A 56,575-nucleotide genomic window follows, 5' to 3' on the forward strand; every position below is an offset into this window, starting at 1 on the left:
CTCTGGATACCGTTCGGACACCCAAGGGCCAGCATGTGGAGAGGGGAGCCGATCTACGATGCAAGCTCTAAGCTTCAGGAGCGACTGGACTTCCCCCACCTCCTCCGATGATCAGTCGGAAGACATGACGCCTGTTTAAGGGCGCCAGGTCCAGATACAAGGAGCGGCTTCAGCCGCGACAGGCGTCCCAGGGAAGGCCCGTCGCGGCTGATCCCGCAAAAGGGGACAAGAGCCGCTCCTACGAGGTCAATGCTTCGGCTGGTTTAACCTGCCAGCTTGCCGAAGATGCGGAAGCCGGCCAGCCACACGCCGAGCATGCTGCCAAGGTTGGTCAGCAGGAAGGTCAGCACTACCCGCGAGACGCGGTTGCGATACCAGCCGCGCAGGTTCTGCGCGTCGTCGCGCAGCGCCAGGAAGTCGCCGTAGGCCGGCTTGCGCATGTGCACTTCGACCAGGGCGCTGAACGCGCCGGCCGGCACGCCGGGGCGGAACGGCTTCAGCGGCGCGGCGATGGCGCCGGCGATCACGCTCAGCGGATGGCCGCCGGCCAGGATGCAACCCAGCCCGGCCAGACCGCCGGTGAACAACACCCACTGCAGCAACAGGTCGGTGCCCAGGGCGAAGCCGCCATGCCAGTAGCCCCAGGCCACGCCGCCCAGCACCAGCGCGGTCAGGGTCAGGGTGATCCACGGCACCTTCTTCTTGGTTTGCACCTCTTCCAGCGCCTTGCGCAGCGTCGCGGGATCGTCCTGGTCGCCCTGCAGGTGCCGCGCCAGGCCGGCCAGGTGGCCCGCACCGACCACCGCCAGTACCTCGCGCACGCCGGCACCGGTGGAGCCGTCCAGTGGCTCGGCGTTGCCGGCCAGCGGCAGCGCGCGCTGTTGCGCCTGTTCCTCGCGCAGACGCGTGGCCATGTAGCGGTCGCGCTCGGCGATGATGGTGTCGTACAGCGCCGGGCTTTCGCTGGCGAAGTCGCCGAAGCTGGCCTCGAGCATGTCGCCCTGCTTGAGCTTCTCGATCTCCGCCTCGCCGACCTCGTCGGAGGCGAACAGGCCGCCGAGCAGGCCGCTGGCCAGCTTCAGCTTGCCGAAGAAGCCGAGCCGGCTGGAGGCGCGCTTGAAGGTCAGGCCGACTTCGCGATCGACCAGGTACACCGGCAACTGCCGTTCGCGCGCCAGTAGCACCGCGCGCTTGAGCTCGGCGCCGGGCTCGATGCCCAGTTGCTCGGCCAGGCGCCGCTGGTAGGCGGCCAGCGCCAGGTTGGCGGCGAACAGGGCCACGCGGCCTTTGCGGATCACCTGCACCAGGTCCAGCTTGGTCAGTGCGTCCGGATCGGTCAGTGCCTGCAGGCGCTGCGGGTCCAGTTCCACCGCCACCGCGTCGAAACGGCCGCTGCCGATCGCCCGTTCCACGGCGGCGACGCTGGCCAGGGACACGTGCGCGGTGCCGAGCAGGGTGTAGCGGATGCCGTCGCGTTCGACGATGCGGTACGGCTGGCCGTCGAACAGCGCGTCGTCGCCGTCGGCCTGGGAAAGTTCGTTCATTCCATCACTCATCGGAGGGCGCCTCGGCAGCGCCGGGGCTCAGCAGGCAGGGGGGTGAGGGCATTGGCCGCGACCGGCATGGGCGCCTGCGGCCGGGTCGCGCTGCGCCGCAGGGAGCGGCGCCGCACAGGCGAAGACCCGGCACGGCGCTGCGGGTCAGTCGATGTAGCGCTTCAGCAGGTCGCCGTAGGCATCGATGCGGCGGTCGCGCAGGAACGGCCAGATTCGCCGAACGTGCTCGCTGCGCTGCAGGTCCACGTCGCAGACCAGCACGGTCGGCTCGCCACCGGCCTCGGCGATGAACTCGCCCTGCGGGCCGAGCACGTGGCTGTTGCCCCAGAACTGGATGCCCGACGCGCCCAGCGGCGAGGGCTCGTGGCCGACCCGGTTGCAGCTCAGTACCGGCACGCCATTGGCCACCGCATGGCCGCGATGGCTGAGGATCCAGGCATCGCGCTGGCGTTCCTGCTCGGCCTGTTCGTCGTTGGGATCCCAGCCGATCGCAGTCGGATACAGCAGCAGTTCGGCACCGGCCAGCGCCATCAGTCGCGCCGCTTCCGGGTACCACTGGTCCCAGCACACCAGCACGCCGAGGCGGCCGACCGAGGTCTGGATCGGGGTGAAGCCCAGATCGCCCGGGGTGAAGTAGAACTTCTCGTAGAAGCCCGGATCGTCCGGGATGTGCATCTTGCGGTACTTGCCCAGCAGGCTGCCGTCCTTTTCGAACACCACCGCGGTGTTGTGGTACAGCCCGGCGGCGCGGCGCTCGAACAGCGAGCCGACCAGAACCACACCGTGGCGCTTGGCCAGGGCGCCCAGGCGCTCGGTGCTGGGGCCGGGAATCGGCTCGGCCAGGTCGAATTCGTCCACCGACTCGTGTTGGCAGAAGTACGCGCCGTTGTGCAGTTCCTGCAGCAGTACCAACTGCGCGCCCTGCGCGGCGGCCTCGGCCACACGCGATTCGATCGCTGCCAGGTTCGCCGCGGCGTCGCCGTGGTTGCGCTCCTGGATCAGCGCGACGGAAAGAGTGGTTCGGGTCATTGCGGAATCAAGGTTCGCGGTAAACCGGCATGGTAGCGCGGATGGCCGCGCGGCAGGTTCCGGGGAGATGAATCCCGCGCCGCGCGTGGCGGCGGCGCGGGTGGTGCGGTCGGCGCTGCGCCGGCGTGCGGGGCAGGCGCGGCGGCTCAGTCCGCCAGCAATCCGGCCGGCAGCTGCATGGTAATGCAGTGCAGGCTGCCGTTCTGCCAGATCAGCGCGCGGCAGGGGATCGGCACGATCTCGTGCCGCGGGAAGGCCTGCGCCATCACCGCCTGCGCCTGCGCATCGGCCGCGTCGCCGTAGGCCGGCATCAGCACCGCACCGTTGACGATCAGGAAATTGGCATAGGACGCGGCCAGGCGCCGGCCATCGTCGATCACCGGTTGCGCCCACGGCAGCGGAAACAACCGATAGGGCGCGCCGTCGGTGGTACGCAATGCGGCCAGTTCAGCGCCCATCGCCTGCAGCTCGGCATAGTGCGAATCGCCGGCGTCGTCGCAGGCCTGGTAGACGATCGCGTCGGTACTGGCGAAGCGGGCGAGGGTGTCGATGTGCGCGTCGGTGTCGTCGCCTTCCAGATAGCCGTGATCCAGCCACAGCACGCGTTGCTGCGCGAGCCAGTCGGCGAGGTCGTGGCTGAGCGATTCGCGGCTGCGCTGCGGGTGCCGCTCGTGCAGGCACTGCCAGGTGGTCAGCAGGGTGCCGGCACCGTCGCAGTCGATGGCGCCGCCTTCCAGGGCGAAATCGATGCGGCGCACGTCGCTGTCGGCGAACAGGCCTTGCTCTGCCAGCACGCCCACCAACTGGTCGTCGCGGCTGGCCTGGAACTTGCCGCCCCAGCCGGTGAAGCGGAAATCCAGCAACTGGAAGCCGCCGCCGGCGCGCGCCAGGGTGATCGGGCCGGAATCGCGCAACCAGGTGTCGTCGTACTCGGCCTCGACGAAGCGCACCCGCTGCATGTCCACCCGCGCCGAGCGCAGCCGCGCCTCGGCATAGATCTGCAGGTCGGCGTCGGCCACGCAGATCAGCGCCCGCTGGAAGCGCACGATCGCCGCGACCAGGGCGATGTAGGTTTCCTCGACCTCGGCCAGGCGCTCGGCCCAGTCGGTGCCGGCATGCGGCCAGGCGATCAGGATGGCGGACTGGGGTTCCCATTCTGCGGGAAGGCGAAGGCGATCAGTCATTGCGACCAGTACTCAGGTTGTGCCCGGCATCGCGCCAGGGCGTGTGTCATTCGTATCCCTGCACCGGAGGGCGCAGGGGCGTTGCGCAGGACCGCGGGACGGGACGGTCGCCAGCGGCAGCGCCGGGGTGTTCGACCAGGCGCACGCGCAACCGGGCGCAGGACCGACGTCAGCGGATCGCCGGCTTCGGTCCGATCTCGTTGGCGTCGGCCTTGTTGGCGACCACGTCCACCACCTTCTGCTTCTCGAAGTAGACGGTGAAGGCCGGATAGACCCAGCGGTTGATGGTCGGCCATTGCCGCTTCTGGCCGCCGCGCGGCTCCAGCTTCTGCTGCGGGGCGCCGTAGCGCGCCTGCACCTGGGCCATGCTCAGGCCGCGCGTCGGCAGCGCCGCGGCGGGTTCTTCCTTGACCCGCTCGACCAGCAGGGTCTCGGCGTGGGCGCCGCCGGCCAGGCCCAACACGGCCAGCAGCGGCAGGACGGACAGACGATGCTTCATCACGTGTACTCCCCAGAGGACGAGCGTCGATTACAGCAAACTTCGGCAACAAAAAACCGCCCGAAGGCGGCTTTCGTCGACGACCGGCCACCGCTGCGCGCAGCGCGGCAGGGTAGGCCGGGTCGGATCAGCGCTGGCGCGCCTTGAAACGGGGGTTGGACTTGCAGATCACGAAGACCTTACCGCGGCGGCGGACCACCTTGCAGTCGCGGTGACGGGCCTTCGCCGACTTCAGGGAGGACAGGACTTTCATGGCACACCTCGGCGTAAACTTGTGGATTCGAAGGAGGGCGGCACGGCCGAAACCATGGCGCGGGATCAGTAAGCCGGCGATTGTAGCCTGGTTTTCTTCATGGTTTCAACTGCTTGCGCCAGTCGGGCTGGCGTCGGCGCTACAATGCGCCGCCCCCCGTCCGAGGAACCGCATGAACGAGCCCGCTCCCGTCCTAACCATCGATGGCCCGTCCGGGGCCGGCAAAGGCACCGTCAGCCGCATCGTCGCCGCCCGCCTGGGCTGGCATTACCTGGATTCGGGGGCGCTGTACCGGGCGGTCGGGGTCGCGGCCAGCTGGGCCAATCTGGACATTTCCGACGCCGCCGCCCTGGTGCGCTGCACCTTCGACACCCGGGTGGATTTCGACGAGGTCGCCGGCGGCGGCCTGCGGGTCCGGATCAATGGCGCCGACGCCACCGACGAGCTGCGCCTGGAGACCACCGGCGCGGTGGCCTCGGCGATTGCCGCCATTCCCGAGGTGCGCGCGGCGCTGAAGCAGCGCCAGCGCGCCTTCCGCACCGCGCCGGGTCTGGTCGCCGATGGCCGCGACATGGGCACGGTGATTTTCCCGGACGCCCCGTACAAGGTGTTCCTGACCGCCAGTGCCGAGGAGCGCGCCCAGCGCCGGCATAAGCAGTTGAAGGAAAAAGGGGTTTCCGTTATATTCGACGACCTGCTGCGCGAGATCATGGCCCGCGACGCACGCGATGCCCAACGCGCGGTGGCCCCGCTGAGGCCGGCAGACGATGCCGTCCTCCTCGATACCACCGGCATGGACATCGACCAGGTGGTGGGCCGCGTCCTGCAGTTGTTGCCAGTCTGAGCGGTGCGCAGGGCAGGGCAGCAGAGTGGTGGTGGCATGCATGCCGCCGGTTCCTCGCAACACGCTACATCCAGGTTCTACCGATAGTGTCAAAGGCTCCGCTGCGCAATCCCGCGCTGCGGTTTTTCCATTCCACACCCGGCCGCTGTTCGGGCCGACTAACAGGTGGGCAGTCGCTGTTTTTCCAGAAGAAAAACGCCCTGTCCGTGTGTCCACTAGAGTAATTTCAAATGACCGAATCTTTTGCCGAACTGTTCGAAGCCAGCCAAGCCAATCTGGCCAAGCTGAAGCCCGGCGCCATCGTCACCGGTACCGTCGTGGAAGTCCGCGGCGACGTGGTGGTGATCAACGCCGGCCTGAAGTCCGAAGGCATCGTGCCGATCGAGCAGTTCCGTAACGACGCTGGCGAGATCGACGTCGCCGAAGGCGACCTGGTCAAGGTCGCGCTCGACTCGCTCGAGAACGGCTTCGGCGAGACCGTGCTGTCGCGCGAGAAGGCCAAGCGCGCCATGGTGTGGGACGAGCTGGAAGAAGCGTTGGAAAAGAACGAGACCATCACCGGCCGCATCAGCGGCAAGGTCAAGGGTGGTTTCACCGTGGACATCAAGGATGTCCGCGCGTTCCTGCCCGGTTCGCTGGTGGATGTGCGCCCGGTGCGCGACCCGGCCTACCTGGAAGGCAAGGAACTGGAGTTCAAGCTGATCAAGCTGGACCGCAAGCGCAACAACGTGGTGGTCTCGCGTCGTGCGGTGGTCGAGAGCGAGCACTCGGAAGAGCGCGAGCAGCTGATGGACAAGCTGCAGGAAGGCGCGATCCTGAAGGGTGTGGTCAAGAACCTGACCGACTACGGCGCGTTCGTGGACCTGGGCGGCATCGACGGCCTGCTGCACATCACCGACATGGCCTGGAAGCGCGTGCGCCATCCGTCCGAAGTGGTCAACGTCGGCGACGAGCTGGACGTGCGCGTGCTGAAGTTCGATCGCGAGCGTAACCGCGTCAGCCTCGGCCTGAAGCAGCTGGGCGAGGATCCGTGGGACAACATCGCCCGTCGTTACCCGGCCAACAGCCGCGTGTTCGGCAAGGTGTCCAACGTCACCGATTACGGCGCGTTCGTCGAGATCGAGCCGGGCGTGGAAGGCCTGGTGCACGTGTCCGAGATGGACTGGACCAACAAGAACGTCAACCCGTCCAAGGTCGTGCAGGTCGGCGACGAAGTCGAAGTGATGGTGCTGGACGTGGACGAAGAGCGTCGCCGCATCTCGCTGGGCATGAAGCAGGTCGCCGCCAATCCGTGGGAGACCTTCGCCGCCACCCACAAGAAGAACGACAAGGTGTCCGGCCAGATCAAGTCGATCACCGACTTCGGCATCTTCATCGGCCTGGACGGCGGCATCGACGGCCTGGTGCACCTGTCCGACATCAGCTGGAACACCACCGGCGAAGACATCGTGCGCAACTTCAAGAAGGGCGACACGCTGGAAGCCGTGGTGCTGGCGGTGGACCCGGAGCGCGAGCGCATCAGCCTGGGCGTCAAGCAGCTGGAGCAGGATCCGTTCGGCCAGTACATGGCCGCCAACCCGAAGGGCTCGAAGGTCGAGGGCGTGGTGCGTGAAGTGGACGCCAAGGGCGCCACCATCGACCTGGCCGACGGCATCGAAGGCTACGTTGCCGCGCGCGACATCGCCAACGAGCGCGTCGACGACGCCAGCCAGCACCTGAAGGTCGGCGACAAGATCGAAGCCAAGTTCGTGGGCATGGACCGCAAGGGCCGCACCCTGCAGCTGTCGATCAAGGCCAAGGACGATGCCGAAATGCGCGAAGTGCTGGAGGAATACCAGTCCGCGTCGGGCGGCACCACCCAGCTGGGCGCGCTGCTGCGTGCACAGCTGAACGGCAACAAGTCCGAGTAATCCGCCACACGCAGCGTTACTGGCACGGCCCGGTGTTCCCGGGCCGTGCCAGGTTGCGACCCCACTGCACGAATCCGCAATGACAAAATCCGAGCTGATCGAAATCCTGGCGCGCAAGCAGGCGCATCTGAAGTCGGACGACGTCGATCTGGCGGTGAAGTCGTTGTTGGAAATGATGGGCGGCGCCCTGTCCGGCGGTGATCGCATCGAGATCCGCGGCTTCGGCAGCTTTTCCCTGCATTACCGGCCGCCGCGCCTGGGGCGCAATCCCAAGACCGGCGAGTCCGTCGCGCTTCCCGGCAAGCACGTGCCGCATTTCAAGCCCGGCAAGGAGCTGCGCGAGCGCGTGAGCGGCGTCGTTCCGGTCGAATCCGACACGCCCTGAGTCCGGAGTCCGGCGTTTGCCGGAATCCACGCCTGTTCGGCTAATCTAGTGTCTCCCGACGCTGGAGTTGCTCATGAAGATTGCACGACTGCTGATCCTGCTGGTGTTGCTGTTGGCCGGCCTGGTCATCGGGTCGCTCAATTCGCAGCCGATCCAGATCAACTTCGTGTTCTCCAGCATCGCCACCACCTCCGGCATCGCCATCATCGTCTCGCTGTTCGCCGGCGTGCTGATCGGCGCTTCGCTGGTCCTGGCGACCCTGGTGATCCCCCTGTATGCCAAGCTGCGTCGCGCCAACAAGGCCGCGAACGCCGCGACCCCGGCCGTCACGCCGGTTTCTTCCCATGCCCAGCCCTTGGACGGACGCTGATCTTCGATGGACTTTCTGACCGAGTGGTTCTGGTTCTTCCTGTTCCTGCCGCTGGCGGCGCTGAGTGGCTGGGTGATCGGCCGCCGTGGCGGCCAGCGCCATGGCGATACCCAGGTCAGCCGGCTCTCCAGTACCTATTTCCGCGGCCTCAACTACCTGCTCAACGAGCAGCCGGACAAGGCGATCGAGCTGTTTCTGCACATCGCCGAACTGGACAAGGAAACCTTCGAGACCCAGGTCGCGCTGGGCCACCTGTTCCGCCGCCGCGGTGAGGTCGATCGCGCCATCCGCCTGCACCAGGGCCTGGTCCAGCGCGGCGACCTGAGCGACGCGCAGCGCGTGCAGGCCTTGCTGGCGCTGGGCGAGGACTACATGAAGTCGGGGCTGCTGGATCGCGCCGAAACCGTGTTCACCGAACTGGCGCAGATCGACCAGCGCGCGCCGCAGGCGCTCAAGCACCTGATCGGCATCTACCAGGCCGAACGCGACTGGGAAAAGGCCATCGACAACGCCACCCGCTACGAAGAGGTGACCGGCGAGCCGATGGGCAAGCTGATCGCCCAGTTCGAATGCGAGTTGGCCGACCGCTATCGCGCGTCGGGCAAGAACGACCTGGCGCGGGCGGCGATCGCGCGTGCCTACCAGGCCGATGCCAAGTCGGTGCGCGCCGGCATCCTGGAAGGACGCATCGACGTCGACGACGGCAACGACGAAGCCGCCATCCGCGCCTTCGAGCGCGCCGCCCGCCACGACCCGGACTACCTGCCGGAGATCATGCCTGCGCTGATGGACTGCTACCGGCGCGGCAACGATCTCAGCGGCGCGCGTGCGTTCCTGTCGGAGATGACCGAGCACTATCGGGGCATCGCCCCGGTGTTGGCGCTGACCCGTCTGATGGAGTCGCAGGAAGGTATTTCCGCCGCGCGCTCCTATCTCGGCCGGCAGCTCAAGGACCGCCCGTCGGTGCGCGGCGAGTCCGCGCTGATCGACCTGACCCTGGCCGAGGGCGCCGACTCCACCGCGACCCTGCAGGACCTCAAGCACATCACCGACCAGTTGCTGGTGCGCAATCCCAGCTACCGCTGCACCCGTTGCGGCTTCGGTGCGCGTACCCACCACTGGCAATGCCCCAGTTGCAAGGAGTGGGGCACGGTCAAGCCGCTGCTCAACTACGCGGTGGTGTAATGCCCATCGCAGGAGCCGCGCTGCTCGTGGCGCTCGGGGCATTCAGCGCGGCCGGCACCTGGCTGTCGCGCCGCTACGCACTCAAACGCAAGTTGATGGACGCACCCGGCGAGCGGCGCAGCCACACCGTGGCGACGCCGCGCGGTGGCGGCGTGGCGATCGTGGCGGCAGTGCTGCTCGCCTGCGGCTGGGCGGCGCTGCAGTGGCCGCAGCACGGTGCCGGCATCGCCACCTTCGCGGCCGGCCTGCTGCTGGTCGCCGGCATCGGCTGGTGGGACGACCACCGGCCGCTGTCGGCGGCGCTGCGATTGCTGGTGCATGCGGTGGCGGCGACCCTGCTCGCTGCACTTGTCTACAGTGCGAGCCAACCGTTGTGGGTGGTCGCGCTGGTGTGGTTGGCAACGGTTTCGCTGATCAATATCTGGAATTTCATGGATGGCATCAATGGCCTGGCCAGCAGCCAGGCGATGATCGCGGCCATGGGATTCGCCTGGTTGCTGCCGGCGCCGCTGCGGTGGCCATGCTGGGTGCTGCTGGTCGCCTGTGCGGGGTTTCTGCCGTTCAACTATCCCCGGGCGCGCATTTTCCTCGGAGATGTCGGCAGTGGCGCACTCGGTTACCTGATCGCCGCACTGTTCGCCTGGTGTCTGGTGGCCGGTGAGCAGGCGCCATGGCTGCCGGCATTGCCGCTGTCGGCCTTCGCCATCGACGCGGGCTTCACGCTCGCCTCGCGCATGCTCGCGGGCGAACGTTGGTGGCAGCCGCACGCGCAACATTTTTATCAGCGTTGGGTACACACCGGCAGTAGCCATACTGTCGTCACGCTCGCCTACGGTCTGTTCAGCATCGTCGCGATTACAATCGCGCGGCTGGGCAGGCCCCTGGATGCGGGCGTCCAGGCCGGTCTGACGATCGCCTGGTTCTGTTCGGCAGGTGTGCTTTGGCTGGCTTTGCGCAACCGGATGCGCCGAACTCTCACGGATCACTGATGCTTTCCACGCGCGACCGATTCACCGAGCTGTTTCCCAAGGCCTCCGTGGTCGTCCACGATCTGGCCATTGTCTGGGTCTGCTGGCAACTGCTGCATGCTGCCCGCTACACCATGCTGCCTGGCGAGCATCCGTTGCCGCTGTGGAACCTCAACACCGCCATCGTGCTGGTGGCGCAGGGGCTGGTGTTCTGGAAGGTCGGCCTGTATCGCGGCCTGTGGCGCTTCGCCAGCGTTCCCGACCTGCTCAATATCTTCAAGGCCAGCTTCTATGGCCTGGTGGCGATCGTGCTGGGGCTGGCCTACAGCCGCTTCGATGCGATCCCGCTGTCGGTGCTGATGGTGTATCCGTTTGCGTTGTCGGCGCTGCTCGGCGCGCCGCGCCTGCTGTACCGCGCCTGGAAGGATTATCAGATCGCCCATTCGGACGACACTGCACGGCGCGTGCTGATCGTCGGCGCTGGCCGTGCCGCCGAGGCACTGGTGCGCGACCTGCGCCGCTCCGGTGCCTACCAGCCCGTGGGTTTCGTCGACGACGCCGGCCACCTGCACGGCGCCAAGTTGCAAGGCCTGCCGATCCTGGGTCGCATCGACGAAGCCGGCGCGATCGCCAAGGAAACCGCGGCCAAGCTGCTGGTCATCGCGATCCCCTCACTGGACGCGGCCGGCATGCAGCGGGTGGTGGCGATCTGCGAGAGCACCGGCCTGCCGTTCCGCACTGTGCCGAGGCTGGTCGACGTCCTCGAGGGCCACTACCTGCCGGGCGAACTGAAGGAGGTCGCGATCGAGGACCTGCTCGGGCGCAAGCCGGTGACACCGGACTGGAAGCTGATCAAGGGCTGGCTGTCCGGGCGCACGGTGCTGGTCACCGGCGCCGGCGGTTCGATCGGTTCGGAACTGTGCCGGCAGTGCGCGCGTCACGGCGCGCGCAAGATCGTGCTGCTGGAGATCAACGAACTGGCGCTGATCACCATCCATGCCGACCTGCACCGCACCTTCCCGGATCTGGAGATCGACTGCGTGCTGGGCGATTGCGGCGATCCGGCGGTGATCCGCCACGCCATGAAGGTGGCCGAGCCGGACGCGGTGTTCCATGCCGCCGCCTACAAGCAGGTGCCGCTGCTGGAGCGGCAGTGTCGCGAGGCGGTGCGCAACAACGTGCTGGCCACCGAGAACGTGGCGCGTGCCTGTGTCGCGGCGAAGGTCTCGACCTTCGTGTTCATTTCCACCGACAAGGCGGTCAACCCAGTCAACCTGCTCGGCGCGTCCAAGCGCTACGCGGAAATGGTGTGCCAGTCGCTGGACGACCAGGCGGTCAGCACGCGCTTCGTGACGGTGCGCTTCGGCAACGTACTGGATTCGGCCGGCAGCGTGGTGCCGCTGTTCCGTGAGCAGATCCGCCAGGGCGGTCCGGTGACGGTCACCGATCCGCAGGTGACGCGCTACTTCATGACCATCCCCGAAGCCAGCCAGTTGATCGTGCAGGCGGCCGCGTCAGCGTCGCATGGCGCCATCTACACGCTGGACATGGGCGAGCCGGTACCGATCCGCCTGCTTGCCGAGCAGATGATCCGCCTGGCGGGCAAGCAGCCCGGGCGCGACATCGCCATCGTCTACACCGGCCTGCGTCCGGGCGAGAAGCTGCACGAGACCTTGTTTTACGCCGACGAAAACTATCGGCCGACGTCGCATCCGAAGATCCTGGAGGCCGGCGTGCGCAGCTTCTCACGCGAGGACGTGCTGCGTGGCGTGCAGCAGTTGCGCGCGGCGGTGGCCGACTACGACAGCGAGACCATCGAGAAGGTGCTGCGCATGACCATGCCGGAGTTCGCTCCTCTGCGTCAGCAAGGCGATCACGACGGCTCCGCTACCATCGTTCCATTCCCCGCACGCGAGGCCAGAAGGCTCTGATGAGCAAGAGAATCCGCAAGGCAGTATTCCCGGTGGCAGGTTTGGGTACCCGCTTCCTTCCCGCCACCAAGACCGTTCCCAAGGAAATGCTGCCGATCATCGATCGGCCGTTGATCCAGTACGCCGTGGACGAGGCGATCGAAGCCGGTTGCGACACCCTGATCTTCGTCACCAACCGCTACAAACACGCGGTCGCGGATTATTTCGACAAGGCCTACGAGTTGGAGCAGAAGCTGGAGCGTGCCGGCAAGCACGAGCAGCTGGAAATGATCCGCCACGTGCTGCCCGAGGGCGTGCGCGCGATCTTCGTGACCCAGGCCGAAGCGCTGGGCCTGGGCCATGCGGTGCTGTGCGCCAAGTCGGTGATCGGCGACGAGCCGTTCGCGGTGCTGCTGCCGGACGACCTGATCTGGAACCGTGGCGACGGCGCGCTGAAGCAGATGGCCGATCTCAACGAGCGCAGCGGCGCCAGCGTCATCGCGGTGGAAGACGTGCCGCACGAGAACACCGCCAGCTACGGCATCGTCGCCACCGAGGCGTTCGACGGCCGCAAGGGCCGTATCGCGCAGATCGTCGAGAAGCCCAAGCCGGAAGACGCGCCTAGCGATCTCGCAGTGGTGGGGCGGTATGTGCTCAGCTCGAAGATCTTCGAGCTGCTGGAAAGCACCGGCACCGGTGCCGGCGGCGAGATCCAGCTGACCGACGCCATCGCCGCGCTGCTGAAGAGCGAAGAAGTCGACGCCTATCGTTTCGAGGGCACCCGCTTCGACTGCGGTACCCACCTGGGCCTGGTCGAGGCGACGATCCGTTTCGCGCTGGAGAACAAGAAGCTGGCCAAGCCGGCGCGCGAGAAGCTCACCCAGATGCTCGCCGAGGAGTGAGCCTGGCGCCGCGCGCCGCTGCAGGGCGGCGCCCCGGCTGAGTGCTGATCCAAGAGCGTCAAGCCGCTGATTCGATCCAGATGGGTCGAATCGGATGACAAACAGAAAAGGCAGCCTCGCGGCTGCCTTTTCTGTTTGTACGTTGTTCGTACAGCAACGCTTGATGCCGGACCCTCACCCCAACCCCTCTCCCGGTGGCAGAGGGGCTAGGTCCTGCTCCTTCTCCCTCCGGGAGAAGGTGGCCCGCAGGGCCGGATGAGGGTAGGGCGCGCACCCGCATGGTCCATTTCACACGTGCTTGCTACCGGACCCTCGCCCCAACCCCTCTGCCGGGGGGAGAGGGGCTAAGAGCCCAGGTGGCGCGCTTACAGCGCCTCGATGATCCCCGCGGCACCCATGCCGGTGCCGATGCACATGGTGACCATGCCGTACTTCTGCTTGTGTCGGCGCAGGCCGTGCACCAGGGTGGCGGTGCGGATCGCACCGGTGGCGCCGAGCGGATGGCCCAGGGCGATGGCGCCGCCCAGCGGGTTGACCTTGGACGGATCCAGGCCGCTGTCGCGGATCACCGCCAGCGACTGCGCGGCGAAGGCTTCGTTGAGCTCGATCCAGTCCAGCTGGTCCTTGCTCAGGCCGGCCTGCTTGAGCGCCTTCGGAATCGCCTCGATCGGGCCGATGCCCATCACTTCCGGGCGCACGCCGGCGACTGAGAAGCTGACGAAGCGGGCCAGCGGGGTCAGCCCGTAGTCCTTGATCGCCTGCTCGGAGGCCAGTAGCACCGCACCGGCGCCATCGCTCATCTGCGAGGAATTGCCGGCGGTGACGCTGCCGCCGAACTGGCCGTTGCGGAACACCGGGCGCAGCTTGGCCAGTCCTTCGATCGAGCTGTCGGGGCGCGGGCCTTCGTCGGTGTCGACCAGCTTCTTGCGCAGCGCGATGACGTTGCCGGCCAGGTCGGGCTGGTGCGAGAGGATCTCGTAGGGACTGATCTCGTCGCGGAACTCGCCGGCGGCGATCGCGGCGATGGCCTTCTGGTGCGAGGCGAGGGCGAACGCATCCTGGTCCTCGCGCGACACCTTCCATTCCTCGGCCACCTTCTCGGCGGTGATGCCCATGCCGTAGGCGATGGCCACGTGGTCGTCGGCGAACACGCTCGGCGACAGCGCGACCTTGTTGCCCATCATCGGCACCATCGACATCGATTCGGTGCCGCCGGCCAGCATCAGGTCGGCGTTGCCCAGGCGGATCTGGTCGGCGGCCAGCGCCACCGCCTGGATGCCCGAGGAGCAGAAGCGGTTGATGGTCTGCCCGGCCACCGAGTTCGGCAGCCCGGCCAGCAGCACGCCGATGCGCGCCACGTTCATGCCTTGCTCGCCCTCGGGCATCGCGCAGCCGATGATCGCGTCGTCGATGCGCGAGGTGTCGATGCCCGGCGCCTGCGCCACCACCGCGCGCAGCACGTGCGCCAGCATGTCGTCGGGACGGGTGTTGCGGAACATGCCCTTGGGCGCCTTGCCGACCGGGGTGCGGGTTGCGGCGACGATGTAGGCTTCCTGGATCTGTTTGCTCATTTGGCTTTCTCCGAAAGCCGGGATTTGGGATTCGGGATTGGGGATTCGTCAGAGCGGATCCCGGCGTCGAATGCGTTTTTCCCGGCTGATAAATGGTGGGAGGCGAGGGTGGCATCAGGGATTGGGAATCCGCCGTAACGAATCCCCAATCCCGACTCCCGAATCTCAGTTCCTCAACGGCTTACCCGTCTTGAGCATGTGCCCGATGCGCGCCTGGGTCTTCTCCTGCTGGGCCAGTTCGACGAAGTGCTTGCGCTCGAGCTTGAGCAGCCATTCCTCGTCCACCAGCGCGCCGCGGTCGACTTCGCCGCCGCACAGCACGGTGGCGATGCGGGTGGCGATCTCGTAGTCGTACTCGCTGATGAAGCGGCCTTCCAGCATGTTGACCAGCAGCATCTTGAAGGTGGCGATGCCGACGTCGCCGGCGACCTGGATGCGTCGCGCCGGCAGCGGCGGGCGGTAGCCGCCCTCGGCCAGGGCGCGCGCCTCGGCCTTGGCGATGTACAGCGATTCGTAGCTGTTGAACACCACCTTGTCGGTGCCGCGCAGCAGGCCCAGTTCCTTGGCGTTGACCGCCGAGGTGGAGACCTTGGCCATGGCCACGGTTTCGAAGGTCTTCTTCAGTTCGGCGAACACGTCGCCGCCCGGACCCGCGGCCTGCGCCGCGCGCACCGCGATCTCCTTGAGGCCGCCACCGGCCGGCAGCAGGCCCACGCCGGCCTCGACCAGGCCGATGTAGCTCTCCAGCGCGGCCACGGTCTTGGCACTGTGCATCTGGAACTCGCAGCCGCCGCCCAGCGCCAGCCCACGCACCGCCGCGACCACGGGGACCAGCGAGTACTTGATGCGCTGGCTGGTGGCCTGGAAGTTGGCGACCATCGCCTCGAACGCGTCGACCTTGCCGGCCTGCAGCAGGCCCAGCGCGCCGGCCAGGTCGGCGCCGGCGGAGAAGGGCTCCTTGTGCTGCCACAGCACCAGGCCCTTGAAGTCCTTCTCGGCGCGGCCCACCGCTTCCTGCAGGCCGTCCAGCACCTGGTCGGAGACGGTGTTCATCTTGGTCTTGAAGCTGACCACGGCGATGTCGTCGCCGTCGTGCCACATGCGCAGGCCGTCGTTCTCGAACACGGTCTCGCCCTGTGCGAACTTCTCGCCCAGCAGCGGATCGGGGAAGCGCTGGCGCTTGTACACCGGCAGCGCCGAGCGCGGCAGTTTGGCGTCGCGCGCCGGGCTGTACGAGCCTTCGGCGGCATGCACGCCGTCGCGGCCGTCGAACACCCAGTTCGGCAGCGGCGCGCTGCTCATGCTCTTGCCGGCGGCGATGTCGTCGGCGATCCACTGCGCGACCTGCTTCCAGCCGGCGGCCTGCCAGGTCTCGAACGGACCCAGCGCCCAGCCGTAGCCCCAGCGGATCGCCAGGTCCACGTCGCGTGCGGTCTCGGCGATGTCGGCCAGGTGGTAGGCGCTGTAGTGGAACAGATCGCGGAAGGTCGCCCACAGGAACTGCGCCTGCGGATGCTGGCTCTCGCGCAGCTTGGCGAACTTCTCGGCCGGGTTCTTGATCTTCAGGATCTCGACCACGTCCGGCGCGGCGGCGCGGTCGGCCGGGCGGTAGTCCTGCTTCTGCAGGTCCAGCACCACGATGTCCTTGCCGACCTTGCGGAAGATGCCGGCGCCGGTCTTCTGGCCCAGCGCGCCCTTGCCGATCAGCGCTTCCAGCCACTTCGGCGCCTTGAAAAAGGCATGCCATGGGTCGTTGGGCAGGGTGTCGCCCATGGTCTTGATGACGTGCGCCATGGTGTCCAGGCCGACCACGTCGGAGGTGCGGTAGGTCGCCGACTTCGGACGGCCGACCAGCGGGCCGGTGAGGCCGTCGACCTCGTCGAAGCCCAGGCCGAACTGCTCGGTGTGGTGGATGGTGGACAGGATCGAAAACACGCCGATGCGGTTGCCGATGAAGTTCGGGGTGTCCTTGGCGTAGACCACGCCCTTGCCCAGGGTGGTGACCAGGAAGCTTTCCAGGCCTTCCAGCACCGCCGGTTCGGTGTGCTTGGCCGGGATCAGCTCGGCCAGGTGCATGTAGCGCGGCGGGTTGAAGAAGTGCACGCCGCAGAAGCGGTGGCGCAGCTGCTCCGGCAGCACGTCGGACAGGGCGTTGATGCCCAGGCCGGAGGTGTTGGAGGCCAGCACCGCATGGTCGGCCACGAACGGCGCGATCTTCTTGTACAGGTCCTGTTTCCAGTCCATGCGCTCGGCGATGGCTTCGATGATCAGGTCGCAGCCGCGCAGCTGTTCCAGGCCGGAGTCGTAGTTGGCCGGGGTGATGGCTTCGGCCAGGGCAGGGCTGGCCAGCGGTGCCGGGCTGAGCTTGGTCAGGTTGGCGATCGCCTTGAGCACCACGCCATCGGCGGGGCCTTCCTTGGCGGGGAGGTCGAACAGCACGGTGTCGACGCCGGCGTTGGTCAGGTGCGCAGCGATCTGCGCACCCATCACGCCCGCGCCCAGGACGGCGGCACGGCGGACGAGCAGGGGATTGGACATAGCGATCAGCCTCTGTGGGTCAACGTTTGCGGGATCAGGGAGCCGAGTGGGCGAGAAAGCCGGCTTCGGCGAAACGGATGAGTTCGCGGGCGGCGTGGGCGCGGTGGGCACCCTCGCTGACGCCGGCGGGACGCTTGATCAGGCCGAAGTCGGCCATGGCGTAGGTCAGGGCGCCGGCCAGGAAATCCAGGCGCCAGTACAGTTCCTGCTTGCTCAGCCCGGGCACGCAGGCGGCGATGGCCTTGCCGAACTCGCGCAGCACGTGGCCGTAGTGGTCGGACAGGAACTGGCGCAGGCTGTCGTTGTTCTCGGCGTAGGCGCGGGCGATCACCCGCACGAAGGCGCCGCCGCTCTGCCGATCCTGGGCCATCGCCAGGGCCGGCTCGACGAAGGCCGCCAGCACCGGGCCGAGCTGGCCGGGATGCTGCCGCTGCGCGGCCTCCAGCTGCGCCATGCGCGCGGCGGTCATTTCGTCCATGCGCCGCCGGAACACCTCGTTGACCAGGTTTTCCTTGGACCCGAAGTGGTAGTTCACCGCGGCGATATTGACGTCGGCCTGGCTGGTGACCTGGCGCAGCGAGGTGCCGGAAAAGCCGTGCTGCGCGAACAGTTCCTCGGCCGCGCTGAGGATGCGGTCCTTGGTCGAGAAGTGCGCTTGCTTTGCCATGCGGCCGCCAGAATCAATCAAACGATTGTTTGAGTCTAGGCCTGGGCGGCAGGCGCGTCATGTTGCTTTGCAGCACGATTCAGCCTGGCCGTGCAAAGCCGGCGCCGATTGGATAGAATTGTCCATCGCAATTCTGGCTAAGCCCGCGTTTTGACGCGGGTTTTTTTCATGTTAACCTCGGGCCTTCAGTGGCCCGCCCAACGGAGAACTTCCCATGGCGCTGGAGCGCACCCTGTCCATCATCAAGCCCGACGCCGTCGCCAAGAACGTCATCGGCGAAATCTACTCGCGCTTCGAGAAGGCGGGCCTGAAGGTCGTGGCCGCCAAGTACAAGCAGCTGTCGCGCCGCGAGGCCGAGGGCTTCTACGCCGTGCACCGCGAGCGTCCGTTCTTCAACGCGCTGGTCGAGTTCATGATCTCCGGCCCGGTGATGATCCAGGCGCTGGAAGGCGAGAACGCCGTGGCCGCGCACCGCGACCTGCTGGGCGCCACCAATCCGAAGGACGCCGCGCCGGGCACCATCCGCGCCGACTTCGCCGATTCGATCGACGCCAACGCCGCGCACGGCTCGGATTCGGTCGAGAACGCCGCCAACGAAGTGGCGTATTTCTTCGCCGCCACCGAAGTGGTTTCGCGCTAAGCGAGGTCGTCGTGAACGAGGTCGTCCATCCTCCCTTGGCCATCGCCGATCCCGTGCGGACCGGCGCGGCGGCCAAGCAGAATCTGCTCGACCTCGATCGCGAGGGTCTGGAGCGTTTCTTCGCCGAGACCCTCGGCGAAGCGCGCTACCGTGCCCACCAGGTGATGAAGTGGATCCATCACCGCTACGTCACCGACTTCGACCAGATGACCGACCTCGGCAAGGCGCTGCGCGCCAAGCTGCAGCAGCATGCCGAGGTCGTCGTCCCCAACATCGTGTTCGACAAGCCCTCCGCCGATGGCACCCACAAGTGGTTGCTGGCGATGGGCGTGGACGGCAAGAACGCGATCGAGACCGTGTACATCCCCGACAAGACCCGCGGCACGCTGTGCGTGTCCTCGCAGGTCGGCTGCGGCCTCAACTGCACGTTCTGCTCCACCGCCACCCAGGGCTTCAACCGCAACCTGTCCACCGCCGAGATCATCGGCCAGGTATGGGTGGCGGCGCGGCATCTGGGCAACGTGCCGCACCAGATGCGCCGTCTCACCAACGTGGTGATGATGGGCATGGGCGAGCCGCTGATGAATTTCGACAACGTCGTGCGCGCGATGAGCGTGATGCGCGACGACCTGGGCTATGGCCTGGCCAACAAGCGCGTGACCCTGTCCACCTCGGGCCTGGTGCCGCAGATCGACCGGCTGTCCAGCGAAAGCGACGTGTCGCTGGCGGTGTCGCTGCACGCGCCCAACGACGCGCTGCGCGAGACCCTGGTCCCGCTCAACAAGAAGTACCCGATCGCCGAGCTGATGGCGGCCTGCGCGCGCTATCTGCGCGCCAACAAGCGCCGCGAGTCGGTGACCTTCGAGTACACCCTGATGAAGGGGATCAACGACCAGCCGGAGCATGCGCGGCAATTGGCGCGGCTGATGCGCCAGTTCGACAACGCGGTGCAGGCGTCGAACGCCGGCAAGGTCAACCTGATTCCGTTCAATCCGTTCCCGGGCACGCGCTACGAGCGCTCCGGCGAGACCGAGATCCGCGCGTTCCAGAAGATCCTGCTGGACGCGCAGGTGCTGACCATGGTGCGGCGCACGCGCGGCGACGACATCGATGCGGCCTGCGGGCAGCTCAAGGGGCAGGTCATGGACCGCACCCGCCGCCAGGCCGAGTTCAAGCGCGAATTGCAGACGCGGGCGGATCGGGATGCGGCGGCTTAGCCAAGGGCATTCCATCGCGGTGGTGGCGATTGCAGTGCTGGCCTTGCCGGGCTGCAACTGGATCGCCGCCAAGACCGGCACGGTGCGCACCGCCGAGCAGGTGCAGCCGAATTACTCGTTCCGCGACAACCGTGCGGTGAAGTCGCGCGTGGCCTTGCAGGAGCAACTCGGCCTGGCCGCCAACGGGCTGGCCTCCAACGACCTGGACGCGGCGCAGACGCACGCGCGCAAGGCGCTGGCGCTGGATCCCAGCTCGGTGGACGCGCTGACCGTACTGGCGGTGGTTGCCGATCGCCGTGGCGATGCCACGACCGCCGGCGGGTACTACCGCAAGGCCGCCGAACTGGCGCCGACCGACGGTGCGACCTTGAACAACTACGGCGCCTGGCTGTGCGCGAACGGATCGCCGGCCGAATCGCTGGCCTGGTTCGACCGCGCGCTTGCGCTCCAGGACTACGCCACCCCGGCCTCGGCACTGGCCAACGCCGGCGGCTGCGCGCTGCAGGTCGGCCAGCGCGAGCGCGGCGAACGCGATCTGCGCAAGGCGCTGGACCTGGATCCGGACAACGCGTTCGCACTGGAGGCGATGGCGCGCAACCAGGTCGCGCAAGGGCGCTTTTTCGAGGCGCGCGCCTTCTCCGAGCGGCGTCTGGCGGCTGCGCCTGCCACCGCTTCCGTGTTACAACTTGCTATTCAGATTGAGCAAAGGCTGGGCGACAAGGCTGCCGCCGGCCGTTACCAACAGCGGTTGCGCAAGGAGTTTCCCGACGCCGCGACCACGACACCCGGGGCTAGTGCATTGTGATCAGTGATTCCAATCCGAACGCTTTCGATCGCGCCAAAGGCTGCGGGCAACAGCTCCGCGAAGCGCGCGAAGCGGCGGGCCTGAGCATCGACGACGTCGGCAGCCGACTGCGCATGCCGCTGCATGTGGTGCAGGCGCTCGAGTCGGAGCAGTGGCAGCGCCTCGGCGCGCCGGTGTTCGTCCGCGGGCAGCTGCGCAGCTATGCGCGCCTGCTCGGTGTCGATCTTGAGCCGCTGCTGCAGACCGCGCAGATCGCGCCGGTGCAGCCGGTCGAATTGATCAGCCACACGCATACGCCGCCGCTGCGGCGCATGCTCGAGAGCGCCACGCGGCGCATGGTGTACGTGGTGATCACCGCCGGACTGGCGGTGCCGGTCTGGTACGCCACCCGCAGCCACTTCGCCGACGACAATGGCCCCAGCACCGCGTCGCTGGACGTGGTGCCGGGCGCGCCGGGCAATACCGCGGCCGCGCCGGCGGCGCCGGCCAATGGCGCCGCGTCGACGGTGCCGGCCGCGCCGGTGGCCGCACGGCCGGCGCCGAGCGCTGCGCCGTACATCGCCTCGCTGACGCCGATGCCGCGCCCGGCGGCGGAGCCGGAAAAGAACAGCCTGAGCCTGTCGTTCCAGGGCGACAGCTGGGTGCAGATCCTCGCGCCCGACGGCACGCCGGTGGAGAAGGCGCTGCTGAGGGCGGGCGAGACCCGCACCTATGCGCCGGGCCAGGTCGGGCGCGTGGTGCTGGGCAATGCCTCCGCGGTCCAGGTTCAGCATGCCGGGAGTACGGTGGATCTGACCCCGTTCAGGCGCGCGAACGTGGCGCGCTTTGCGGTATCCTCTGACGGTTCCGTGGTGCCCGCCTCCGAGTGACGGCGGCGCGGTTCCTCATCTTCAACATTTCATGTCCCGTCGCAGCGGCGGGGCGAGAGTACGCATGGCGATTGACGACCTGCTCGACGAGCACGAACAAAGCGAACGCGTCCGCACTTGGCTCAGGAAGAACGGCGCCGGCCTGATCGGCGGCATCGTCCTGGGCCTCGGCGCGATCATCGGCTGGCAGTGGTGGACCAAGCAGCGCTCCAGCGATCTGGCCCAGGCCAATGCCCGCTACGAAGCGGTGCTCAAGAGCATCCAGGCCAATCAGCTGGACAAGGCCGCCAAGGACATGGCCGAGCTGCAGCAGGGGTCGACCAACATCTACGCCGAACTGGCCGCGCTGCGCCTGGCCAAGGCGCAGGTCGATGCCGGCAAGTCCGATGCCGCGTTGACCACGCTGCGCGGGCTCAAGACCGACGGCGAAATGAAGGTGATGGTCGACCATCGCGTGGCGCGGCTGCTGATTTCCGGCGGCAAGCCGCAGGACGCGCTGCCGCTGGTGGCTTCGGCCACCGATTCGCAGGGCCTGGAAATTCGCGGCGATGCGCTGATCGCGCAGGGCAAGCGCGACGCGGCGCGTGACGCGTACGCCAAAGCGCTGACCAGCCTGGACGTGGCCTCGCCGCAGCGGCGCGTGGTCGAAACGAAATTGATGGATGCGGGCGGCAGCGTGCCGAATGCCGCGGAGCCGATCTGATGAAGGTAGTCATGTTCAAGCGTGTCGCCACCGTGGCCCTGCTGGGTCTGGCGTTGTCGGGCTGCACCACGGTCAAGGGCTGGTTCGCCGGCAAGGATGCGGCTGCCAAGAAGGCCGCCGAGCCGGCCGAACTGGTGAAGTTCACCCCGTCGGTGAAGGTGGTGAAGCTGTGGTCCACCGACGCCGGCAAGGGCGAGCGCCGCATCGGCGTGCGCCAGCACCCGGTGGTGGCCGACGGCAAGGTGTATGCGGCCGCGACCTCCGGCACGGTCTACGCGCTGGATCTGCAGACCGGCAAGACCATCTGGGAATACGACGCCAAGCAGGCGCGCAAGCAGAAGCTGGCGCAGGTCGAGGACCAGCCGAAGAGCCAGGTCGAGAGCGAGTCCGGCAAGAACCTGACCAAGGACGAGCGCGCCGCCTACAAGCAGCGCCTGCGCAACGAGAAGCAGCAGGCCAAGGAGCGCAAGCGGCTTGAGAAGAAGCGTCCGCTGCCGCGTTTCGCCGGCGGCCCGGGCGTGGGCGATGGCCTGGTGGTCGTCGGTGCGCTGGATGGCGAGGTGATCGCACTCGATGCCGCTACCGGCACCGAGAAGTGGCGCGCCAAGGTGCCCAACGAAGTGATCGCCGCGCCGGTGATCGCGCAGAACACGGTGTTCGTGCGCAGCAACGACGGCCGCACCACCGCTTTCGATGCCGCCACCGGCCAGCAGCGCTGGTTCAACGCGCAGGAACTGCCGAGCCTGACCGTGCGCGGCAACGCGCCGGTGGTGGCGGGTCCGGGCGTGCTGTTCATCGGCAACGACGACGGCACCCTGGCCGCGCTGGCGATGCAGGACGGCCGCGTGCTGTGGGAGCAGACCATCGGTGCGCCGGAAGGCCGCACCGAGCTGGAGCGCATGGCCGACGTCGACGGCGCCCCGGTGCTCGACGGCACCACGCTGTTCGCGACCAGCTTCAAGAACCAGACCGTAGCACTGGAAGGTCCGAGCGGCCGTCCGCTATGGAGCCGCGATCATGGCGGCGCCGGCGGCGTCGGCGTGAGCTCCGGCAACGTGGTGGTGGCCGACAACGCCGGCACCGTGTGGGCGCTGGACAAGGCCTCCGGATCGGCGATGTGGTCGCAGCCGGCGCTGGCGCGCCGTTCGCTGACCGGTGTGGCGATCCAGGGCGACTACGCCGTGGTCGGCGACTACAAGGGCTATCTGCACTGGCTCCGGCTCGACAACGGCGAGTTCGCCGCGCGCGAGCGGGTCGGGCGCCAGCCGCTGGTGGCGCAGCCGGTGGTCGCAGACGGAATTCTGCTGATGCAGAACACGAAAGGCGACCTGACCGCGTTCCGGTTGGGTCAATAACAAGAGAAGGATGTCGCGATGCTGCCGCTGGTCGCCCTGGTTGGACGGCCGAATGTCGGCAAGTCCACGCTGTTCAACGCGCTGACGCGCAGCCGTGACGCGCTGGTCCACGACCAGCCCGGCGTCACCCGCGATCGCCACTACGGGGTCTGCCGGCTGCAGCCGGAAACCCCGTTCGTGATCGTCGATACCGGCGGTATCTCCGGCGAAGAGGAAGGCCTGGCCGGTGCCACCGCCGAGCAGGCGCGCGCCGCGGCCGGCGAGGCCGATCTGATCCTGTTCGTGGTCGACGGCCGCGAGGGCTCGTCCTCGCTCGACGACGAGATCCTGGCCTGGCTGCGCAAGCTGGCGCGGCCGACCCTGCTGTTGATCAACAAGATCGACGGCACCGACGAGGACCAGGTGCGCGCCGAGTTCGCGCGCTACGGTCTCGGCGACGCCATCGCGGTTTCCGCCGCACACCGCCACGGCATCGACGACCTGCTCGAGGAAGTCCTGGAGCGGCTGCCCGAAGAGGGCGCCGGCGAAACCCTGGACACCGATCCGGCGCGCATGCGCATCGCCTTCGTCGGTCGCCCGAACGTCGGCAAGTCGACCCTGGTCAATCGCCTGCTGGGCGAGGAGCGCATGATCGCTTCCGAGGTTCCGGGCACCACCCGCGACTCGATCGCGGTGGACCTGGAGCGCGACGGCCGCCTGTACCGGCTGATCGACACCGCCGGCCTGCGTCGCCGCGGCCGCGTCGAGGAGGCGGTGGAGAAGTTCAGCGCGTTCAAGACGCTGCAGGCGATCGAGCAGTGCCAGGTGGCGGTGCTGATGCTCGATGCCGGCGAAGGCGTGACCGACCAGGACGCGACCGTGCTCGGCGCGATCCTCGATGCCGGCCGTGCCCTGGTGGTGGCGATCAACAAGTGGGACGGGCAGAGCGACTACCAGCGCGCGCAGGCGGAAGATCTGCTGTCGCGCAAGCTCGGCTTCGTGGCCTGGGCCGAGGCGGTGCGCATCTCCGCCAAGCATGGCTCGGGCATGCGCGAGCTGTTCCAGGCGATCCATCGCGCGCACGCCTCGGCGGTGCGCGAGTTCAGCACCAGCGAGGTGAACCAGGCGCTGGAAATCGCCTACGAAAGCAATCCGCCGCCGAGCATTCGCGGACATGTCTCCAAGCTGCGCTACGTGCATCCGGGCGGCAGCAATCCGCCGACCTTCATCGTCCACGGCACGCGCCTGAAGGTGCTGCCGGAATCGTACAAGCGCTACCTGGAGAACTTCTTCCGCAAGCGCTTCAAGCTGGTCGGCACGCCGGTGCGCTTCATGTTCCGCGAAGGCGCCAACCCGTACGAAGGCAAGAAGAACGTGCTGACCGAGCGCCAGATCGCCAAGAAGCGGCGCCTGATGAAGCACGTCCGCGGCAAGTAGCCGCACGATGGACCCGCAGCGCGCAATCACCCTCGGCATTCTCGCCGGTGGCCGCGCGCAGCGCCTGGGCGGATACGACAAGGCCTGGCTGCAACGCGGCGGGCAGGCGCAGGTGGAGTGGCTGGTACAGGCGCTGGCGCCGCGGGTGTCCGTGGTGCTGGTCAGCGCCAACCGCAGCTTGCCGCGCTACGCCGCCATTGGATTGAAGGCCGTGCCGGACCGCGTCGCGGCGCCGGCCGGGGCGGAGCGTTCGCTGGGGCCGATCGCCGGGCTGGATGCACTCGCCGCCGCCTGCGCCACGCCCTGGTTGCTGACCGTGCCGGTCGACCTGTGCGTGTTGCCGCCGGATCTGCCCGCAAAGCTGGCCGCAGCCGCTGAGGAGTGCGACGGTGCCTGGGTCGAGGATGCCGACGGCGCGCAGCCGCTGGTGGCGCTGTACCGGTTATCCGCGCTGCGCCCGGCGCTGGAGGAGGCGCTGGCGGCCGCCCGCTACGCGCCGCGGGCTTTGCAGCAGCGCCTGCGGATGGGGCCGATGGTGCTGCCGGAGATCGTGCTGGGCAACCTGAACACGCCGCAGGACCTGGCCGCAGCGGGTATCCTGCCGCCACCATGACCGACTATCCCTCCCGGATCGCCTACACCGACGCGTTGGCGATCGTCGCTGCCGCTGCGCGTGCCCGTCCCGTCAACAGCGAGCGCCTGGCGGCGTCGCGCGCCGATGGCCGCATCCTGCTGGAACCGCTGGATGCGCCGATCGACCTGCCGCCGTTCGCCAACAGCGCGATGGACGGTTTCGCGCTGCGCCATGCCGACCTGGCCCCTGGGGCGCCGACCGACTTGCGCCTGGCCGGCGAGCAGTTCGCCGGCGCCGATCGGCAGCAGGCACTCGCGCCCGGCGAATGCCTGCGCGTGACCACCGGTGCGCCACTGCCGGCCGGGGCGGATACGGTGGTGATCAAGGAGAACGTGCACGAGCACGATGGCGTGGTGCAGGTCCCGGCCGAGATCGCCGCCGGCGCGCACGTGCGGGCGCGCGGCGAGGACGTGCGTGCCGGCGAGCGCGTGCTCGAGGCCGGCATGCTGCTGACGCCCTCGCGCATCGGCCTGGCGGCGGCCTTGGGCATGGACCAGCTGACGGTGGCGGCGCGGCCGACCGTGGCGGTATTCGCCACCGGCGACGAACTGGTCGAGCCGGGCATGCCGCTGCAGCCGGGGCAGATCTACAACAGCAACCGCGACATGTTGATGGCGCAGCTGCGTCTGCTCGGCCTGGCGCCGACCGCCTGGCCGACCCTGCCGGACGATCCGCAGCGCATCCAGGCCATGCTCGCCGATGCGGCCTCGGCATTCGACGTGGTGCTGACCTGCGGCGGCGTCTCCGCCGGCGAGAAGGACTACCTGCCGCGGCTGCTGGCCGAGCATGGCCGCATCCTGTTCTGGAAGGTGCGCATGCGCCCGGGCATGCCGCTGCTGTTCGGCGAGTGGGATCGCGCCCTGTTCCTGGGCCTGCCGGGTAATCCGGTGTCGGTGCTGGCGACCTTCCTGGCGGTCGGGCGGCCCTTGCTGGATGCGCTGCAGCGTCGCAGCGAGCCGCACCGCGCCTGGCGCGCGCGGCTGGCGGCCGGCTGGGACAAGCGCCACGACCGGCTGGAGTTCCTGCGCGGACGCATGCGCTGCGATGCGCGCGGCCAGCTGTGGGCGGAGCCGAATCCCGCGGACGGCTCGCATCGCCTGCGCGGCGCCGCCGACAGCGACGTGCTGCTGCGGCTGGAGGAGGGCGCACGCCAGTTCCAGGCCGGCGACGTGGTCGAGGTGGTGCCGTACTGAACTGCGCCGCGCATGGCGGACGCGCGCCCGGTTTGCGCCGATAATGCGCGCATGGGCATTCGAGAACTGACCCCCGCACAGGCGCAGGCGCGGCAGGCGCAGGGCGCGCGCCTGATCGACATTCGCGAGGAGCACGAGCGCGCCACCGGCATGGCCAGCGGTGCGCAGGGCGTGGCGCGCGCGCAGTTGCAGGCCGATCCGGCCGCCTATCTTGGCGCCGACACCGAGGTGCTGCTGATCTGCCAGAGCGGCAAACGCTCGCACGACACCGCCGTGTTCCTGGAGCGGGCCGGCTACACGCAGGTCGCCTCGGTGCTGGGCGGTACGACGCGCTGGCAGCGCGAGGGCTTGCCGCTGCAGCGGCCGCCGCTGGCGCCGGAGCAGGAGGACTTCTTCGATCGCTATTCGCGGCATCTGCGCCTGCCCGAAGTCGGGGTCGACGGCCAGCGCCGGCTGCAGGCCGCGCGCGTGCTGCTGGTCGGCGCCGGCGGCCTGGGCTCGCCGGCTGGCTTCTACCTGGCCGCGGCCGGGGTGGGGCAGTTGCGCATCGCCGATGACGACGTGGTCGAGCGCAGCAACCTGCAGCGGCAGATCCTGCACGGCGACGCGCGGATCGGCCAGGCCAAGGTGGACTCGGCCGCGGCGAGCCTGGTCGCGTTGAACCCGGGCGTGCGGGTGGAGGCGGTGCGCGAGCGGGTCACCGCGGACAACGTCGAGCGGCTGCTGCAGGACGTGGACGTGGTGCTGGACGGTTCGGACAATTTCCCTGCGCGTTACCTGCTCAACGATGCCTGCGTGAAGCTGGGCAAGCCGCTGGTGTATGGCGCGGTGCAGCGTTTCGAGGGCCAGGTCAGCGTGTTCGACGCCGGCCGCCGGCGCGGGCAGGCGCCGTGCTACCGCTGCCTGTTCCCGGAGCCGCCGCCGCCGGAATTCGCGCCGAACTGTGCCGACGCCGGCGTCCTCGGCGTGCTGCCCGGCATCGTCGGCCTGCTGCAGGCCAACGAAGTCTTGAAGCTGCTGCTCGAGATCGGCGAGCCGCTGCGCGGTCGCCTGCTGCACTTCGACGCACTGGCGATGCGCTTCCGCGAAACCCGCCTGTCCGCCGATCCGCAGTGTCCGCTGTGTGCGCCGGAGCGGCCGTTTCCTGGCTATATCGACTACGCGCAGTTCTGTGGTGCTGAGGGTTAGCTGCCACTAGGTGTCGCTTTTCGCGGCGGCGCCCGTACCCTCATCGGCCCCTTCGGGGCACCTTCTCCCGGTGGGAGAAGGGCGCGAGGACTCGATGGCTGAAGCAGTGCCGTGCACGCTTTAAGCCCCTCTCCCCCGGGAGAGGGGTTGGGGTGAAGGTACGGCGCGAAGCGCACTCGTGGTGCCAGCCTGCAGTAGGTGTCGGTGTGTGCGGCGGCACCCGCACCCTCATCCGCCCCTTCGGGACACCTTCTCCCGGTGGGAGAAGGGGAAGCGGGTCTAGGTGGCTGAAGCAGTGCCGTGCACGCTTTAAGCCCCTCTCCCCCCGGGAGAGGGGTTGGGGTGAGGGTACGGCGCGAAGCGCACTCGTGGTGCCAGCCTGCAGCAGGTGTCGCTGTGCGCGGCGGCACCCGCACCCTCATCCGCCCCTTAGGGACACCTTCTCCCGGTGGGAGAAGGGAGGCGCGGTCTCGATGGCTGAAGCGGCGTCGCGACGCTTAAGCCCCTCTCCCTCCGGGAGAGGGGTTGGGGTGAGGGTAGGGCGCGCAGCGCCTCGCGATGCCAAGCCACACTAGCGTCGCTGTGCGCGACGGCACCCGCACCCTCATCCGCCCCTGCGGGGCACCTTCTCCCGGTGGGAGAAGGGAAGCGAGGTCTCGATGGCTGAAGCAGCGCTGTGCATGCTCAAGCCCCTCTCCCCACGGGAGAGGGGTTGGGGGTGAGGGTACGGCGCGAAGCGCACTCGTGGTGCCAGCCTGCAGTAGGTGTCGCTGTTCGCGGCGGCACCCGCACCCTCATCCGCCCCTTAGGGACACCTTCTCCCGGTGGGAGAAGGGAAACAGGTTCCTGGTGGGAAAAGGAAGGTGTGCTCTGCGCGTTGATCGCACGATCGACATTGGCCGGCAATCGACCGCCTGCATGTCTCAGGCGACGCATGGTGCGCGCAGCACGCAGTGCGCCGCGTCTCATGTCGCATCCCGCTCCATAGGGATGCTCGGCGGTGTGCGTAGAATCAGCGCATGACCAGTCCAGCCGACAGCAGCGAATTGATCAAGGTGGTGGCGCTGCTCGGCGCGGCCGTGGTGGCGGTGCCGGTGTTCCGCCGGCTCGGCCTGGGCTCGGTGCTCGGCTATCTCGCCGCGGGTCTTGCGATCGGGCCGTTCGGCCTGGGCTGGTTTTCCGATCCGCAGGCGATCCTGCACGTCGCCGAACTGGGCGTGGTCATGTTCCTGTTCGTGATCGGCCTGGAAATGCGGCCCTCGCACCTGTGGAGCCTGCGCAAGCAGATCTTCGGTCTGGGCACTGCGCAGATCATCGTCTGCGCCAGCGTGCTGACCGGCGTCGGCCTGGCCCTCGGCTTCCCGCTGCCGGTGGCTTTCATCGCCGCCTCCGGCTTCGTGCTGACCTCCACCGCGGTGGTGATGCAGTTGCTCGGCGAGCGCGGCGACATCGCCTTGCCGGCCGGGCAGAAGATCGTCGCGATCCTGCTGTTCGAGGACCTGTTGATCGTGCCGCTGCTGGCGGTGGTGGCGTGGATGGCACCGGTGCCGGCGGATGCGTCGGCGCCGTCGCGCTGGATCGGCATCGGTGTTGGCGCCGCGGCGATCGTCGGCCTGCTGGCGGCCGGGCGCTGGCTGCTGAACCCGCTGTTCCGGCTGCTGGCGGCGGCCAAGGCGCGCGAGGTGATGACCGCGGCGGCCTTGCTGGTGGTGCTGGGCGCCGCGCTGCTGATGCAACTCGGCGGGCTGTCGATGGCGATGGGCGCGTTCCTGGCCGGCGTACTGCTGTCCGAATCGACCTTCCGTCACCAGATCGAAGCCGACATCGAACCGTTCCGCGGCATCCTGCTGGGGCTGTTCTTCCTCGGCGTCGGCATGGCGCTGAACCTGGCAGTGGTGGCGGCCAACTGGACGCTGATCCTCAGCGGCGTGCTCGCCTTCATGGCTGCCAAGGCCGCGTGCATCTACCTGGTCGCGCGGCTCACCGGCAGCGGCCACGCGCAGGCGCTGGATCGTGGCGTGCTGATGGCGCAGGGCGGCGAGTTCGCCTTCGTGCTGTTTGCCGCCGCCAGCGGCGCCGGCGTCATCGATGCGCAGATCAACGCCAACCTGACCGCCATCGTGGTGCTGTCGATGGCGCTGACCCCGTTGTTCGTGCTGCTGTACCGGCGCTGGGCGCCGGTGGAAGTGCCCTCCATGGAAGGCGTGGACGCGGCCGACGGCCTCACCGGCAGCGTGTTGATCATCGGTTTCGGCCGCTTCGGCCAGGTCGCCAGCCAGTCGCTGCTGGCACGCGACGTGGACGTGACCATCATCGACAACGACATCGAGATGATCCAGAGCGCGGCCAAGTTCGGCTTCAAGATCTACTACGGCGACGGCACGCGCCTGGACGTGCTGCACGCGTCCGGCGCGCACAGCGCTCGCGCCATCGCGGTGTGCGTCGACAACCGCGAGGCGGCCAACCGCATCGTCGAGCTGGCCACGCATGAGTTCCCGCACGCCAAGCTGCTGGTGCGCTCCTACGACCGCGAGCATGCGCTGGAATTGATCGCCGCCGGCGTCGACTATCACATTCGCGAGACCTTCGAATCGGCGGTCGAGTTCGGCCAGGCCGCGCTGGTCGAACTGGGTATGGACGAGAGCGAGGCGCGCTCCATCGCCCGCGAGATCCGCCGCCGCGATGCCGAGCGACTGGAACTGGAGGTCGCTGCCGGCGACGTGCGTGCCGGCAGGGGCCTGATGTACGGCAACATCACCCCGGTGGTGCCGACGCCCACCCCGTTCACGCCGCCGCGGCGCGAGAGCCGCACGCTGAATCCGGAAGGCGTGCCGGTGACCGAACCTGTGCAGGAGCGTGACGGCACTTAGCCGCCATCGTTGGCGGGAGTTGTACGAGCGGCTTCAGCCGCGACAGTGCCTTCCCGGGAACGCCTGGTCGCGGCTAAAGCCGCTCCTACGACAGGCGCCCAAGTCTCAGCGCAAGAACGCTTGCAGCGCCTGCACGTAGCCAGGATCGTCGCTGATGTCGTTATGGTCGGCCTGCGCGAAGGCGACCACGGTCGGGCGCTGCGGCAGGGCCTTGAGCAGCGCATCGGTGCTGGCCGGCGGCACCACCTGGTCGTGGCCGGCACGCAGCACCAGCAGCGGGCCACGATAGCCGCGCAAGGCGGTGGCCGAGTCGTAGCGATCGCGCAGCAGCCAGCGCACCGGGACCCACGGATAGTGCGCCTGTGCCGCCGAGACCAGGCTGTCGAATGGCGTCACCAGCACCAGCCGCGACACCGCGCGGCGCGCCGCCAGCTGGCTGGCCACGCCGCTGCCCAGGCTGCGCCCGAGCACCGCGATCTGTGCCTGCGGCTGCGCGGCGCGCACATGGTCGTACAGCGCCACGGCGTCGCCGACCAGTGCGGTCTCGCTGGGTGTGCCATCGCTGGCGCCGTAGCCGCGATACGCGAGCAGGTAGAGGCTGTGGCCGGGCAGGGCGGCCTGCAACTGCGCGCGTGCCGAACGCAGGTCCTCGGCATTGCCGCCGAAGTACAGCAGCACCTTGTCGCGGCCGGGAGTGACCTGCCAGCCGCGCACCTGTACGTCCGCACCGCGTCGCAGCGCGAAGTCGGTCTGCGCCGGCGCCACCCGCGTGCCCTGCGGGAAATACAGCAGGTCGCGCTGGCCCCGGTAGAGCAGGGCGCAGACGCTCAGATAGGCGATGGCGAGGACGGCGAGGGCAATGGCGGCGTAGCGCAGCATCACTAGCCGTGCTTGCGCTGCGCCTCGGCGAAGGCGGTCAGTTGCTCCGGTGTGGCCTCGGCCTGGTGCTGCGCTTTCCAGTCGGTGAACGGCATGCCGTAGACGCGCTCGCGCGCCTGCTCCTTGCTCAAGTCTTCGCCTTCGGCGGCCGCTGCCTCGCGGTACCAGTCGGCCAGGCAGTTGCGGCAGAACCCGGCCAGGATCATCAGGTCGATGTTCTGCACGTCGGGACGGTCCTGATTGAGGTGCTGCAGCAGGCGGCGGAAGGCGGCGGCCTCGATGCGGGTGGTGTCGGTCATGGCGGAATCGGGGACAATGGACATCCCACGACTCTACACCCGCCCGCCCCGATGACCGATTCCGCGCTCGTCTCCTCCGTCCCGGCCCGCATCCTCGACGGGCGCCGCATCGCCGAAGACCTGCTCGACGAGCTCAAGGCACGGGTCGACGCGCGACTGGCGGCCGGACAGCCGCGGCCCGGGCTGGCGGTGGTACTGGTGGGCGGCGATCCGGCCTCCGCGGTGTATGTGCGCAATAAGCGCCGTGCGGCCGAGAAGGTCGGCATCGAGGCGTTCGACTACGACCTGCCGGCCGGCACCAGCGAAGCCGAACTGCTGGCGCTGATCGACCGGCTCAATGCCGACCCCAAGATCCACGGCATCCTGGTGCAGTTGCCGCTACCGGGTATCCCTGATGCCAGCCGGCTGATCCACCGCATCGATCCGCGCAAGGACGTGGACGGCTTCCATCCGGAGAACGTCGGCCACCTGGCACTACGCGAATTCGGCCTGCGCCCGTGCACGCCGCGCGGCATCGTCACCCTGCTGGCGCATACCGATCAGCCGGTGCGCGGGCGCAACGCCACCATCGTCGGCGTCAGCAACCACGTCGGCCGGCCGATGGCGCTGGAACTGCTGATCGCCGGCTGCACGGTCAGCTGCTGCCACAAGTTCACACCGCCGGAGGTGCTGCAGGCGCGGGTGCGCGACGCCGACATCCTGGTGGTGGCGGTGGGGCGGCCGGGGCTGGTCCCGGGCGAGTGGGTCAAGCCGGGTGCGGTGGTGATCGACGTCGGCATCAACCGCCTGGACGATGGCCGCTTGGTCGGCGACGTCGGCTTCGACGCGGCGGCGCAGCGCGCCAGCTGGATCACCCCGGTGCCGGGCGGGGTCGGGCCGATGACCGTGGCCACGCTGATGCAGAACACGATTGAGGCCGCTGAGGCGGCGGGGATTGGGGATTCGGGATTGGGGATTCGTTGAAGGCAGTGCGCGGGATTGGGGAGTGGGGATTGGGGATTCGTTCAAGCAACGGCAGAAGCACGGGCACGGGCCATCCGGGGTGCATCCGGTATCGGCAGGCTATCGAATCGGTCGTATGACAGCCCGGCAAACGGCGCGGCCGCGCGAGGCGCTGCCTTGACGAATCCCAATCCCGACTCCCCAATCCCCGCCCCAATGCGTTAAAATGCCGCGCTTCCCCACACTCGGGTCCGCCGATGCTCCGCATCCAGGCTGAAGCTCTCACCTACGACGACGTTTCGCTCGTCCCCGCCCATTCGACCGTCCTGCCCAAGGACGTCAGCCTGGAAACCCGGCTGACCCGCGACCTGCGCCTGAAACTGCCGATCCTCTCGGCCGCGATGGACACGGTCACCGAGCACCGCCTGGCGGTGGCCATGGCCCAGCTCGGCGGCATCGGCATCATCCACAAGAACCTGACCCCGGCGCAGCAGGCCGCCGAAGTGGCCAAGGTCAAGAAGTTCGAGGCCGGCGTCATCACCGAGCCGTTCACGGTCGGTCCGGAGACCACCATCGGCGAGGTGCTCAAACTCACCCGCGCCCGCAACATCTCCGGTGTGCCGGTGGTGGACGGCAGCGAGCTGGTCGGCATTGTCACCAGCCGCGACATGCGCTTCGAGAAGAAGCTCGACGATCCGGTCCGCCACATCATGACCAAGAAGGATCGCCTGGTCACCGTGCGCGAAGGCGCCAGCGACGAGGAAGTACTGCAGCTGCTGCACCGCCACCGCATCGAGAAGATCCTGGTGGTCAACGACGGCTTCGAGCTGCGCGGCCTGATCACGGTCAAGGACATCCAGAAGAAGACCGACAACCCCAACGCCGCCAAGGACGCCGCCACGCGGCTGCTGGTCGGCGCCGCGGTGGGCGTCGGCGGCGATACCGAACAGCGCATCGAACTGCTGGCCGCGGCCGGCGTGGATGTGGTCATCGTCGACACCGCGCACGGCCATTCGCAGGGCGTGATCGAGCGTGTGGCCTGGGTCAAGAAGACCTACCCGCAGCTGCAGGTGATCGGCGGCAACATCGTCACCGGCGACGCCGCCCTGGCGCTGATGGACGCCGGTGCCGACGCGGTCAAGGTCGGCGTGGGCCCCGGCTCGATCTGCACCACGCGTGTGGTCGCCGGCGTCGGCGTGCCGCAGATCACCGCGATCGACATGGTCGCCGAGGCGCTGCAGGACCGCATCCCGCTGATCGCCGACGGCGGCATCCGCTACTCCGGCGACATCGGCAAGGCGCTGGTCGCCGGCGCCTCCACGGTGATGGTCGGTGGCCTGTTCGCCGGCACCGAGGAAGCCCCGGGCGAAGTCGAACTATTCCAGGGCCGCAGCTACAAGAGCTACCGCGGCATGGGCAGCCTGGGCGCGATGGAGAAGGGCAGCAAGGACCGTTACTTCCAGGACGCCTCCGACGCCGACAAGCTGGTGCCGGAAGGCATCGAAGGCCGCGTGCCGTACCGCGGCCCGCTCAGCGGCATCATCCACCAACTGATCGGCGGCCTGCGCGCGACCATGGGCTACGTGGGCTGCGCCACCATCGAGGACATGCGCACCAAGCCGAAGTTCGTCACCATCACCGGTGCCGGCCAGCGCGAGAGCCACGTCCACGACGTGCAGATCACCAAGGAACCGCCGAACTACCGCATGGGCTGATGCCCATGCGCGGGATTGGGGATTCGCGATTGGGGATTCGTCGCCCGCCGCGTCTCCAGCGGCCGTGCGCAGCGCGGCCCCCCGCTGTTGCGAATCCCGAATCCCGAATCCCCAATCCCGGCCTCAGATGACCAACATCCACAGCGACAAGATCCTCATCCTCGATTTCGGTGCGCAGTACACGCAGTTGATCGCGCGGCGCATCCGCGAACTCGGCGTGTACTGCGAGATCTGGGCGTGGGACCACGATCCGGCCGAGATCGCCGGTTTCGGCGCCAAAGGCATCATCCTCTCCGGCGGCCCGGAATCGACCACGCTGCCGGGTGCGCCGGCCGCGCCGCAGGAAGTGTTCGACAGCGGCCTGCCGATCTTCGGCATCTGCTACGGCATGCAGACCCTGGCCGCGCAGCTCGGCGGCGCCACCGAAGCGGCGGACCAGCGCGAGTTCGGCCACGCCGAAGTCGAGGTGGTCGCTGCCGATGCGCTGTTCTCCGGGCTGACCGATCACGCAGGCGCGTCGCGTTTGAATGTGTGGATGAGCCATGGCGACCACGTGTCGCAGGTGCCGCCGGGCTTCACCATCACCGCCGTCACCGACCGCATCCCGGTCGCGGCCATGGCCAACGAGGCCAAGCGCTGGTACGGCGTGCAGTTCCATCCGGAAGTCACCCACACCCTGCAGGGCCAGACCTTGCTGCGCCGCTTCGTGGTCGACGTGTGCGGCTGCGCCACGCTGTGGACCGCGGCCAACATCATCGACGACCAGATCGCCCGCGTGCGCGCCCAGGTCGGCGACGACGAGGTGATCCTGGGCCTGTCCGGCGGCGTGGATTCGTCGGTGGTCGCCGCGCTGCTGCACAAGGCGATCGGCGACAAGCTGACCTGCGTGTTCGTCGACACCGGCCTGCTGCGCTGGCAGGAAGGCGACCAGGTGATGGCGATGTTCGCCGAGCACATGGGCGTCAAGGTGATCCGGGTCAATGCAGCGGACCGCTACTTCACCGCGCTGGCCGGTGTCAGCGATCCGGAAGCCAAGCGCAAGATCATCGGCAACCTGTTCGTGGAGATCTTCGACGAAGAGTCGAACAAGCTCAGCAACGCCAAGTGGCTGGCGCAAGGCACCATCTACCCGGACGTGATCGAGTCGGCCGGCAGCAAGACCGGCAAGGCCCATGTCATCAAGAGCCACCACAACGTCGGCGGCCTGCCCGAGCACATGAAGCTGGGTCTGGTCGAGCCGCTGCGCGAACTGTTCAAGGACGAAGTGCGGCGCCTGGGCGTCGAACTCGGCCTGCCGCGCAGCATGGTCTACCGCCACCCGTTCCCCGGCCCCGGCCTGGGTGTGCGCATCCTCGGCGAAGTGAAGCGCGAGTACGCCGAACTGCTGGCCAAGGCCGATGCGATCTTCATCGACGAACTGCGCAAGGCCGACCTGTACGACAAGACCAGCCAGGCCTTCGCCGTGTTCCTGCCGGTGAAGTCGGTCGGCGTGGTCGGCGACGCCCGCGCCTACGAGTGGGTGATCGCCCTGCGCGCGGTGGAGACCATCGACTTCATGACCGCGCACTGGGCGCACCTGCCGTACGACTTCCTCGGCACCGTGAGCAACCGCATCATCAACGAGCTGCGTGGTGTTTCGCGGGTGGTGTACGACATTTCGGGCAAGCCGCCGGCGACGATCGAGTGGGAATGATCCCCGGTCCTTCGGGGCCGATCACCAGCGGTCGGTTGCGGTTGCGGCAGCACCATCGCGGATAGCGCTCGCCGGCCACGCCGGTGTCGCTTGCTGTTCGCGCGTGGTGCTCGCCGCGGTCGAGCCACGCATCGGCCTTTCTCTGTGTTTGCGCGACGCTACGCAGCATCCGACTTGACGTTGGTTAGGCGCGTGTCGCGACACTCCCGCCAGGCGTCATGTTCTGCGGACCGCTGACACGTTGACGGCGACGGCACGATCCGCCGGCAGGTGAGGGAATGGGGGCTCGCACGCCGCTGGGCGAAGCGAAGCGCGTCCCCGCCGTGCGGTTCGGCACGCGCCAGCTGCTCGCCCGAGTTGACTGCCACGCGCGCTCCTTATCTGCGCACGGCGACGCCAGCGACGCCGCGGCAGTGCGCAAGCCAGCAGCCTGGACTCGCCTATCGGCGCTGGTACACAACCCCCTGCACCAAGACCTGATCCGGCTCCGGCTGCTCGTCGAAACGCTGATGCGCCTCGGCGATGGCGGCTTGGTTGTCGTTCGCCCACTGGACTAGTTCCATGACCGGCTTCAACAGCGTTGTTCCCAGGTCGGTCAGTTCGTAATCGACGCGCGGCGGGATCGTCGGATACAGCGTGCGCGTGATCAGTCCGTCGCGTTCCAGTCCGCGCAAGGTCAGCGTCAGCATGCGCTGGGAAATGCCGTCGATGCCACGCTTCAATGCGTTGAAGCGCTGCGGGCCGTTTTGCAGCATGGCGACGATGTAGAGACTCCACTTGTCGCCGATGCGATCCAGGATTTGACGGGTCGCCAGACAGCCGCCCGCGTCGGGTGCAGGCAACTCGACAGGGCGCGTGATGTGACCAGGTGACATGCATGTGCCTTCTTGTGGGGCAGCGGCAGGGACCATACCATCCTTTGTATAAATTGGTAAGTAAAAACCAATTTATTACTTAGTTCTTATTTTATACTTAGGAGCCGTCATGCGCCACACGCTACTTGTCACCTCCAGTCCGCGGGGGGCGGACAGCCTTTCCACGCGCTTCGCCACCGACATCGCTCAGGGCATCCAGGCCCGCACCGGCGGTGCGCTGACGGTGCGCGACCTCGCCGCGACTCCGCCGCCGCACATCACCGCGGCCTATATCCAGGGCCGGATCACGCCACCGGAGCAGCGCACACCGGAACAGGTCGATGCGGTGAACATCGCCCAGGAACTCGTCGACGAGTTGACGCGCGCCGATGTGATCGTGCTCGGCTCGGGCATGGTGAACTTCGGCCCGCCCTCGCAGCTCAAGGCGTGGTTCGATCACGTCACCTGGCCCGGCGTCACCTTCCGCTATGGCGAGGCGGGGCCGCAAGGACTGCTGACCGGCAAGAAGGTCTATCTCGTCGCCGCCACCGGCGGCGTGTTCTCGGAAGGTGCGTGGGCACCGTTCGATTTTCAGACCAACTACTTGTTGCACCTGCTCGGCTTCATCGGCCTGACCGATGTCGAGGTGGTGCGTGTCGAAGGCACGGTGCTCGGCCCCGATGCGGTGAATGCCACCATCGACAAGGCTGCAACGGCCATCACTGCCTTGCTGGCGAAAGCGGCGTAAGCGCATGACCGCGAAAAAGACCATCGCGCTGTTCGGTGCAACCGGGCCGACCGGGCGGCAGCTCATCGATGACGCCTTGAAGCGTGACCATCGGTTGTCGGTCTACACGCGCGACGCCGCGAAGCTCGCCGCGTTCGCGGGAAAGGTCGAGATCGTGGTCGGCGATCTGCAGGACCGCAACGCCATTGCACAATGCGTCCGAGGGGCGGATGCGGTCATCAGCGCGCTTGGCCCCAACGGTTTCAAGGTGCAGGGCGACAAGCCGGTCATGCACGGCCTGGCCAACATCATCGCCGCGATGCAGCAGGCCGGCGTGCGCCGCCTCATCCAGATTTCCACTGCTGCCTATCGCGATCCCAAGGATGGTTTTGACCTTGGCTCGCGCGCGAACGCGCTGATGTTCAAGGTGATTGCCCGCAAGGCGTACGACGACATCAACGCTACGGGCGAACTGATCGCCAACTCGGATTTGGACTGGACACTGGTGCGGATTCCATTCCTTCAGGATGGCCCTGCGAACGGAAAGATCGATGTGGGTTGGTATGGAACAACCAGGCTCGGTTCGAAGCTTTCCCGCGGAAATTTGGCGGATTTTCTGGTGAGGCAGATCACTGACAAGCAGTTCGTGCGGGCCGCGCCTGGCATCGCCAATGGTTGAAGAAGGGAAATCTGGCATGTTGAAAATCGACCTCTATACCGAGATCAGTTGCCCTTGGTGCTTCGTCGGCCATCACCGCCTCGACAAAGTGCTGGCGGAGCGTTTCCCCGACCTGGCCGTGGACATCCGGCAGCATCCGGTCCTGCTGTTGCCGGATGCGCCGGCGAGCGGTCTCTACATTCCCGACTTGCTGCGCTCGCGCTACGGCATCACCGATCCGAAGGCCGCCTTCGCGCGTCCCGAGGGAGAAGCACGCGCGTCGGGCTTCGACCTGGATCTCGGTCGCCAACTCTGGACCTATCCGACCCAGGCCGCGCATGCGCTGATCCTCGCCGCCGCCGGGCGCGACACCCAGCATCGGCTCGCCGTCGCCATCACCGATGCCTACTTCATCGCAGCGAAGAACATCGGCGATGCGGAGGTGCTGGCCGACATCGCAGCCGGCCATGGTTTCGACCGCGACCAGGCGCGTGCCATCGCGCTCGATCCTGCGCAGCACCGCCGCGTTGAGGCGGAAGCGGCCAAATCGGCGGATGCCGGTGTCCGCTCGGTTCCCCATTTCGTCTTCGCGGAAAGCATTGCCATCAATGGGGGACGCAGCGAGGACGAGATCGCTGCGGCGATACGCGCGGCGTCCGGCGCGGTTCCTCTTTGACGCGTTCGGCCTCCGTCCATTCGATGTCGGGCGACGGCACTGCCAACAGGTGCTTGCCGTTCTCCTCGGAGGACCCTTCATAGGTCCTCCGGATCAGTCGGTCATCTCAGCCCCAGGGCATTTCGCCGGTGGCGACCTTGGCGCCGATCTCGAGGGCGACGCCCATGCCGAGATTCGGGAAGCGCGCTTCCATCGCTGCCTTGAGCGATGCGGCGTCCTTGGCCGTCGCAAGCGCCTCCTCGAAGGCCAGCAGATAGGCCTTGGTGTGGGCGATGGCCGACAGGTCGGTCGCCGCGTCGGGCGTCAGATGGCCAGGCACGACGATCGCCGGCGCGCGCGCGGCGATCGCATCGAGATTGGCGACCCAGGCAGCACGCTGCGCCTTCGTCTGCGTATCGGCGGTCCAGACATGCACGCCGGAGAAGATCATGACGCCGCCGAACACGGCACGCAGCGACGGCACCCAGAGATAGCGGCGATTGCCCAGACCCTGGGCCGCGACGATCTCCACCGTCTCGCCATCGACCGACAGCGAGGCGCCGTCGAACGCCTCGGGCAGGACGATGTCGTCCAGCGTCTGCGGACCGTTCTCCTTGAGCTGCGGCCCCCACACGGCGAGCTTTTTTTCGACGTTGGCCTGGATGGCGGCGAGCGTGTCGGAGGCGGCGATGACCTTGGCCTGCGGGAAAGCTTCGCGCACCGGCTTGAGGCTGAAGTAGTAATCCGGGTCCGACTGGCTGACGTAGATCGTCGTCAGCGTCTTGCCGGTGGCCTTGATCGCCTCGGCCAACGCCTTGCCGTCGGGATAGGTGAAACCGCCGTCGATCAGCAGCGCTTCGGTTGCACCGGTCAACAGCACCGGCGCGCGGAAGAAGCCGTTCTGGCCGGCGGGAAAATGGGTCCAGGTCAATGTGGACGTCTGGCGGTCGTTGGTCATTGCAGGTCTCCTTGTTCGAGCGTGCAGGCAGCGGGAATGAAGGGTGGAGAGTTCAGGCGGCGCGCAGATGCGCGGCCAGGGCGTCGCGGTTGCCGAACAGCACGTCGCTCGGCAACAGCCGGCTGCCGTGCGCGTCGTCGACGACGAGCGTGGGAACGCCCTGTGCACCGAAACGCGCCATCTCGCCGCGTGCGGCATCGATGCTCGCGCGATAGGCACCGAGCATGTCGGCATCGGGCGATACGACGCGCTGGGCGGCATCGGCAAACCCTGCGCCGGACAGTACCTCCGCCACGACCACGCGATCGGAGGTGTTGCGGCCGTCGACATAGCGGGCACGTTGCAGGGTCTTCAGCGCCTCGCGTTCGCGCTCCGGCGCGGTCATGCCAACGGCGATCACGCCGAGCGTCGCGGGAGCCGAATCGAACAGGGTGCCGGTCGCGCCGAGCACTTGGCTGCGGTAGGCCTCGGAAAACGCTTGCCCGGTGAGGCGGGCGATGCGCTGGTCGTTCTGCCAGGCGTAGACGGCGAAGGACGCCTCCATCGGCCGCGCATTCTCGCCGGCGAACAAGCCGGTGGGGGCGAGCCGCACGGTGACGCCCGGGACCTGCGCAAGCTGGTCCAGGGCTGGGATGGCGCCGTAGCACCACCCACAAAGAGGATCGAAGAGGTAAGTGAGGCGCATGGTGGGATCCGCTTGAGGAGGTGCGGCCACCATAGCGAAGCGAGATTGACGGATAAATCGTGTGTAATGCTACAGTCTGTAAGTCATTGGCTTACAGTGCGGCGAGGTCGGCGTGGAAGCCGTCAATCTCAACAGGCTTGCCTATTTCGCGGCCGTGGTGGACACGGGCTCGTTCACGCGCGCGGCCGAACGGTTGGGTATCACCAAGACCGTGGTCAGCCAGCAGGTCGCCAAGCTCGAGGCAGAGTTGAAGACCGCGCTGCTGATGCGCACGACCCGTCGGGTGGAGCCGACCGAAGCCGGGCGGTTGCTGCATGCGCGCAGCGTGAGCGTGCTGCGCCAGGTCGAAGACGCCATCGGCGAGGTCACGCGCTCCAACACCGAGCCGAGCGGCGTGCTGCGGGTGGCCGCACCGAACGATTACGGGACCTCCAGGATCGCGCCGCTGGCCGCCGCCTTCACCCGGCGGTATCCGGCGTGTCAGGTCGAACTGATCCTGGCCGATACGCGCGTCGATCCCGTCGCCAGCCAGATCGATCTGTCCATCCGGGTGGGCTGGCTCGACGATTCCAGCCTGCATGCACGGCGCATCGGCGGTTTCCGGCAGTGCCTGGTCGCCACCCCGGAACTGGCCAGGACCTTGGCGGTCGCAGGCCCCGACGATCTCGCGCAGGTTCCGTTCGTCGCCAACAGCGCGCTGCGCGAGCCGCTGACCTGGCACTTCGTCAAGGACGATTTCGAGCGGCGCACGGTCCACATGCGCCAGGCACTGTCGACCAATGCGACGCCGGCCGTGCTGGCGGCGACGCTGGCCGGTGGCGGGGTGTCGGTCTTGCCGGATTTCCTGGTGGCAGACGCCCTGGCAGCCGGAACGCTGGTCGCTGTGCTGCCGGACTGGTCGTTGCCGGCCGGCGGCATTCACGTGGTGTACCCGACGGCGCGCTTTCGCCCATCCAAGGTCACCGCATTTGTCGAGATGCTCGTTGCTGGTGTCGGCAACCGTGCGGCATCACGCTGATCTGGGCGCGTAACCGCGATCGCCAGCGGATCCGGCGAACGCATGCACGATCGGGGTTCGAAGGCTGCGACGTCGTTGTCATGGACCATTGCGGTGCTGGCCCGCGCCGATCACGGGGAGTGATCGGTGTCATCGCAGCAGTTGCAGGGGCGCTGCCATGCGCAATGCCGTAAATGTCCGCCTGCTTGGGGAACCGTCGCCCGCCCTCCCGCCTGCGTTCGGAAGGGCGGAGTGAGCGAAAACACTGGGTCACGCCAGGGCCGGCACGGGATCGCGCTCGGAAGACGCATCGCCAGCGTATATCTCCCAGCGCAGCTCGCCGGTGTAGCGCGACGCCATCCGCCCTTCGTCGTCCAGCGCGAGCAGATGCAGCCACCGATTGTCGAACAGCGCGCGAACCTGCGGGTGACGTTCGAGGATGTTGGTAATCGCGTCTGTCGGTGCCTCGATCAGCACCGAAAGCCGTAGCGGTTCGTGGATCAGCCGCTCGCCGTCGTGCACCGACTGCCATGGCAGTCCGCCGCGCAGCAGGCCGCCATTGCCCTCGACCACGCCGATGCCGCCGGTGACGTTGTGCAGCAGCTTGTTGCCCGCGCCGAAGACCTCGGGCGCGACGGTCGAGCCGTAGTACTGCAGGCTGATCCAGCTGGCGACCACGACCGGAGCGGTCAGGATCAATTCCAGCACGCCGAAGCCCTCGTCGCGCCGCCAGTCGTAGTCGTGGAGGAAGGCGCGTCCTGCCAGGTCGCGCCCGGCGGTGCGCGCGCGCGGCGCGGCGATGAAGGCCTGGCAGCCGGCCAGCGCCCATTCGGGACGTAGCTCGGCCCAGTCGCGGGCGCGATGCGCGATGTCCTGGCTGCGCTGCGCGCGCGGCAGGCGCAGCGCCCGCTCGCCACGCGCCAGTGCGCCGGCGGCGTGCAGCCAACGTGCCGCCTGATCGACATCGGCGGCATGCGCGGGCGAAGGATGGTCGGCGCTGTAGAGCATGACCGCATCGGTCGTGGTGTCGTGCAGTGCGCCCACGAACAACGTGTCTGTGGGAATCGCGATGCCGCGTTCGGTGAGGCCGGCGCGTACCTCGGGATCGTTGAGCAGCGTGGCGAGCAGCCGCGCGTTCACTTCGCCCGAGTAGCCGCCGCAGGCGCCGCAGTGCAGGGCGCTGGCATGGGGGTTGTTGACCACGTTTGCCCCATGGCCGGCGATCACGACGAGTCGGGCGAAGTCGGTGGTGAGCGACATCGCCTTGAGGATGCGCATGGCCATGGTCAGCCGCGTATCGAGGTCGAGCGCGTCGGTCGGGCGCGGCGCGGGATCGTTCGGCGCTGAGTGCCGCGTCAGTCCCAATCCATCACGCAGCAGCTTGGCGACGTAGATCGGGCCGGTGGCCTCGACGAAGGCGAAGGAAGAAATGGCGGCGAGCTTGAAGCGACCCCAGGCACGCTTCGCACGGGCCGTGATCCGTGCGGCGAGGTCGGATTCGGCCAGCGACGACGTCGCGTCTCCCGAGCAGGTATGCAACCCCGGCGTCAGCAGCACCGGAAGGCGCGCCTCGACCACGTCCGAAGCGAACCGACGATGGCCGATGCCCAGCCCGAAGAATCCGGCGAATCCGAGCGTCTGGATGCCGGAATCGAGGCTTTCCAAGGCGCGCCGGAACACTTCCGAGCGCACGTCGATGCAGAAGGCCATCTGCAATTTCATCCGGGCGGGCGCGGCAGGAGTTGAAGCAGGTACTGCTAGCACGCTGTCGAGCCGCCGCTGCGCCGCCCGTTCGGCCGCTTCCTGCAGGATGCTGTCGACGACATCGTCCGGCGTCGCTGCCACCGGCGTGGCGTAGACGGCGATGGCGGATCGCCACTGTGGCGCGATCTCCGCACCGAACTTGCCCAACAGCGCCGCTTCCCAGCTGATGCGGATGGCGAGCAGGTCGGTGACGCACGCATCGGTGCCACCGCTCAACTCCGCTTGCCAGAGCCGATACCGGGCGACCTGGCTCCAGCCGCCCAGCGTGGTCAGCAGGCGGTGGAAATAGCCGTCCAGCGCGTCTGGCGCGAGACCGAGGCGGGCGACGCCCTCGACGATCGCCTCTTCGGCATTCGCTGGTGCGTCCGCCACCTGCTGCGCGAATCGGGTGAGCCCGGCGATTTCCGGCGTCAGATCATGCGTCGCGACCTGACGCCATGCGTTGTAGGCGCCACCGGATTGTCCGGCGACCCACAGCGCCTGGCCCTGGTCGAAATAGGCGGCGGCCCAGTGCCCGATGCGTTCGTCGACGATGCCCGGCCAGTCGATCAACGAGGCGTCGCGCGCCAGATCGGCGATCGTCGGGATCGCCTGCGGGGCAGAGCGGCCGGCGTCGATGGCGTGCTTGAGCGCGGACAGGCTCGGCGGGCGCAGCGCGGCCGGCGCGTTGTGCCAGGCCGCCTGCAGATCCTCCTCGGCGATCTCGCCGGACTGCAGCCGCTCCGCATACCAGGTGCGCGGCATGGTCAGGGCGATGCCGGCGGCATTGCGCAGGCGCGCTGCCGCGGTCGCCAGCGGTTCGCCGGCCTGGCCGAGGAAGGGATTGACCGCCACGCTCGAGGCGAGCGGCCACAGCGGGGGAATGGCGCGTGCCGCACGCTCGGCGGCGGCGATGATCGCAGCGTGGGACAGGGGCGGTACGTTGGTCGCGGTCATCAGCATGGGGGTGTCCTGGCGGGTAGAGGTCACGACGTCTTGCGAACAGACCAGCCGCCGAGCAGGCGGTCGAGCGTGGCGTTGGCGTACAGGCCGTTGGAAAGATGTACGCGCAGTCCGGCGGCGGCCGGGTGCGAGGCCCACAGCGGGAACAGCGCCTGCGCCACGGCCACCAAGCCGAAGCTCAGCACCGCCAGCGCCATCAGCGTCCACTCCAGCCGGCCCGGCGCCGGCGTCGTTGGTAGCACGCCGGTGGTCAGCCATTCGGCGACCGTCTGCAGGGCGAAGTAGCCGATTGCCGCGGCGCTGGCGTACAGCGCCGTCCTGCGGGTGAGCGGACGCGGCGCGGCATCGGCCAGGCCCTGGGCCAGCAGATAGGCCACGCCGAAGATCAGGATGGCGCCCAATGCCAGCGCCTGCGGAGACTTGTGCTCGAAGCCGAAGGCGAACCCGAAGGCGGCGCCGATCCCGACATAGATCGCCAGGGCGATCAGGAAGGCGCGGCCGACCGCCGCGCCGTCGGGCACCGCAACGGGCCCGGGTCGGCGAATCGAGGCCACCTGCTCGACGGCACCGCCGGAGGCCAGGAAGGCATGCGCCTTGTAGAGCGAGTGCGCGACGATGTGCAGCAGCGCCAGCGGGAACAGCGCAAGCCCGCACTGCAGGATCATGAAGCCCATCTGCGCGACCGTGGACCAGGCCAGCGAGGTCTTGACCGCGGGCTGGGTCAGCATCACCAGCGCACCGAACAAGGCGGTGAACCCGCCCAGCATGGCCAGCACGGCGAGCACGCCAGGGGCTGCGAGCATCAGGTCGGCGAAGCGGATCAGCAGGAAGCCGCCACCGTTGACCACGCCGGCATGCAGCAGCGCCGACACCGGCGTGGGCGCCTCCATCATCTCGGTGAGCCAGCCGTGGGTCGGGAACTGCGCCGATTTCAGCACCGCGGCGAGCGCGAGTAGCGCGGCGGCGGCCGTCAGCAGCCAGTCGTGCCGGCCGCCGCGGGCCAGCGCGTTGATCGTGGCGATGTCGGTGGTGCCCAGGCTCTTCCAGACAAGCAGGGCCGCGCAGATCAGGGCGATGGCGCCGATGCTGGAGAACAGGCGCTTCTTGCGCGCAGCGCGCTGTGCCGCCACGCGATCGGGATAGAACAGCAGCAGGCGATTGAGCGCGATGCTGGTCGCGATCCAGGCGACGACGATCTGGACCAGGTTGCCGGCCTGCACCAGCAGCAGTACCGCCGCGAGCGCCACGCACAGCCAGCCGGTGAAATAGCCCTGGCGCGCCTCGCCATCGAGATAGGTGCGGGTGTAGCGCACCACGATCCAACCGACGAAGGCGACCAGCAGCAGCATCGTGGTGCTCACCGCATCCAGCCGTGCCGACAGGCCGATGCAGCCCCAGCCGATCATCCCACTGTCGCCGGAGCCCCGGACGATCAGCAGCGCCAGCGAAGCGAGCGCGACGAGCAGCGCGCCGAGCGCGGCGCCTTCGGCGAAGGCGGGCAGCAGGCGTGGACGTCGGCCGCTGCGAACGAAGCCGAACATCGCGGCGGCGAGCAGCAAGAACGGTGCAGAGAGCGGCAGCAGATAGAGCGACAAGGCAATCCCCTTGGATCGAGCGCAGTGGCGGGCGGCGCCACGATAGCGATCGTCGGGCTGGAACAAAAATTCATTGTTTTCGCGATATCGTTCGTTATTATCGAACGATGGCCGCCCTGAACTACAACCACCTGCGCTACTTCTGGGCTGTGGCCCACGACGGCAATCTCACTCGCACTGCCGAGCGGCTCAACCTCACTCAGTCGGCCTTGTCGGTGCAGATCCGCAAGCTCGAGGAGCGCCTCGGCCATGCGCTGTTCGAACGGCGCGGGCGGCAGCTGCACCTCACCGAAGCCGGACAAATCGTGCTCGACCACGCCGATGCGATCTTCGCGACCGGCGACGAACTGCTGGGCACGCTGCGGCAGACCGGCGCTGCCCGGCAGGCGCTGCGGGTCGGCTCGCTGGCCACGCTGTCGCGCAACTTCCAGTTGGAGTTCCTGCGGCCGCTGCTCGGCCGGCCAGACATCGACCTGATCCTGCGTTCGGGCAGTGCCGGCGAATTGCTGCGGGCACTGGAGGCCCTCAACCTCGACGTGGTGCTGCTCAATCAGGCGCCGCCGGGCGACGCGCTGACCCCGTTCGTGACCCACCGGCTCGCCGAGCGCCCGGTCAGCCTGGTGGGCACGCCGGATCGGTTGGGTCACGCCGCCAGCATCGCCGACCGCCTGCGCCACCACCCCATCATCCTGCCGACGGTGGACAACAGCGTGCGCGCGGGCTTCGACGCCTTGGCCGATCGCCTGGGCGTGCGCCCGCAGATCGTGGCGGAAGTGGAGGACATGGCGATGATGCGACTGCTGGCGCGCGAGGACATCGGCCTGGCCGTGCTCCCGCCGATCGTGGTCAAGGACGAGATCGCCGCGGGCGTGCTGGTGGAAGGCGACCAATTGCCGGACATCGTGGAGACCTTCCACGCCGTCACCATGTCGCGGCGCTTCCCGAATCCGCTGGTGCGGCTGCTGCTGCAGCCGACGGCCGCATTTGGAAGCCTGTAGTGCCACCGTGGCAGCCGTCGGACACATGCCTTGACCGGCGTGTGCATCGCTTCATGGAGTCTCGCAGCCCGAACGAGAACGGTTTCCACACCGCCTTTCCCACGTCAGCGACGAGGCGGACCTGCATGGGTTCGCTCTCGACTTGGAGGCCTGGCGCTGGCGCCACGCCGAGACCCGCCAGCGGCTTCGATCGGTCTGGCATGCAGGCCGTCGCGCGCGCCGATGGCGGTCTCGCCACGCATTGCCTGTCTGCTGTGCTGCAGGTGACGGGATCGCGATCGCGTGCGCGCTATGCGCGGTGGCCCACGCACGCGCATCAGGCGGATCGTGCAACCCAGAGCGTCCAGCGGTCTTGCTCGACGATTTCCCCATGCGCGGGCAATCGGCTACGGAGGTCGTCGATCAGGGACTGCAGTTCGTCATCGCTCAGTTCGTGCAGGATCGAGCGACCCGAGCGCGCCGCCAGGTCCAGGGCCAGCGATTCGACGCCATCGTAGCGTTTGCGTGTTTCCCACAGCGAACGCTCGGCGATGTCGGTGAAGCCGGCAGCTTGCATTGCCGCCGCGACGGTCGCGTGCGTAGGCCGACGGCCGGCCTCGACGGCACGAAGCCGCGGAAAGCAGTCGAAGAAGTAGCCGCGCAGGTGCGTGCTGGATCCAGGCAGGTCGACGTCCTCGGGTGTGCGGTCCTGCACGAGCAGGCGTCCTCCGGGCGCCAGGAGGCGGCGAGCCTCGGCAAAGCACGCCACGTAGTCCGGCAGGTGGTGAATCAATGCGCGCTGGAACACCACATCGCAGCTTGCCGTGGGAAGCCCCGTCGCGGCGGCGGAGCCTTGCACGAAGCAGAGGTTGTCCACGCCCGTGCCTCGCTCGCGGCTTGCCGCCACCATCTCCGCGGAGAAATCCACGCCCGTTACGTGGGCGGCACCCAGCGCCTGCCAGGCCAGCGAGTAAAGGCCGCCCCCGCAGCCAACGTCGGCAATCCGCTTGCCCACGGGTTCGACAAGGACCTGCATGGCGTCCATCCAGCCTGGATCGACGTCCCTGCCGGAGTAGGTGTATCGGTTCTGGCGTGCGTGGAAATCGATGGGCATCGGCAGTGGTCCATAAAAGAGATCACGAAGGACCGCGATGCTAGGGAGGGATAATCGGAATGTAAAATATCTGCTTGCTACCATGAGCAGATATTTTGAATATCATTAACGCCATGGAATTGCGCCATCTCCGTTACTTCGTCGCCGTGGCAGCTGCGCAGAGCGTCACCAAGGCGGCGGCGCATCTGGGTATGCAGCAGCCGCCACTCAGCCAGCAGATCCGCGATCTGGAGCGCGAACTGGGTGTCGAACTGTTCCAGCGGACGCCGCGCAGCGTGCGCCTCAACGATGCAGGGCGCGTGTTCCTGGCGGATGCGCAGGCCATTCTGGCCGCGGCCGATGACGCCGTCGTTCGCGTCCGGCGTGCGGCGCAGGGGCAACTGGGTCGGCTGGTGGTGGGCTACACCAGTTCGGCTGCATTGCATCCGCTGGTGCCGCGGATCCTGCGAGCGTTCCGCGAAGGCTATCCGCAGGTCGCGCTGGATGTGCGCGAGCATGCGACCGACGGCTTGTTTCGTGCGGTGCGGGCCGAAGAGATGGACGCGGCGTTCGTACGCGCCCCCGCCGAGCGCTTTGCGCCGCTGCACGCCATCACCCTTGCTGAAGAAGCCGTGGTGGTCGCACTTCCGCGTGGGCACCGGTTGAGTACGGCAACCGATGCGTTGGCGCTGGAAGAATTGGCGACGGAGGAGTTCGTGCTGTATCGCAGTCCGGACGGGCCAGGCATCCTGGACGTGCTGTCCGCTGCCTGCCACCGCGCCGGTTTCGCGCCGCGGGCTGTGGCCACCGTGCCGCGTCTGCTGTCCGCCGCCGCCATGGTGGCAGCCGGGCAGGGCGTCGCGATCGTGCCGATGGCGCTGCAGTCGCTGCATCGCGAGAGCGTGGTGTACCGGACGCTGGATCCGGCATCCGCGTTCACCATTCCGTTGACCTTGATCTGGCGCGACGCGCCCTCCGGCTCGCCGTTGGCCCATTTCGTGGCGTTGGCGAAGGACGATTGAGCCGGCGCGGCGGGTACCCAGCGCCGCTGTGTCTGTAGTCGATTGCCCGGGGACTGCGTACAGAATGGTGAGCAGCAGGCCGATCTCCTACGCGCCGGCGACGGAACGGTTCAGCGATCGGACTCCCCAAAGGCCAGCGGCCCTGCACGGCCTTGCTGATGGTGTTTGTCGACCGCTTCCGGGCCAGGACCACGTACCTTGATCCAGCCTGAGATGCAGGCGGAATTCCCCGCGTGGGAAAGGATCGATGGAATGGAAACGAAGGCGAAAGGCTTGGCAATCGTGGCGGCAGCGGCGCTGGCGCTGTCCTTTCAGGCGCAGGCGCAGACGTGTTGCCCCTCCGGCGGGCATGGGGTCGTCGGCAAGGGGCTGGGAGAGAGCGTGCCCCAGGCGCTGAATCTCGCCACGGATTCGGCCTGGCGCATCTACGAGTTTTCGCGCGACGGCGTGAACTACCTGCAGATCAACGATGCCAACGGCGTGGTCCGCGCCGCGGTCGGCCGCATCGGCAAGACGCTGTGGGTGCTGCCGATGGGCAGCGACGTGGCGCGCGTCACGGTGACGGCAGCGCCAGTGGTGCCGGGCCGTGTGGTCTATCGGACCGCGGATGTGGTGGTGCGGCTGCGCGCGGATGGGCGCGGCGATGCGTGGGAGGTCACGTCGGTAGAGTGAAGGCTGGCGGCAGCGCTTTCCGACACCAGGAAGCTGAAACTCAACGCATGGCGGCGCCGGCAGGTGCCGCCATGCGCTTGCAGGCGGACCGCCAGTTCCCGGGCCGGCGCCTCCGGGCGACGCCGCATTGCGCTCAGCATGGCGGCGTCGGCGGTGATGCGGATGGCGATGCCCTGCCGCCCCCTGGCTCGCCAGACCCGCGCCTGCAGCAGGTGGGTGTGGGCGACGGGCAGGGTCTCGATGGCGTCGAGGATGCAGCGATAGGCCACCAGTTGCAGGCCCAGCGACAAGCGCCGCGGATCGCCATGCAGGCGGCAGCGGAACTCGGTCGCGCACAGGTTGGCGAAGGTCGGCGAGTGCAGGGTGGGGTACAGGCCATGCGTCTCGATGCCGAGCGGGTAGAGCGCGGTGACGTACTCGTCCAGCAGTTGCGCCTGGATCACCCCGGTGCGGGTCATCTGCATGGCGGCGGCGTAGTGTCCGCGCGCGCGCAGATCCTCCACCACGTCGCGGCGCAGCTTGTTGATCTGCGTGCTGAGATCGGTGTAGTCGACCACCCGCCGGCGCAGCGTGCGTTCGGCGGACAGGTAACCGGCCTGCGCGAAGGCCAGCGCCTGCTCGCGCAGGCGTCCGTCGTCGCGCATGTGCCGATAGGCCGCGGAGATGCGCGACCCGAACGCGAACATCACCGTGGCCGTGGCGGCGAGCAGGATCTGCACCACGAACGCGTCGGCGTCGTGGATCCCGGGTGCCACGACCTTGGGCATGGACAGCGCCACCGCAACGTTCGCCAGGACCACGCCGAGCGCCGCGCCCCGCCAGCCATGGCGCAGCGTCAGCACGATCGCCGGGACCACCAGCAACACCATCAGCAACTGCCGCAGCAGGGCATCGTCCACGCCGGCGATCGACGCCGACAGCACGACGACCACGGCGATCGACGCCAACCCCTCGCGCAACAGCGAAGCATGCATCTGCGTAGGTTCGTCGCGGCGCAACCACAGCAACGCCGGCAGCACGAACATCAAGGTGCCCAGGTAATCGCCGAGCCAGTAGCGCAGCAGGACATCGAGCGGCGCCGGCCCCGTTGGGCCGCCCAAGGCGGTGTTGATGGCGATGTTGCAGAGCGTGCTCCACAGCGCGGTCGCCAGCGCCAGTGGCAGCAGCCAGTGATCGTTGCGCGCCAGATCCGGTACTCGCTGACGCACCAGGACCGGCAACAGCGACACGGCCGGCATCAGCAGGAACGGACTCAGGTAAGCCCAGGCGGTACTCGCGCCCCAGGCCTCGCTCATGGGAATGCGCAGCGTCAGCAGCGCGGCGGCATCGCCGGCCAGCAACCACGGCCAGCGTCGCGCGGGCAGGAACAGCAGGCTGGCGACGCGCACGCCTGCCGGCAGATACCACTGATCCACGGAGCAGCGCCACGCCAGCAGGAAGGCGATGCAGTAGGTCGCGCTCAGTAGAACGCCTTTGGCGAAATCTCTTGCCGCGGCCATCCCCGCCATCCCTGGTATGTCGCGGCTACTGTATAAGCCGGATCGGCGTCGAGGGTAGACAGTTGCTGGCGTAGGCGACAGTGTGAGACGCGTCGCACGTCATCGGTGCCGCAGGCGAGTGCGTGGTCTTTCTTTCGCCTCGGATTTGCGAGCCTGCACCAGCGGCACCGTCACTTGCAGCATTCCAGATGTTTTGTCGGTATGGCCTGCTTGCCGCCCATGCGTGCGGTAGCACGTCTTTGACCGGTTCGGCGCCAAGCCATGCGAGCGAAGCCGGCGTCGATGTGCGGCCATGTGCTACCCGACGGATGACAGCGATGCGGCGCGGACGTCCGCCCATCGCCTTTGCCTACACAGAAAAATCACTTTGCCGAACGTAGCGTGGTTCGTGGCGAAGAAGTGCAAGGGAGACGGCGTGCTCGACGCGCGTGCACGTCGCGGCATGCGGTGGTCGCGACCTCCGGCCGGGTTGCACTTGGTCACCACGCACCCCGAGCACACGACGCGTTGACCACAGTGCAAACAGCACAGAAAGGACGACCATGACGCCCCATCGGCGGACCGATCACGTGAATGGCGATGAATTGCCGCGTATTTCCACCGGTAGCGCGGGCCTGGACGACATCCTCGGCGGCGGCGTCGACGCCAACCGCCTGTATCTCTACGAAGGACGTCCGGGCACCGGCAAGACCACCATCGCCCTGCAGTTCCTGCTGGAGGGCGTTCGGCAGGGCGAGCGCGTGCTGTACATCACGCTCTCGGAGACCCAGCGCGAACTGCATCTGGTCGCCACGCGCCACGGCTGGAGCATGGAGCAGGTCGACGTGTTCGAGCTGGTGCCGCCGGAAACCGCACTGGACCCGGAGCGCGAACTCACCGTGTTCCATCCGGCGGAGATGGAACTCACCGAGACCACCAAGCTGATCTTCCAGAAGGTCGAACAGCTCAATCCCAGCCGCGTGGTGCTGGACAGCCTGTCGGAACTGCGCCTGCTCGCGCAAAGTCCACTGCGCTACCGTCGCCAGGTGCTGGCGCTGAAGCATTTCTTCGCCAGCCGCCAATGCACGGTGATCCTGCTCGACGACCTGTCCTCGCAGGAAAACGACCTCCAGCTGCATTCCATCACCCATGGCGTGGTGCTGCTGGAACAGTTGGCGATCGACTACGGCGCCGAACGCCGGCGCCTGCGCGTGGTGAAGATGCGCGGCATCCAGTTCCGCGGCGGCTACCACGATTTCAGCATCCAACGGGGCGGCCTGGAAATCTATCCGCGGCTGGTCGCGGCTGACTACAAGCATCACCACATCGACGCATTCACCTCCAGCGGCAATGCCGAACTGGACCGGCTGCTCGGTGGCGGGCTGGAACGCGGCACCAATGCCTTGCTGCTCGGCGCTGCCGGCGTGGGCAAGTCCTCGCTGGCGCTGACCTATGCCATCGCCGCTGCCGAACGCGGCGAACACAGTGTGTTCTTCGCCTTCGACGAAGGCCGCGGCACGGTCGAGGCGCGCGCTCGCACCCTGGGACTGCCGCTGGAGAAGCACTTGGCGAGCGGGCTGATCCGCTTCCAGCAGATCGACCCGGCCGAGATGTCGCCCGGGCAGTTTGCCGCCAGCGTGCGCAGCAGCGTCGAGGTCGACGGCGCCCGGGTGATCGTCATCGACAGCCTCAACGGCTATCTCAATGCGATGCCGGACGAGCGCTTCCTGATCCTGCAGATGCACGAACTGCTCAGCTATCTGGGCCAGCACGGCGTGCTGACCATCCTGGTGCTGGCGCAGCATGGCTTGGTCGGCCCGATGGAGACCCCGCTGGACCTGAGCTATCTCAGCGATTCGGTGCTGATGCTGCGGTATTTCGAAGTGGGCGGCACCGTGCGCCGCGCGTTGTCGGTCGTCAAGAAGCGCAGCGGCAACCACGAGAACACCATTCGCGAGTTCCGGCTCAGCAGCAAGGGCATCGACGTGGGGCCGCCGCTCAAGGAATTCAGCGGCATCTTTTCCGGCACGCCGCGCTATGGCGGGGGAGACCTGCCGCTGCTGGACCCGCTTGCATGAGCAGCAGCGACGCACCCGAAAAACGCGTCCTGGTGTACACGCCGATCGGGCGCGACGGCCCGGCGTCGGTGGAACTGCTGCGTCGCGGCGGGGTGGTGGCGTGCCACTGTTTAGACCTGGGCATGCTGGTGCGCGAGCTGCACGTCGGCGCGGCGGCGGTATTCCTGGCCGAGGAGGGGCTGTTCGGCGCGGACACCTCGGCGCTGTTCGCCTGGGCCGACGCGCAGCCGGCCTGGTCGGACCTGCCGTTCGTGGTGCTGACCAGCCACCAGGAGCAGCCGTTCGTGGTCGCATGGCGGCGCAAGCTGGTGGGTGCGCTGCGCAACGTGGCGCTGCTCGAACGCCCGGTGCAAACGATCACCTTCACCAGCACCATCAAGGCCGCATTGCGTGCACGGGCGCGGCAATACGAGGTGCGCACGCTGCTGCAGGCGCAGGCGTCGGCCGCGGCGCAGCTGGAGGCGCAGGTGGTGGCGCGCACGCGCGAGCTGGAGGAGGCCAATCGACTGTTGCGCCGGCAGATGGACGAACGCGCGCGGGTCGAGGAGACCCTGCGCCAGGCGCAGAAGATCGAGGCGCTGGGCCAGTTGACCGGCGGCGTCGCGCACGATTTCAACAACCTGCTGATGGTGATCTCCGGTGGCCTGGCGATGCTCGACAGTCAGAGCGATCCGGCGATCCGCAAACGCTTGATGGACGGCATGCAGAAGGCCGCACAGCGCGGCGCCGGGCTGACCCGGCAACTGCTGGCGTTCTCGCGCCGGCAGGAACTCAAGCCCGAGCCGATCGACCTGTCGCGGCAGATCGGCGGCATGCGCGAGTTGCTGGACCGCAGTCTGCGTGGCGACGTGCACGTGGATTTCGATCTGGCCGACGACCTGTGGCCGGTCGAAGTGGACCCAGGTGAACTGGAACTGGTGGTGCTGAACCTGGCCGTGAACGCGCGCGATGCAATGCCCAACGGCGGCACCATCGTGGTACGGGCGCGCAACCTGCCTGGCGCCGTCGCCACCGACCCGGATTTCATCCGCCTGTCGATCATCGACGACGGCAGCGGCATGGCGCCGGAGGTGAAGGCGCGGGTGTTCGAGCCGTTCTACACCACCAAGGACATCGGCAAGGGCTCCGGCCTGGGCCTGGCCCAGGTGCATGGTTTCGTGCAGCAGTCGGGCGGTTCCATCCACATCGACAGCGAGCCGGGGCGCGGCACGGCGATCCATCTGCTGTTGCCGCGCTCGCATCGTGCGCCAGTGCAAGAAGATCGGCACCTGGTGGACCTCCAGGTCGTTCGAGATGAGCCCGGCCAGGCCGGCTGCGTGCTGCTGGTGGAGGACGACGACGAAGTCGCCGCGCTGGTCGGGGAGATGTTGCGCCAACTCGGCTACGAGGTCGTCCGCGCGGCCAGTGCGGGCGCGGCGCTCGGTGCGCTGGCCAACGGCCGCGTGGTGGACATCGTGTTCTCCGACATCATGATGCCCGGCGGCATGAACGGCCTGGAGCTGGTGCAGGAAATCCGCATGCGGCGTGGCGCGCTGCCGGTCCTGCTCACCAGCGGCTACGCCGAAGCGGCGAAGTCCGCGGCAGAGGCGCAAGGGGTGCAGATCCTGTCCAAACCCTACCGGCTGGACGAACTGGCCAACGCGCTGCAGCAAGTGCGGGCCAATGCCGGCATGGCCGGCAGATCGGACACCGCTTCGCTGTGTTAGTGATCGACGCCGGGTCCTGAAAGACCAGGGCCCGGAAGCGCACCGCAACCGCGCCGTCAGTGCAGCAGCGTGTCGATGAGCAGCTTCAGGTTCAGCACCACGATCAGCGCGGCGATCCCCCAGGCCAGCCAGGCCAGCCCGCGGCGCACCACCAGCGGACCCATCCGAGGCTTGTCGGTGACGAAGCGCACCAGCGGGATCACCGCGAACGGCAACTGCATCGACAGCACCACCTGGCTCAGCACCAGCAGCTTGGCCGTGCCCTGTTCGCCGTACAGCGAGGTCACCGCCACCACCGGCACGATCGCCAGGCCGCGGGTCAGCAGGCGCCGCGCCCATGGCGGCAGGCGCAGGTGCAGGAAGCCTTCCATCACGATCTGCCCGGCCAGGGTGGCGGTGACGGTGGAATTGATGCCGGAGGCCAGCAGCGCCACCGCGAACAGGGTCGAGGCCAGGCCGACGCCGAGCATCGGCGCCAGCAGTTCGTGGGCCTGCTCGATTTCCTGCACGTCGGTGCGGCCGTGCGCATGGAATACCGCGGCGGCCAGGATCAGGATCGCGGCGTTGACGAACAGCGCCAGGCTCAGCGCGATGGTGCTGTCGGCCAGTGCCCAGCGCAGTGCCGAGCGGCGGCCCTGATCGGTGCGCTCGTAGGCGCGGGTCTGCACGATCGAGGAATGCAGGTACAGGTTGTGCGGCATCACCGTCGCGCCGATGATGCCGATCGCCAGGTACAGCGCGGCCGGGTCGGTGACCACCTGCGTGCGCGGGATGAAGCCGGCCAGCACCTCGCGCAGCGGCGGCGCGGCCAGCACGATCTGCACCAGGAAGCAGGCGAAGATCACCATCAGCAGGGCGATCACGAACGCTTCCAGCGCGCGAAAGCCGCGGCGCATCAGGAACAGCACCAGCAGCGCGTCGATCGAGGTGATGATCGCGCCGGCGGTGAGCGGGATGCCGAACAGCAGCTTCAACGCGATCGCGGTGCCGATCACCTCGGCCAGGTCGCAGGCGACGATGGCCGCCTCGCAGGCCAGCCACAGCAGGAAGTTCACAGGCTTGGAATAGTGCGCGCGACAGGCCTGGGCCAGATCCAGGCCGGTGGCGATGCCCAGGCGCGCGGCCAGCCCCTGCAGCACGATCGCCATCAGGTTGGAGAGCAGGATCACCGACAGCAGCAGATAGCCGAAGTGCGAGCCGCCGGCGATGTCGGTCGCCCAGTTGCCCGGATCCATGTAGCCGACCGAGACCATGTAGCCGGGCCCGAGGAAGGCCAGGAAGCGGCGCCAGCCAAGGCCGTTGCGTGGCACGGCGACGCTGGCATGCATGGCGCCCAGGCTGGGGCGCGCCTCGCCACGGCTGGCGTGCTCGGCAGCGGAACTCGGCAGGGGCAGGGGGGCGGCCATGGCGACGATGGGTGGGGCGGGGTGCAAACGAGTATATAGCAGGTGCTATATGGATTAGCATTGGCAATTCAAATCGCTGCGATAGCCCGGATTTCGGCCAGAATAGGCAGGTGGTCGGC

General features: G+C 68.0%; 49 protein-coding genes. 31 read left to right on the top strand and 18 right to left on the bottom strand.

What is annotated here, in order from left to right; all coding sequences use genetic code 11:
• Positions 1-263: 263 nt before the first annotated feature.
• From GGR64_RS17800 to ykgO, 5 genes are all read right to left on the bottom strand, one after another.
• Positions 264-1,544 (bottom strand): TraB/GumN family protein, encoded by a 1,281-nt coding sequence (locus GGR64_RS17800; protein ID WP_184447854.1) that lies wholly within the window; start codon positions 1,542-1,544, stop codon positions 264-266.
• A 156-nt stretch (positions 1,545-1,700) separates the two neighbouring features.
• Entirely contained in the window at positions 1,701-2,585 is an 885-nt protein-coding gene (locus GGR64_RS17805; protein ID WP_160969924.1) for a carbon-nitrogen hydrolase, read from the bottom strand.
• 146 nt (positions 2,586-2,731) lie between these two features.
• Positions 2,732-3,769 carry an agmatine deiminase family protein gene (locus GGR64_RS17810; RefSeq protein ID WP_184647508.1) on the bottom strand — a complete coding sequence of 346 codons (1,038 nt, stop codon included), beginning with the start codon at positions 3,767-3,769 and terminating at the stop codon, positions 2,732-2,734.
• Between the two features lie 169 nt (positions 3,770-3,938).
• A complete protein-coding gene (locus GGR64_RS17815; protein WP_184447856.1) occupies positions 3,939-4,268 on the bottom strand; it encodes a hypothetical protein in 330 nt (109 codons plus the stop codon).
• 127 nt (positions 4,269-4,395) lie between these two features.
• Positions 4,396-4,521: a type B 50S ribosomal protein L36 gene (gene ykgO / locus GGR64_RS17820; protein WP_010342887.1), complete on the bottom strand. Its 126-nt coding sequence runs from the start codon at positions 4,519-4,521 to the stop codon at positions 4,396-4,398.
• Between the two features lie 172 nt (positions 4,522-4,693).
• Between ykgO and cmk the strand changes: the two genes are divergently transcribed.
• From cmk to galU, 8 genes are all read left to right on the top strand, one after another.
• Positions 4,694-5,365, top strand: a complete 672-nt coding sequence (gene cmk / locus GGR64_RS17825) for a (d)CMP kinase (protein WP_160969920.1) — start codon at positions 4,694-4,696, stop codon at positions 5,363-5,365.
• Positions 5,366-5,595: 230 nt separating this feature from the next.
• Positions 5,596-7,275: a 30S ribosomal protein S1 gene (rpsA, locus tag GGR64_RS17830; protein WP_010342889.1), complete on the top strand. Its 1,680-nt coding sequence runs from the start codon at positions 5,596-5,598 to the stop codon at positions 7,273-7,275.
• A 64-nt stretch (positions 7,276-7,339) separates the two neighbouring features.
• Entirely contained in the window at positions 7,340-7,660 is a 321-nt protein-coding gene (locus GGR64_RS17835; protein WP_255419593.1) for an integration host factor subunit beta, read from the top strand.
• Between the two features lie 73 nt (positions 7,661-7,733).
• Entirely contained in the window at positions 7,734-8,030 is a 297-nt protein-coding gene (locus tag GGR64_RS17840) for a LapA family protein (RefSeq protein ID WP_160969918.1), read from the top strand.
• Between the two features lie 6 nt (positions 8,031-8,036).
• Positions 8,037-9,215 carry a lipopolysaccharide assembly protein LapB gene (lapB, locus tag GGR64_RS17845; RefSeq protein ID WP_160947820.1) on the top strand — a complete coding sequence of 393 codons (1,179 nt, stop codon included), beginning with the start codon at positions 8,037-8,039 and terminating at the stop codon, positions 9,213-9,215.
• The gene (locus tag GGR64_RS17850; protein ID WP_184647510.1) at positions 9,215-10,204 is read left to right on the top strand and encodes a glycosyltransferase family 4 protein; all 990 of its coding nucleotides are present in this window, start codon (positions 9,215-9,217) and stop codon (positions 10,202-10,204) included. The genes lapB and GGR64_RS17850 overlap by 1 nt, the downstream gene beginning before the upstream one ends.
• The gene (locus GGR64_RS17855) at positions 10,204-12,114 is read left to right on the top strand and encodes a nucleoside-diphosphate sugar epimerase/dehydratase (RefSeq protein WP_160969914.1); all 1,911 of its coding nucleotides are present in this window, start codon (positions 10,204-10,206) and stop codon (positions 12,112-12,114) included. The genes GGR64_RS17850 and GGR64_RS17855 overlap by 1 nt, the downstream gene beginning before the upstream one ends.
• A complete protein-coding gene (gene galU, locus GGR64_RS17860) occupies positions 12,114-12,995 on the top strand; it encodes a UTP--glucose-1-phosphate uridylyltransferase GalU (protein ID WP_160960088.1) in 882 nt (293 codons plus the stop codon). The genes GGR64_RS17855 and galU overlap by 1 nt, the downstream gene beginning before the upstream one ends.
• A 365-nt stretch (positions 12,996-13,360) precedes the next feature.
• Here galU and GGR64_RS17865 read toward each other — a convergent pair whose 3' ends face one another.
• The 3 genes from GGR64_RS17865 to GGR64_RS17875 form a co-directional block, all read right to left on the bottom strand.
• Entirely contained in the window at positions 13,361-14,566 is a 1,206-nt protein-coding gene (locus GGR64_RS17865; RefSeq protein ID WP_017913732.1) for an acetyl-CoA C-acyltransferase, read from the bottom strand.
• Between the two features lie 165 nt (positions 14,567-14,731).
• The gene (locus GGR64_RS17870) at positions 14,732-17,104 is read right to left on the bottom strand and encodes a 3-hydroxyacyl-CoA dehydrogenase/enoyl-CoA hydratase family protein (protein ID WP_184647513.1); all 2,373 of its coding nucleotides are present in this window, start codon (positions 17,102-17,104) and stop codon (positions 14,732-14,734) included.
• A gap of 34 nt (positions 17,105-17,138) precedes the next feature.
• Positions 17,139-17,771 (bottom strand): TetR family transcriptional regulator, encoded by a 633-nt coding sequence (locus GGR64_RS17875; RefSeq protein WP_184447861.1) that lies wholly within the window; start codon positions 17,769-17,771, stop codon positions 17,139-17,141.
• Between the two features lie 214 nt (positions 17,772-17,985).
• On the opposite strand from GGR64_RS17875, the gene ndk reads away from it, so the two are divergent.
• From ndk to GGR64_RS17930, 11 genes are all read left to right on the top strand, one after another.
• Positions 17,986-18,411, top strand: a complete 426-nt coding sequence (ndk, locus tag GGR64_RS17880; RefSeq protein ID WP_002812972.1) for a nucleoside-diphosphate kinase — start codon at positions 17,986-17,988, stop codon at positions 18,409-18,411.
• Positions 18,412-18,446: 35 nt separating this feature from the next.
• Entirely contained in the window at positions 18,447-19,628 is a 1,182-nt protein-coding gene (rlmN, locus tag GGR64_RS17885; RefSeq protein ID WP_040901919.1) for a 23S rRNA (adenine(2503)-C(2))-methyltransferase RlmN, read from the top strand.
• A 13-nt stretch (positions 19,629-19,641) separates the two neighbouring features.
• Positions 19,642-20,433 carry a type IV pilus biogenesis/stability protein PilW gene (gene pilW, locus GGR64_RS17890; protein ID WP_184647672.1) on the top strand — a complete coding sequence of 264 codons (792 nt, stop codon included), beginning with the start codon at positions 19,642-19,644 and terminating at the stop codon, positions 20,431-20,433.
• Positions 20,430-21,302: a RodZ domain-containing protein gene (locus tag GGR64_RS17895; RefSeq protein WP_184647515.1), complete on the top strand. Its 873-nt coding sequence runs from the start codon at positions 20,430-20,432 to the stop codon at positions 21,300-21,302. Before pilW ends, GGR64_RS17895 begins: the two co-directional genes overlap by 4 nt.
• 64 nt (positions 21,303-21,366) lie before the next feature.
• Positions 21,367-22,005 carry a tetratricopeptide repeat protein gene (locus GGR64_RS17900; RefSeq protein WP_160969906.1) on the top strand — a complete coding sequence of 213 codons (639 nt, stop codon included), beginning with the start codon at positions 21,367-21,369 and terminating at the stop codon, positions 22,003-22,005.
• Positions 22,002-23,360 (top strand): outer membrane protein assembly factor BamB, encoded by a 1,359-nt coding sequence (bamB, locus tag GGR64_RS17905; RefSeq protein WP_184647674.1) that lies wholly within the window; start codon positions 22,002-22,004, stop codon positions 23,358-23,360. The genes GGR64_RS17900 and bamB overlap by 4 nt, the downstream gene beginning before the upstream one ends.
• Before the next feature lie 18 nt (positions 23,361-23,378).
• Positions 23,379-24,776 (top strand): ribosome biogenesis GTPase Der, encoded by a 1,398-nt coding sequence (gene der / locus GGR64_RS17910; RefSeq protein WP_160969902.1) that lies wholly within the window; start codon positions 23,379-23,381, stop codon positions 24,774-24,776.
• A 7-nt stretch (positions 24,777-24,783) separates the two neighbouring features.
• Positions 24,784-25,389, top strand: a complete 606-nt coding sequence (locus GGR64_RS17915) for a molybdenum cofactor guanylyltransferase (RefSeq protein ID WP_184647517.1) — start codon at positions 24,784-24,786, stop codon at positions 25,387-25,389.
• Positions 25,386-26,603, top strand: a complete 1,218-nt coding sequence (gene glp, locus GGR64_RS17920; RefSeq protein ID WP_184647519.1) for a gephyrin-like molybdotransferase Glp — start codon at positions 25,386-25,388, stop codon at positions 26,601-26,603. Before GGR64_RS17915 ends, glp begins: the two co-directional genes overlap by 4 nt.
• 51 nt (positions 26,604-26,654) lie before the next feature.
• Positions 26,655-27,791 carry a molybdopterin-synthase adenylyltransferase MoeB gene (moeB, locus tag GGR64_RS17925; RefSeq protein WP_184647521.1) on the top strand — a complete coding sequence of 379 codons (1,137 nt, stop codon included), beginning with the start codon at positions 26,655-26,657 and terminating at the stop codon, positions 27,789-27,791.
• A 1,019-nt stretch (positions 27,792-28,810) separates the two neighbouring features.
• Positions 28,811-30,661: a monovalent cation:proton antiporter-2 (CPA2) family protein gene (locus GGR64_RS17930; protein WP_184647523.1), complete on the top strand. Its 1,851-nt coding sequence runs from the start codon at positions 28,811-28,813 to the stop codon at positions 30,659-30,661.
• 105 nt (positions 30,662-30,766) lie between these two features.
• Here the strand turns inward: GGR64_RS17930 and GGR64_RS17935 are convergent, their stop codons facing one another.
• Entirely contained in the window at positions 30,767-31,540 is a 774-nt protein-coding gene (locus GGR64_RS17935; protein WP_184647525.1) for an alpha/beta fold hydrolase, read from the bottom strand.
• Between the two features lie 2 nt (positions 31,541-31,542).
• The gene (locus tag GGR64_RS17940; RefSeq protein ID WP_184647527.1) at positions 31,543-31,839 is read right to left on the bottom strand and encodes a DUF1244 domain-containing protein; all 297 of its coding nucleotides are present in this window, start codon (positions 31,837-31,839) and stop codon (positions 31,543-31,545) included.
• A 51-nt stretch (positions 31,840-31,890) separates the two neighbouring features.
• On the opposite strand from GGR64_RS17940, the gene folD reads away from it, so the two are divergent.
• The 3 genes from folD to guaA all read left to right on the top strand — a co-directional run bounded on the left by folD (position 31,891) and on the right by guaA (position 36,189).
• Positions 31,891-32,802 (top strand): bifunctional methylenetetrahydrofolate dehydrogenase/methenyltetrahydrofolate cyclohydrolase FolD, encoded by a 912-nt coding sequence (folD, locus tag GGR64_RS17945; protein WP_184647529.1) that lies wholly within the window; start codon positions 31,891-31,893, stop codon positions 32,800-32,802.
• Positions 32,803-33,038: 236 nt separating this feature from the next.
• The gene (gene guaB, locus GGR64_RS17950; protein ID WP_160963519.1) at positions 33,039-34,496 is read left to right on the top strand and encodes an IMP dehydrogenase; all 1,458 of its coding nucleotides are present in this window, start codon (positions 33,039-33,041) and stop codon (positions 34,494-34,496) included.
• A gap of 127 nt (positions 34,497-34,623) precedes the next feature.
• Entirely contained in the window at positions 34,624-36,189 is a 1,566-nt protein-coding gene (gene guaA / locus GGR64_RS17955) for a glutamine-hydrolyzing GMP synthase (RefSeq protein ID WP_048490225.1), read from the top strand.
• 440 nt (positions 36,190-36,629) lie between these two features.
• On the opposite strand, the gene GGR64_RS17960 is transcribed toward guaA, so the two are convergent.
• Positions 36,630-37,064 (bottom strand): helix-turn-helix domain-containing protein, encoded by a 435-nt coding sequence (locus GGR64_RS17960; RefSeq protein ID WP_184647531.1) that lies wholly within the window; start codon positions 37,062-37,064, stop codon positions 36,630-36,632.
• A 109-nt stretch (positions 37,065-37,173) separates the two neighbouring features.
• Between GGR64_RS17960 and GGR64_RS17965 the strand changes: the two genes are divergently transcribed.
• From GGR64_RS17965 to GGR64_RS17975, 3 genes are read left to right on the top strand one after another with little or no spacing between them, the layout of a single operon-like run.
• Complete coding sequence (locus tag GGR64_RS17965) at positions 37,174-37,791, top strand: NAD(P)H-dependent oxidoreductase (RefSeq protein WP_184647533.1); 618 nt, start codon at positions 37,174-37,176, stop codon at positions 37,789-37,791.
• 4 nt (positions 37,792-37,795) lie between these two features.
• Positions 37,796-38,449 carry an SDR family oxidoreductase gene (locus tag GGR64_RS17970; RefSeq protein ID WP_184647535.1) on the top strand — a complete coding sequence of 218 codons (654 nt, stop codon included), beginning with the start codon at positions 37,796-37,798 and terminating at the stop codon, positions 38,447-38,449.
• A gap of 16 nt (positions 38,450-38,465) precedes the next feature.
• On the top strand, positions 38,466-39,104 hold the full coding sequence (locus tag GGR64_RS17975; protein ID WP_184647537.1) for a DsbA family protein: 639 nt from the start codon (positions 38,466-38,468) through the stop codon (positions 39,102-39,104).
• A gap of 106 nt (positions 39,105-39,210) precedes the next feature.
• Here GGR64_RS17975 and GGR64_RS17980 read toward each other — a convergent pair whose 3' ends face one another.
• Together GGR64_RS17980 and GGR64_RS17985 are read right to left on the bottom strand one after the other, a co-directional pair.
• The gene (locus GGR64_RS17980; RefSeq protein WP_221236280.1) at positions 39,211-40,041 is read right to left on the bottom strand and encodes an MBL fold metallo-hydrolase; all 831 of its coding nucleotides are present in this window, start codon (positions 40,039-40,041) and stop codon (positions 39,211-39,213) included.
• Between the two features lie 52 nt (positions 40,042-40,093).
• Complete coding sequence (locus tag GGR64_RS17985; protein WP_184647539.1) at positions 40,094-40,726, bottom strand: DsbA family protein; 633 nt, start codon at positions 40,724-40,726, stop codon at positions 40,094-40,096.
• A gap of 112 nt (positions 40,727-40,838) precedes the next feature.
• On the opposite strand from GGR64_RS17985, the gene GGR64_RS17990 reads away from it, so the two are divergent.
• Positions 40,839-41,744 carry a LysR family transcriptional regulator gene (locus tag GGR64_RS17990; protein ID WP_184647541.1) on the top strand — a complete coding sequence of 302 codons (906 nt, stop codon included), beginning with the start codon at positions 40,839-40,841 and terminating at the stop codon, positions 41,742-41,744.
• Between the two features lie 249 nt (positions 41,745-41,993).
• Here the strand turns inward: GGR64_RS17990 and GGR64_RS17995 are convergent, their stop codons facing one another.
• The gene (locus GGR64_RS17995) at positions 41,994-44,429 is read right to left on the bottom strand and encodes a DUF2309 domain-containing protein (protein WP_184647543.1); all 2,436 of its coding nucleotides are present in this window, start codon (positions 44,427-44,429) and stop codon (positions 41,994-41,996) included.
• A gap of 23 nt (positions 44,430-44,452) precedes the next feature.
• Positions 44,453-46,024, bottom strand: coding sequence for a proton-conducting transporter membrane subunit (locus tag GGR64_RS18000; protein WP_184647545.1), 1,572 nt, complete (start codon positions 46,022-46,024; stop codon positions 44,453-44,455).
• Between the two features lie 107 nt (positions 46,025-46,131).
• Between GGR64_RS18000 and GGR64_RS18005 the strand changes: the two genes are divergently transcribed.
• Positions 46,132-47,022, top strand: a complete 891-nt coding sequence (locus GGR64_RS18005) for a LysR family transcriptional regulator (protein ID WP_160970758.1) — start codon at positions 46,132-46,134, stop codon at positions 47,020-47,022.
• A 316-nt stretch (positions 47,023-47,338) separates the two neighbouring features.
• On the opposite strand, the gene GGR64_RS18010 is transcribed toward GGR64_RS18005, so the two are convergent.
• Entirely contained in the window at positions 47,339-48,115 is a 777-nt protein-coding gene (locus GGR64_RS18010; protein ID WP_184647547.1) for a class I SAM-dependent methyltransferase, read from the bottom strand.
• A gap of 113 nt (positions 48,116-48,228) precedes the next feature.
• Between GGR64_RS18010 and GGR64_RS18015 the strand changes: the two genes are divergently transcribed.
• Together GGR64_RS18015 and GGR64_RS18020 are read left to right on the top strand one after the other, a co-directional pair.
• Entirely contained in the window at positions 48,229-49,116 is an 888-nt protein-coding gene (locus GGR64_RS18015; RefSeq protein WP_184647549.1) for a LysR family transcriptional regulator, read from the top strand.
• Between the two features lie 252 nt (positions 49,117-49,368).
• Complete coding sequence (locus tag GGR64_RS18020; protein ID WP_184647676.1) at positions 49,369-49,788, top strand: hypothetical protein; 420 nt, start codon at positions 49,369-49,371, stop codon at positions 49,786-49,788.
• On the opposite strand, the gene GGR64_RS18025 is transcribed toward GGR64_RS18020, so the two are convergent.
• Positions 49,710-51,287, bottom strand: coding sequence for an MASE1 domain-containing protein (locus tag GGR64_RS18025; protein ID WP_260303461.1), 1,578 nt, complete (start codon positions 51,285-51,287; stop codon positions 49,710-49,712). The genes GGR64_RS18020 and GGR64_RS18025 overlap by 79 nt on opposite strands.
• Before the next feature lie 542 nt (positions 51,288-51,829).
• Between GGR64_RS18025 and GGR64_RS18030 the strand changes: the two genes are divergently transcribed.
• Positions 51,830-53,344, top strand: coding sequence for an ATPase domain-containing protein (locus tag GGR64_RS18030; RefSeq protein ID WP_160970764.1), 1,515 nt, complete (start codon positions 51,830-51,832; stop codon positions 53,342-53,344).
• Positions 53,341-55,050, top strand: coding sequence for an ATP-binding protein (locus GGR64_RS18035; protein ID WP_160970766.1), 1,710 nt, complete (start codon positions 53,341-53,343; stop codon positions 55,048-55,050). The genes GGR64_RS18030 and GGR64_RS18035 overlap by 4 nt, the downstream gene beginning before the upstream one ends.
• Before the next feature lie 56 nt (positions 55,051-55,106).
• Here the strand turns inward: GGR64_RS18035 and GGR64_RS18040 are convergent, their stop codons facing one another.
• Positions 55,107-56,378 (bottom strand): Nramp family divalent metal transporter, encoded by a 1,272-nt coding sequence (locus tag GGR64_RS18040; RefSeq protein ID WP_255421648.1) that lies wholly within the window; start codon positions 56,376-56,378, stop codon positions 55,107-55,109.
• Between the last annotated feature and the right edge of the window lie 197 nt (positions 56,379-56,575).

This window comes from Xanthomonas sp. 3307 (assembly GCF_014199735.1).
Taxonomy (GTDB): domain Bacteria; phylum Pseudomonadota; class Gammaproteobacteria; order Xanthomonadales; family Xanthomonadaceae; genus Xanthomonas_A; species Xanthomonas_A rydalmerensis.

Coding starts and splice junctions, on each gene's coding strand:
- GGR64_RS17800 (WP_184447854.1), bottom strand. CDS start 1,544: ATGAACGAACTTTCCCAGGCCGACGGCGACGACGCGCTGTTCGACGGC.
- ykgO (WP_010342887.1), bottom strand. CDS start 4,521: ATGAAAGTCCTGTCCTCCCTGAAGTCGGCGAAGGCCCGTCACCGCGAC.
- GGR64_RS17995 (WP_184647543.1), bottom strand. CDS start 44,429: ATGCTGATGACCGCGACCAACGTACCGCCCCTGTCCCACGCTGCGATC.
- GGR64_RS18005 (WP_160970758.1), top strand. CDS start 46,132: ATGGCCGCCCTGAACTACAACCACCTGCGCTACTTCTGGGCTGTGGCC.
- GGR64_RS17865 (WP_017913732.1), bottom strand. CDS start 14,566: ATGAGCAAACAGATCCAGGAAGCCTACATCGTCGCCGCAACCCGCACC.
- GGR64_RS17960 (WP_184647531.1), bottom strand. CDS start 37,064: ATGTCACCTGGTCACATCACGCGCCCTGTCGAGTTGCCTGCACCCGAC.
- glp (WP_184647519.1), top strand. CDS start 25,386: ATGACCGACTATCCCTCCCGGATCGCCTACACCGACGCGTTGGCGATC.
- GGR64_RS17985 (WP_184647539.1), bottom strand. CDS start 40,726: ATGCGCCTCACTTACCTCTTCGATCCTCTTTGTGGGTGGTGCTACGGC.
- GGR64_RS18025 (WP_260303461.1), bottom strand. CDS start 51,287: ATGGCCGCGGCAAGAGATTTCGCCAAAGGCGTTCTACTGAGCGCGACC.
- GGR64_RS17975 (WP_184647537.1), top strand. CDS start 38,466: ATGTTGAAAATCGACCTCTATACCGAGATCAGTTGCCCTTGGTGCTTC.
- GGR64_RS18020 (WP_184647676.1), top strand. CDS start 49,369: ATGGAAACGAAGGCGAAAGGCTTGGCAATCGTGGCGGCAGCGGCGCTG.
- GGR64_RS18035 (WP_160970766.1), top strand. CDS start 53,341: ATGAGCAGCAGCGACGCACCCGAAAAACGCGTCCTGGTGTACACGCCG.
- GGR64_RS17810 (WP_184647508.1), bottom strand. CDS start 3,769: ATGACTGATCGCCTTCGCCTTCCCGCAGAATGGGAACCCCAGTCCGCC.
- ndk (WP_002812972.1), top strand. CDS start 17,986: ATGGCGCTGGAGCGCACCCTGTCCATCATCAAGCCCGACGCCGTCGCC.
- GGR64_RS17805 (WP_160969924.1), bottom strand. CDS start 2,585: ATGACCCGAACCACTCTTTCCGTCGCGCTGATCCAGGAGCGCAACCAC.
- GGR64_RS18015 (WP_184647549.1), top strand. CDS start 48,229: ATGGAATTGCGCCATCTCCGTTACTTCGTCGCCGTGGCAGCTGCGCAG.
- GGR64_RS18040 (WP_255421648.1), bottom strand. CDS start 56,378: ATGCATGCCAGCGTCGCCGTGCCACGCAACGGCCTTGGCTGGCGCCGC.
- GGR64_RS17870 (WP_184647513.1), bottom strand. CDS start 17,104: ATGTCCAATCCCCTGCTCGTCCGCCGTGCCGCCGTCCTGGGCGCGGGC.
- GGR64_RS17970 (WP_184647535.1), top strand. CDS start 37,796: ATGACCGCGAAAAAGACCATCGCGCTGTTCGGTGCAACCGGGCCGACC.
- cmk (WP_160969920.1), top strand. CDS start 4,694: ATGAACGAGCCCGCTCCCGTCCTAACCATCGATGGCCCGTCCGGGGCC.
- GGR64_RS17875 (WP_184447861.1), bottom strand. CDS start 17,771: ATGGCAAAGCAAGCGCACTTCTCGACCAAGGACCGCATCCTCAGCGCG.
- galU (WP_160960088.1), top strand. CDS start 12,114: ATGAGCAAGAGAATCCGCAAGGCAGTATTCCCGGTGGCAGGTTTGGGT.
- guaB (WP_160963519.1), top strand. CDS start 33,039: ATGCTCCGCATCCAGGCTGAAGCTCTCACCTACGACGACGTTTCGCTC.
- GGR64_RS17855 (WP_160969914.1), top strand. CDS start 10,204: ATGCTTTCCACGCGCGACCGATTCACCGAGCTGTTTCCCAAGGCCTCC.
- GGR64_RS18030 (WP_160970764.1), top strand. CDS start 51,830: ATGACGCCCCATCGGCGGACCGATCACGTGAATGGCGATGAATTGCCG.
- GGR64_RS17915 (WP_184647517.1), top strand. CDS start 24,784: ATGGACCCGCAGCGCGCAATCACCCTCGGCATTCTCGCCGGTGGCCGC.
- GGR64_RS17900 (WP_160969906.1), top strand. CDS start 21,367: ATGGCGATTGACGACCTGCTCGACGAGCACGAACAAAGCGAACGCGTC.
- GGR64_RS17815 (WP_184447856.1), bottom strand. CDS start 4,268: ATGAAGCATCGTCTGTCCGTCCTGCCGCTGCTGGCCGTGTTGGGCCTG.
- GGR64_RS17840 (WP_160969918.1), top strand. CDS start 7,734: ATGAAGATTGCACGACTGCTGATCCTGCTGGTGTTGCTGTTGGCCGGC.
- GGR64_RS17980 (WP_221236280.1), bottom strand. CDS start 40,041: ATGACCAACGACCGCCAGACGTCCACATTGACCTGGACCCATTTTCCC.
- der (WP_160969902.1), top strand. CDS start 23,379: ATGCTGCCGCTGGTCGCCCTGGTTGGACGGCCGAATGTCGGCAAGTCC.
- GGR64_RS17965 (WP_184647533.1), top strand. CDS start 37,174: ATGCGCCACACGCTACTTGTCACCTCCAGTCCGCGGGGGGCGGACAGC.
- rpsA (WP_010342889.1), top strand. CDS start 5,596: ATGACCGAATCTTTTGCCGAACTGTTCGAAGCCAGCCAAGCCAATCTG.
- GGR64_RS17935 (WP_184647525.1), bottom strand. CDS start 31,540: ATGCTGCGCTACGCCGCCATTGCCCTCGCCGTCCTCGCCATCGCCTAT.
- GGR64_RS17930 (WP_184647523.1), top strand. CDS start 28,811: ATGACCAGTCCAGCCGACAGCAGCGAATTGATCAAGGTGGTGGCGCTG.
- GGR64_RS17940 (WP_184647527.1), bottom strand. CDS start 31,839: ATGACCGACACCACCCGCATCGAGGCCGCCGCCTTCCGCCGCCTGCTG.
- folD (WP_184647529.1), top strand. CDS start 31,891: ATGACCGATTCCGCGCTCGTCTCCTCCGTCCCGGCCCGCATCCTCGAC.
- moeB (WP_184647521.1), top strand. CDS start 26,655: ATGGGCATTCGAGAACTGACCCCCGCACAGGCGCAGGCGCGGCAGGCG.
- guaA (WP_048490225.1), top strand. CDS start 34,624: ATGACCAACATCCACAGCGACAAGATCCTCATCCTCGATTTCGGTGCG.
- GGR64_RS17850 (WP_184647510.1), top strand. CDS start 9,215: ATGCCCATCGCAGGAGCCGCGCTGCTCGTGGCGCTCGGGGCATTCAGC.
- GGR64_RS18010 (WP_184647547.1), bottom strand. CDS start 48,115: ATGCCCATCGATTTCCACGCACGCCAGAACCGATACACCTACTCCGGC.
- lapB (WP_160947820.1), top strand. CDS start 8,037: ATGGACTTTCTGACCGAGTGGTTCTGGTTCTTCCTGTTCCTGCCGCTG.